Raw genomic sequence first — 57,671 nt, 5'->3', positions numbered from 1 at the left:
TCTCGCGCGCCTGGTGGCGCGAATCGCGGATCTGGGTACGCTGCGTGCGGTCGCGCATGCCGACGTCTGCGCGCCGACATCGGCCGACTGGCAGCAGATTCTCGCCGTGGATCTCGTCACCACGGCTCGGCTGGCCGACGCGCTCCGGCCACTGGCCGACAACGGCACCGCCATGGTGGTGTTGGCGGGTATGTCGCCGATGCTGGGCCCGGATACTTCCGACGCGGCTGCGCCGGCCGTCCTCGACGACCCGCTTGCCCAGCGGTTCCTACGCCGACTGCGCGAGGCGCTCGGACCGGCCATAGAGGATCCTGCCGCGGCCCACGCCTGGGCCAAGCGCGGCCTGGAACGCTTCGTTCGGCGGGAGTCCGTGCGGCTCGGGTCCGTGGGCGCACGTATCTGTTCGGTGTCAACGGGCAACATCGGCAACTCACCGGTGCGGTCGGAGACTGCCGAACACTCGCGCATCGGTCGGATAGTGCAGCGCAGGGGGCATGACGCGGAGATCGCCGCAGTGGTGGCATTCGCGCTGTCGGAACAGGCGAGCCTCCTCAACGGCATCGACCTGCTCGTCGACGGTGGGGCCAGCGCTGCCCTCGATTTCGGGACGGTGCGGGCTGCTGCGACGCCGGTGCAGGCGAATCGTGCGACAGCCGCAGATACAACCTATGCCGCGAGGCAGGTATCGGCGTTCTCGGCATGACGGTGCCGGGGTATGTCGGAGAGATTCATGGCGCCGGCGTCGATGCTGGTTCCATCGCCCGACTGCTCCTGCCTCGAGGGCGCCTCCGTCGTTAAGTCCGGCGCATCGCCGGATGTCGCAGGGGCATCGACAAATCTGACGGTTCGAAGCCGACGAGTCTGAACGTGTCTTCGAGGTCGTCGTGCATCCACGAAAGAAGAGTGAGGAGTGTTGACCGGTGGAGACAGTTGCGGCCTTCATTGATGGAAGTCGGGTGCTCACATCAGATACCTATGACAACATCGATCCCTCGACCGGTGCGTCGCTGGGGGCTGTGGTCAGGTGTGGACATGATGAAGTGGATCGGGCGGTGCGTGCGGCCCGTGCCGCGCAGCGGGCATGGCGGGAGACGTCGCCGGAGACTCGTGCCCGGTTGTTGATCCAGCTGGCGGATCTGATCGAACGTGACGCAGCAGTGTTGGCGTCGTTGGAGAGCGAGGATTCGGGTAAACCGCTGGGGCAGGCCAGAACCGATGCGTTGGTGTGTGCCCGCTACTTCCGCTTCTATGGTCACGCGATCGATTCCTACTACGGGATCACGATCCCGTTGGGTCCTGACTTGCATGCCTATACTCGCCGCGAGCCGTACGGGGTGACGGGTCATATCGTTGCCTGGAACTATCCGATGCAGCTGTTCGCGCGTGGGGTCGCTCCGGCGATCGCTACCGGAAACTGTTGTGTTGTAAAGCCCGCAGACGAAACACCGCGCACCGCGGTCGCCATCGCCCAGTTGGCGATTGAGGCGGGGATCCCGGCAGGCGTGCTGAATATCGTGCCAGGTCTCGGAGTCGAGGCGGGTGCCTCGTTGAGCGCCCATGACGGGATCGACCATATCGGGTTTGTCGGGTCCACCCAGATCGGATCGGTGATCGCCCACGCGGCCGCAGATCGGGTGGTGCCGGTCGTTCTCGAGCTGGGCGGCAAGTCGGCCCAGATCGTTTTCCCCGACGCCGATCTGGACCGCGCGGCCACCTTCGTGGCGAAGGCGGTTCTGCAGAACGCTGGGCAGACGTGTTCGGCGGGTTCTCGTCTGTTGGTGCATACCTCGGTCCATGACGAGGTCCTGGAGTTGGTGGCCAAGCGGTTCGGCGCGGTGAGTATCGGACCCGGTTCGGCCGACATGGACCTCGGACCGCTGGTGTCATTCAAACAGCAGGCCCGAGTTCAGGCATTCCTGAGCGAGCTGAGCACCGGTGAGGTCGTCGTCGGCGGATCGATTCCCGATGAACCAGGTCTTACCGGTGGCGCCTACTTCGCTCCGACGCTGGTCGACGGCGCTGATCCGCGGTCCGACATCGCTCAGCAGGAGGTGTTCGGACCGGTGTTGGTTTGCAATACCTTCGATACCGAGGCGGAGGCGCTCGAGTTGGCGAACGGCACGCAATATGCCTTGCTCGGCGCAGTTTGGACGAGGGATCTTTCGCGCGCACATCGGTTGGCTGCTGATATTCAGGCGGGGCAGGTTTATGTCAACACGTATGGGGCGGCCGGTGGGGTGGAGTTGCCCTTCGGTGGTTTCAAGAAGTCCGGTTACGGCCGTGGGAAGGGATACGAGGCGCTGGACGCGTTTACCGAGACCAAGACCGTGATCGTCAATCTCTGACCTCAACCCGGCCCTGTTCCTCGACTGACAGAAGGATCCACAACATGCACACTGATCGCACACACCGCGAGACCTACGAGGCGGGTCTGCAAGTCCGCCGCGAGGTCGTCGGTGCCGAGTACGTCACCCGCGCCCTGGCCGACGCCAGCGAATTCTCCTCTTCTATGCAGGATCTCGTCACCGAGTACTGCTGGGGTGCAATCTGGACCCGGCCGGGCCTCGACCGCCGTACTCGATCTCTGGTCACCCTGGCGATGCTCACTGCGCTCAACCGACCCAAAGAGTTCGCTACCCACGTACGCGGCGCATTGACCAACGGGGCGACTCACGACGAGATCCGTGAGGTGCTCCTCCAGACCGCCGTCTACGTCGGTGTCCCCGCTGCCATCGAATCCTTCCGTAGTGCTGATGAAATCCTGTCGGAGTGCTCTGATGCCTGAAACAAGCAACGGACACATCGCCTTTGTCGGCCTGGGCAACATGGGTGCACATATGTCACGCCGACTGGTCGAATCCGGTTTCCAAGTAGTGGGATTCGACCTACAGGAGGCCGCCCGCCGATCATTTGCCGAGACGGGGGGCACTGTAGTTGCGACTTCAGCGGAGGCGGTGGCCGGAGCAGGCATTGTCATTCTGATGTTGCCGAATTCCACGGTGGTGGAGTCCGTGCTCAACGATGTCGACGTGCTCGGCGAGTTGGCCTCCGGCACCATCGTCATCGATATGGGGTCGTCCGAGCCCACATCGACCCGCCGCGTTGCTCTCGAACTGGCTGAACGAGGCGTCAATTTTGTCGACGCACCGGTATCCGGCGGCATCGGCGGCGCTGCGGCCGGCACACTGACAATCATGGCTGCTGGAAACGAAGCCACTGTGGCGCAGCTCAGTGCGATGCTGGCTCCGCTCGGTACTTGGCTCCGGGTGGGCGACATCGGTGCGGGGCACGCTCTCAAAGCCATCAACAACCTACTTGCAGCGGTTCAACTGCTGGCTACCGCCGAAGGCTTTGCCATCGGCCGCCGCTTCGGGCTCGACCCGGAGGTGATTGTATCGACGATCAACGCGGCGAGTGGACGCAGCGCGGCGAGTGAAACCAAGTTCCCGAACTTCGTACTCCCCGAGACCTATGACTCCGGATTCGCGTTGCGCCTCATGCTCAAAGACATGCGCATTGCCACAGGCTTGGCAGCAGAGCTAGGGATTGGCACCGCACTCGGCGACCGGGCCGTGCAGGTTTGGTCACAGGCCGACACCGACCTGGGGCCGGGTGCGGATCAGATGGAGATCGCCCGTTGGGCTCTGACCGGAACAGAAGCCACGAGTGCGTGATGCCCATAGGTCGAGATCACCGAGGTAGTCGACCACTCCAGCGGCAACGCCAGGTTCCCTGTGGTCAGGAAGCTGCGCGCGGCACCGGTACACAGCGAAGACATTCGTCGACAGAGAGGAGGCCCTGGTGGCCCACGAAGGAAGAAACGCAGTCGTTACGGGCGGTGGCCGCGGAATCGGGCGCGCCATAGCGACAGTGCTCGCGGCCCAGGGCGCGGCGGTCGCTGTGTGGGACCTGAACGCCGCCGACGCCGAGGCGACGGTTGCGGGAATTCGCGAAGCGGGCGGAAAGGCGGTCGCCATCACCGGTGACGCGGCCGACTCCGCAGCTGTCGCGGCTGCGGCGGCCCGGACCCGCGCGGAACTCGGGCCAGTCACGATTCTGGTGAACAATGCCGGAGTCACGAAATACTCGCCGTTCCTCGACCTCACGGAGGAGAACTGGGACCGGATTGTCGAGGTGAACCTCAAGGGACCTTTCCTGGTCACGCAGGTACTTGTTGCCGACATGCTCGCCGCCGGCTGGGGCCGGATCATCAATATCTCCTCGTCGTCCGCGCAGACCGGTGCTCCGGCGGTGGCCCATTACGCGGCATCGAAGGGTGGCATCATCGGTTTCACCAAGGCACTGGCAGTCGAGTTCGCGGAGAAGGGGATCACCGTCAACAACGTCCCGCCTGGCACCGTGGACACGCCACTGCTGCGGGAAAGCCACGAGCCGGATGAGCTCGCGGCCAGGCTTCCAATGAAACGCGTCGGCTGTGCGGAGGATATCGCGTACGCCGTCGCGTACTTGGCCTCGGATGAGGCCGGGTACGTGACTGGGCAGACGCTCAGCGTCAATGGCGGACGGTATCTCGTCTGAGCCGGCATGCCGGATCGACGTTGGGGCGAGCTTCCATACGGCGTTGGCTGCCGCGACTGCGGCGCTGCGCAAGTCCATCGCCGGACTCACCGAGTTTCGCAAGCGTGGAGGGCAGAGCCACTGGTTGATCGCGGCGACACGAACTGTGGCGGTGTACGGTGCGCTTTTCGTATCTCGTTGCAGCAGCGTTGTTCTGCTCGAGCAGGTTGATGCCGCGCTCGTCAGTGTGACGCTGCTTGTAGTGCTCGGGATCGAAGACCCGGTGGTCACTCCATCGGCGGAACCTCTGCGTGTGCGGTTGGCGGCCCGGTCGGTCTTGACCGGGATCGTCGCCTGAGCACCGCGGCGGCGCGGGTGGCGGCACTGCGGTATGCGCGATCCGCCAGTACGTTTCCGGACGACAGCGCGGCCGACCACGCCCGTGGCGAGGCACCGGGATTGACTCGCGAGGATCGCCTCGAACAGCGACTGTCGCAGCCCTGACGTGCGGTGACGATGATCGAGAGGGCCTTGCGCCCTGCGCGCACGCCAGGTGTGTTCTGGCGGTCCGGTCGCTGCGCGAGCGTCCCAACGCGCGTGATCGTCGGGTTCTGTCTCGACGCCGCCGGGTGGTCCGACCTGACCGGCGTCGTCACCTTCGGGCGTCGGCTGCGCGCTGATGGGCCCGAGCAATGGTCGATTCGACACTGACGTTCCACAGAATCTGGCGAGTGGCGCCAGCCGAAACCGACCACTGCGCGTCGGTCAGATCCGCCCACCCCGCCAGCGCTACGCTGGGCACGAGGGCTCCGGTATTCAGGTTTGGTCTTGGTCGATCAACCCTTTACCGGGGACGCCGGCCGCCCTGGCGTGTGATTCCCGCGATCGGAACCACTTACGAAATGCGGCCTGACTCGGCGGCATCCGCGATCTGGAAGCCCAGTTCGGCCAGCAGCTTTTCGCTCTCGTTCCACAGGCGAGCGGCGGCGTCGTCGTCCTGTGCGGCCGCTGCGGGCGTCTCCTCGGCCTTGCGGTGGAAGTAGCGCCCACCGTCGCGGCCCGGCTCGGGGGCGGTAGCCAGCCATGCCAGCGTTTCAGCCGGTTCGTCCGGCGAGACCGCGTCGGCGGTGGCCATGTGTGCTTGCAGTGCTCCGGTCCCGTGGGAGGCGAAGTTGCTGGCAACCACGCCGGGATGCATGGCCTGGGCGACGAGCCCGGTCGCCTCCCCGCGCCGCGCGAGTTCGCGGGTGAAGAGTATATTGGCGAGCTTCGCCCGGCCGTAGGCGACGATGGGATCGAACTCGTTCAGGCTCTGTAGATCGTCCCAGTCGAATTCCTGGATCCTCCGGTGCGCGTTCGACGACACGGCGATCACGCGCACCGAGCGGTGGAGCCGAGCTCCCTCACCCTCCGGATGCAGCGGAATCAGCTTCCGCGTCAGTAGGAATGGAGCGAGGTGATTGACGGCGAACGTCGCCTCGGTGCCTTCCTCGGTGACTGTCCGCTGAGTGCTTACACCTCCGGCGTTGTTGACGAGGACGTCGAGGTGAGGGGTGAGTGCCCTTATCTCGCCCGCAACCCGCTCGACTTCCGACATCAGGGTGAAATCGCCGCGCAGCATGGTGAACGCACCACCATCGCGGGCGGCGGCAGCAATGCGCTCGGTGGCGGCGGCACTGCGTTGCCGGTCGCGGCCAACGCCGATCACCTGCCAGCCGAGTTCCACGAGTTGGCGAGCGGACGATTCGCCGATGCCCGAGCTGGCTCCGGTGACGACCGCGACCGGTCTGTTCGTATCGATATGCAAGGCACTCTCCCAAGGTGTTCAACGCGGCCTGCGGCCGCCGAGTAGTAGATGAAAGGTGAAGTGCACCATCTGGTCCACGCCGTCGCGTGTGCGTATCGAGCGCTTCGCCCTGGACAGTCTCTCATGTGTGACGCACTCCCTCCCCGTGGCGAGGGAGTGCGTCACACTCGTCTCGTCGCTCTCGCCGAAAATCGCTCTTGCATAACACCCTTGACTTCGTCATGATGAGGCTGCCGAATTAATGATACGCATGAGTTGCCATTTCCGGCAACGTCTACCGAAGGGAAGCCCGTGACCTCACCCCCGGAGCAATTGACTCGGCTGGTGGATGCCGAGGACCGTTTCCACTACTCCCGCTCCGAACTCCGTGAGCGGCAGGTCGAGGCGTTGAACGAGAAGTTCCAGGAGCGCAGGAACCGCATCAAGCTGCTGGATCATCGAGCACGCGAAGCCGGTGTCAACGAGATCCGCGACTACGCCGACATGGTGCCGCTGCTGTTCCCACACACCGCCTACAAGAGTTACCCCGAAGGCTTCCTGGCCGAGCAGCGCTGGGACCGGCTCGGCAAGTGGTTGGGAACCGTCTCGCCCTATCCGATCAGCCCTATCGACACCTCGGACATTGCCGACATCGATCAGTGGATCGCGCGCCTGCAGGCCAAGGGGCACTTCGTGTCCTGTTCCGGCGGCACGACAGGAAAGTCGGCGATGCTGCTTTCCTCGGAAAAGGACATGGCCTGGTCGCGTAAGGACACCGTCAACGTCTTCGCCTGGGGTTCGGGAGTTGCGCCGGCGCGAGACCGGCGCAGGATCGGTGTCGCGCCCATCGCCGCAGTGCCGAGGAACATCATCATCGGAGAGGCGCAGGCGGCGGCGTTCGGCGATCCCGACAAACCGGCATTTCGCTTGCCGATACCGCCGATCACCGTGGGCTCGCTGACCAAGATGGTCGTACTGCGCAGGAAGATCGCAGACGGAACCGCCCGGCCCGAGGAGCTGGCCGACTTCGATCGGACCTCGGCCGAGCGGCAAGAGGCACTCGACGGGGCGATGATCGTGGCCGCCGAGCAGCTCATCGAACATCGCGCCGACAAGCTCTTCATCTCCGGTATGTGGAATGCGCTCTACCAGGTCGCCAAGATCGTTCGCGAGCGGGGCTTCTCGGCGAAAGACTTCCACCCGGACAACTGCATATACGTCGGCGGAGGACTCAAGCGCGCGCAACTGCCGCCGGACTACCGGGAATTCGTCCACGAGACCTTCAATATCCCGGACAACCGCGACTTCCAGAACTACTCCATGCAGGAGCTCAACTCGGGTATGCCCAAGTGCAGAGCGGGCGACCGCTATCACGTGCCGCCATGGATCGTGCCCTTCGTCCTCGACGAGAAGGGCGAGGCTTTGCTGCCGCACGAGTCCGGCGAGATCGAAGGCCGTGCAGCATTTTTCGATCTTTCTCTCGACGGACGCTGGGGCGGCGTCATCACCGGCGACAAGATCTCGCTCAATCTCGACCCCTGTGCCTGCGGCTGCGCGGGACCGTCGATCCGCAACAACATTGTTCGCTACTCGGATGTCAAAGACGACGACAAGATCGGCTGCGCCGGAACCGTCGACGCGTACGTGAGGGGCCTGTCATGACCATGACCGAATCTGTTGTCGCCGCGCCGTTCTTCCTGCGTGGCGAGCTGGTGGAAGACCAAGCGGTAACGCACCGCTCGCGTGACCTGGGTGTCGTCTTCGCGACGCCGACGATCGACCTGGACCGTGCGGTGCATCCACGGACCGAGGTGCCGCCGCTGCTCAACGTTCCGCTATCGGAGATCATCGACTTCCTGGTCGAGACCGGCGAACGTATCCGTGATCCGCAGAACCCTTTCGTGCAAGAGTGCATCGACCGCATGGCGGCCACCCACGTGCTGCCGCGCTCGGTGCTGCGAGACCAGGTCTACGGCGCGACGACATATCTCGACAAGCGGCTTCTACGTACCGTGGTCGAGCAGAATTTTCCCGACCCGAGGGCCTTGGACGAATGGGTGCCGAAGCAGGACTTCAAGGGGCGAAGGAGCTTTGTCCGGGCGTTCGCGCCGCGGTTGATCCATGTGCTGCCGGGCAACTCTCCCGGGGTGGCGGTGAAATCCATCGCCCAGGGGGCGCTGGTGAAGGCCGTCAATCTGTTCAAGATGTCGTCGAGTGATCCCTTCACCACGGTCGCGATCCTGCGGACCATGGCCGGTATCGATCCGGACCACCCTATCGTGCGGTCGATGTCGGCGGTCTATTGGCGCGGCGGCGACGATGCGGTGGAGCAGGTGCTGTATCGGCCCCAGTACTTCGACAAGATCGTCGCGTGGGGTGGCGGCGATGCCATCGACAACGTCGTGAAGTATCTGGGTCCGGGCTTCCAGTTGGTGTCGTTCGACCCCAAGACGTCGATCTCCATGGTCGGTAGAGAAGCGTTCGCCTCCGGCGCGGAGCTGGAGGCTGCCGCCGAGTTGGCGGCCACCGATGTCATGGTTCTCAATCAGGAGGCCTGCGTCGCCAGCCGTTTCATCTTTGTGGAGGCGAATGAGGAGGACGCCGACCGCTTCTGTGGACGGCTGCACACACGCATCGCCGAGAAGGCGGCCGCCTCAGGCGACTCGCGGCCGCTGGCCTTGGATCTGCGTGAGCAGGTCGACACTCTGGCGATGATGGACGACGAATTCCGCGTCTGGGGCAGGACCGACGGGAAGGGTCTGGTGATCCGGTCGGACGAACCAGTCGACTTCCATCCGATCAACAAGACGGCCAACGTAGTTCGCGTGAACTCACTCGACGACGCGGTGAAATACGTCAACGTGGCGACGCAGACCGTCGGCTGCTACCCGTTCGAGCGGATGCCTGACTATCGTGACCGGCTGGCAAGCGCCGGCGCGCAGCGTATCGTCCGACTGGGCGAGGCGGGACCCAGCACGATCGGCAACCCTCACGATGCCATGTATCCGCTGCATCGCTTCGTTCACTGGATGGCGCACGAGGATGGGGTGCAGGCCGGCGAGCGATAGTGCTGAAGGCTGTGCAAGGGCGGCGCGACCACGGTGACACCGAGGTCGCGCCGCCCGGAGAATCTCCCGCAACCCACGTCAGCGAGGACGAACGACAACGGTCCGGACGCTGGACTCTCGCGATGGGGGAGGCGCTGATTGAGGAGCTCACGAGTGACATCAACGCGACGGAGCTTGTTACACCGGTTGCCTCCTGCTGCTTGTCCGTAGGTGGTCGAGGCCGGTGTGGGCGGCCAGTTCGGCGCGGCGGGCCTCGACCGCGTCCCGGACGGTGTCGAAGCAGCGGAAGTGGTGCTCGAGTCCGGTGACCTTCAGGGCTCGTGTGCAGGTGGGGCCGTCGGGGACGAGGAGCATCGCCAGGCCGCGGCACTCGGCGCGGTGTTGTGTGTCGGCGAGTGCTTCGATGCCGGAGATGGAGACGAAGTCGATTCGGGTCAGGTCGACGATCAGTGTGCGGTGCGCGTCGCTGATGGCCTGCTCGATTCCGGCGGTGAACTCGCCGATCGCGGGGGTGTCCAGGTCGCCGGTGATCGTGGCGATGGTGGGTCCCGGACCGTTGATGCGGCATCGTCCCGGTCCCTGGTGAGCCTCGGGGAGTGACAGCTCGATGCAGTGGACATGGATACGCATGATCGACCTCCGACGGGGTTGTCGACCGCGACTGAACTCTCAAACCGCACCCAGCGGGGTGCGTGGAGATTCGGGAATCGCGACCAACAGCAGGCTTCAGGGCCGTTAGTGTCGAAGTCGAACCCGGCTACCTCTATGACGGTACTCCCACCGGGCGCCGCCGCGTCCCGTGATCGTGCCCGCCATCGAACACCCGCAGAGCCGCGGTGACGGGGCGGTTCGGTTCCTGTTCACCGGGCACTTCTAGAGTCCGACCGACAACGTTACGGCCACGCGACCGGCCGGGAGACAGGTGGTGCAGGATGCGCACGACATACGAGCAGCAGCTCGGCGAGTTGACCGAGCGCCTCGGTGAGCTGGCGAGTGTGGCCGAACGCGCACTGCAACTGGCGTCGACCGCGTTGTTCGACGAGGACCTTGCTGCGGCGGAGCAGGCACTGGACCTGCAGGAGAACATTGCCGCGGCGGAGGCCGAGTGCCGCGATCGGACGGTGGTGTTCCTGGCGTTGCAGAGCCCGGTGGCCGGGGATCTGCGGCACGTGTTCGCCGCTGTCCGCATCGCGGAGAATCTGGCGCGGATGGGGGAGCTCGCGCTGCATATCGCCGAGGCCGTCCGCCGCCGCTCACCACAGAAACTGGTCCCCGACACGGTCGACGAGCTGGTGCGGGCGATGGCCACCTTCGCTGCGACCATCGCGGCGCTGGTGACCGATGCGGTCACCACACCGACACTCGAGGCGATCACCCGGGTACGGGCGACCGACGCCGATCTCGACGCCGCCCACGCGCGGCTGCTGGCCGCGCTGGAGGCCCCGGACTGGACGCACGGGGTGCGGGCGGCGATCGACCTGGCCCTGATCGCCCGGTTCTACGAACGCTTCGGCGACCAGGGCGTCGACGTCGCGGACCGCTTGTACTTCTTCGTCACCGGACGCCGACCGACCACAGCCAACTGAGGCACACACCCGAGGCGGGACTGGTTGGGACCCGTCAGCCGGCCGGGGTCAGCTGGCCTGTGCGTGCGAGGACGTCGTGTCCTGCTGGTGCGCCCTCTCGGCGCGGATGTCGTCGACAGCGGTCGCGGTGGTGCGGTGGCAGCGAAAGGTGTCGAGGAGGTCGGTCGCGACGAGGGTGTGCCGTGCCGCCCGGCCCGGCACCAGGTGCAGGTCGAGGTTACGCAGGGCGGCGCGGGCGTGCCCGTCGGCGAGGATTTCGGCTGCCGCGATGCTCAGGAAGTCGACGTGGGACAGGTCGATTACGCATGCCTGCGGTGCGGAGTCGATCGCGCCGCCGAGCGCGGTCGCCAGTTCGGCGACCGTGGACGCGTCGACCTCGCCGGTGACGGTGACGACGGTGGTACCCGACGAAGTGGCATTACGGCCGCCGCTGAGGCAGACGGTGAGCGGTTCGTAGTGGACTGTGTGTACGTGCACGGCCAACCCCAATCGCAGTGGCAGCCGCAGACCCGGACGCAGCCGACCATGGTCTCCTTCACTGAAGGGTTCCGGTCGACAGCGTTGTCCGTGCCGTCGACACGACCAGGGTTCAACCCGCTTCCTTGTCTAACAGATTTCCCGTCCGTCCGCACCCGACGACGTCCCAGCCTGGCACGATCCCGCGACCCGGCCGCGAACGCGGTGGCCAGGACGGTCAGTGTGGACCACCAAGGCTGGGAACTGTCAGGTGGTGCCACCTCCACCTGACGGTTCCCGGACTTCCGACACATTTGACGCCCCGGCCATTCAAATCCAGAGGTGCGCCCGGGACCGCAACTTCCGGCGACGCGTCGTGAAACCAAAGTTGTTGTCGTGCAGACTAGTTTGTCTGCCGATGGAGTGCTCCAGCTACAACAGCAATGGCCAGGACCCCGGCTGCACACGGCGCTCATCTTGCCTTGTACGCCACTCTGACGTCTTCATGGGGTCGATCCAGGCCGGTTCGGTTTCCCGTAGTCGGGGGAGGAGATGGCGAAAACTGTAGGAGTACAGCCTATTTGCATTGCCGGCAAGGCGAGACTACAGCCTGGCTGTAGCTCAGTTGCATGGAGGCCAGTAGGAAGTAGTTGCTGGGCCCGGCGGGAGGTCTCTCACCGATCGGTGTCTCAGAACCGTCCGGTTTTGGACACGCTGGGAACGGGGTGTGAGGACCTGACGGTGACCAGGCCGACCGCGACTTCCCGTCCATTCTCGTGCCCAGCAATCGTCCGCTGAGAGCAGGTGTCGGCACGCCGTCCGGTATCCGAGTACTGCCGATGCAGTAGACAACGTGATCTGCACAGACGATTCGTTCGGGCGCCGGGTCGGGCAGCATTGGCAGTACCCGAAACACGTCTTGTGCGTCGGCGCGGGTACTGGTTCAGCGCTCAATCGGTGACATCAAGAGCGTGTGTCTGTGCTGGTAACCGTAGGTGCTGTACGTCGATGACGGTGGACTGGGAGCGGATTCGCCGAACACGTCCCAGCTCTGCAGGTTTCAAGAACTCAACCCTTATCCACCGCATCGAAGGAGCCCCATGCGATCCATTGTGCCGCACATCGTGTTGACCACACTCTTCACAATTGCAATCATCGGAACAGTATTCTCCCCACTTGCCTTCGACGGAACGACTCTGACTGCAGTCAAAGTGGGGTCCATACTGTCCTCACTGCTCACCGGATTTCTGCTCGCCCGCCTTGAACCGGTCAAATCATTCCTCCAGCGCCGATCGGTACAGCTGTTTCTGTTCGGGTTCAACGCCGTCGCAGCGGTAGGCGCGTATCTTCTCCTCACCGGTAGCGACCAGATAGGTGCTGTTATCGGGCTCGGCTCCGTCTCGTTGATGGCCGCCGTCGGGCTTGTGCGGACGCGCCGTGCACGCTTGGAGCGTGAGGTGTCCGCGTGAGCACTTCCGCGAACGTACGGATCATCGGCGGGACAGCGGCCAGGCCTTTCGAGTGCCGAAGCTCTACGAGCCAAGCGGTATTCGGGAGCGATCACCGTACTCAGCGCAGAACGGCACCTGCCCGTACGCCCGACCACCGCCGTCCAAACACATCTTTTCCGGTGTCTTGGGAACCCGCCAGAGCAGTTCTGCGCACGAACGAACACATGAACGCTTGGACGCCGAGTCGTCCTCGGGAACCACGCGATCTCACGGGACACTTCCGCGCACCGTTGTCACGATTCCGGACACGAAACCGCCGCCGGTAGCAATTGTCATCGCAACCGGCCGCCCTTCGACGCTTCCGGATCAAGGTGGGTCGGCCGGTGTTTGCGTTCTGCGCACACTCGACGGACGGTTCGTGGCGCGTTTGTCGGCAGGAGGGAGGCACCGGCGCGTACTGAGTGGAACATGCCCAACCGAACGCGGCTCCACTGGCAGCAATCGTCGACGCCCTCACCTGAGTCAAAACCGTCCCATCCGCCACCTCGAGGAGAAGTATGAAAGTCGCCATCGACCAGGAAAAGTGCGTCGAGGCAGGGCAACGTGTTGCCGCAGCCAGGAGGTGTTCGATCAGCGCGACGACGACGGGATCGTGGTCCTCCGTGAGGACCACCCTTCCGACAGCCAAGCCGAAGATGTTCGCCACGCCGCCATGGTCTGCCCCGCACTCGCCATACACATCGACGAATAACCGCCATCGACTCAGAAGGAATTGAAAACAATGAAAGCAGCAATTTACAACGGCCGAGGTGAAGTCGAGGTAGTCGAGAAGCCAACTCCTACACCGGGTCCGCGGGACGTTCTGTTGAGAAATCTGCACGCCAGCATATGTGGCTCAGATGTGTCTGCCTACCTGCACGGTCCCCAAGCGCACCGAATCTTCCCCGGAAGTGAATTCGGCCACGAGATGATCTCCGAAGTCGCGGAGGTGGGTCGAGAGGTGACCGGATTGACCGTCGGGGAGCGGGTATATCCCTACCCCGTATACGCCGCAGGAACGACCGCCACACCGGGCACGCTCGGCGGATTCTCGGAATACATTCTCGTGCGGGACTGCGAAGTGGGTAAACATGTTTACCCTGTGGACCCGTCTATTCCAACCGATGTCGCGGCTATGATCGAACCCTTCACAGTCGCAACGCACGCCGCTCGCCGAGCCAACCCGCGCGCCGGAGAATCGGCCATCGTCTTCGGATCGGGCACGATCGGGATCGGTGCGGCGGTAGCACTGAGTCATCTGGGCTGCGCCCCCGTCATGGTTGTCGACGTATCGGATTTCAGGCTCGCGAAAGCAGCCGAATTGGGGTTCGCGACCTGCAATTCGAGAACCGAGGATCTGCGTTCGAAGACCCTCGAAGTATTCGGGTCGGCTCGAGCCGTCGAGGGAGAGACCGCCGACATCGACGTCGTCGTCGAGGCGACCGGTAACGACTCGATCATCGGCATTTACCAGGACATGGCCAAGCTCTACAGTCGCATGGTCGTTGTAGGCGTGCACGACCACCCGGTGCCGGTCGACATGTCTCGCCTGGCGTATTCGCAACAGACGCTCATCGGCTCGGGAGGATATACATCCGCGGACGTGGCCACCGTCATGGATATCATGATCAACGGCAAGTTCGATCTCGGATCGATCGTCACCCAGCACTTCACCCACGACCGAATCGCCGAAGCACTCATCACCGCCAGTGACGTGGACCGCGCCCTGAACGTCCAGATTGTCTACTCACCCGGGATCGGGGTCCGGTAATGGCGGATGGTTGATTCACCGAGCGACGGCGAAACGCCATAGTGGTATAGCTCGATCCCGCTGCTGTAAAGCGCGACCTGAAGCCAAAGCGTGGACCCTCGTGCTCCTGCCGGTGCCGGTGCTCATCAGCCTCGGAGTGCTCACCACCCCTTCGGCAGTCCGGGCGGTGCCCGGTCCGGCAGCGTCCCGGCCCCGGTGATCCTCCTGGCCACCGCGGCCAGGAGCGCCGCCTTGCCGTCGGGGATGTGGTGACAGAGCGAGGCGGTGCTCACCCGAGACGGTGAGCGAGCTGCGGCAGGCTGAACACCGCCTCGCGGTACCTGGGCGCACCGTTGCGCAGGAGGCCTACCCAATCGAATTTGCCACCGATCGAGTCCGACGAACTGTTCGTCATCGCTATTGATGCCGGCGGTGACGATCGTGTCCTCGAGGCGGGCGACGACGTAGAAGTGCCCGGTGTCGTCGGCGGAGGTGACGTCGCCGGTCCGTAGCCACCCGTCTGGGGCCAGTGCTTCGGGCTGATGCTCTACCAACGCGATCGAGTCCGTCAATGCCCGCTATCGGCGGGCGATCCGGGTACGGAGCCATTTCCCGACCGAGCCGGCCGCGCTCGAATGTCTCTACCTCGCCACCCGGGCTCTGGACCTGACCGGCAAGGGAGAGCGCGATGGGCGATGAGGTGGAAGCCAACCTTGAACGCCTTCGTCATCACCTTCGACGGCCGCATCACCCCGAGTGAGAACCAAACCGATGTGCCAGAGCCGGATCCACCGGAAATCTGATGCTCCCACGTCGGTAGGACCCGCGTCGTGGGTATTCGGTTCAGGGTGATTCGAACTTCCACGGCGAGCTCCGGGGTGGCGCAGAAGCGCCGAAATCCTGCTGGGATGCTGGTCATCGACACGATGTGCGACATGCGCCTGGCGGATTTCCGTATCGCCTCCAACGGGTGGATACAGCGTGCTCAAACGGGCATGGATGCGCCGTTAGAGTGGCCGCCGTGGTTACCGACGTGCCGAGAGGAGGCGCCCGATGGTTGACTCTCACACTCCTGACAGTGGGGCTTCCGTAGTCCCTGGCGCAGACGCGGAGTTCCCGCGCAGTCTTGACGGCCGACGTGTGCGGGCCGACGACGCGCGCCGGTTCGCAGACCTACTTCGCAGACAGGTGCACGACGGTGTGTTCGTCGATGGTGCGCTGCCGTCCGAGACCAAGCTTGCCGCCGAGTTCCACGTGTCGCGCAACGCCGTACGTGAGGGCTTGGACATTCTGCGTGCGGAGAATCTCATCGTCCGGGCGCCGAAGGTGGGGACGAGGGTTTCGGGTCGCCGGTTCGAGCACGGGCTGGACGCGCTGGTCGGGCTGAAGGAGACATTGCGGGACTACGGCACGGTGCGCAACGAGGTTCGGGTCGTGACCGAGATCGAGCCTCCGCCTACTGTCGCTCGGCGGCTCGAACTCGACCCCGGTGCCCCGGTGGTGTACATCGAACGCGTCCGCTACCTCGGGGATCTGCCGTTGAGTCTCGACCTCACCTATCTGGTCCCGGACATCGGGTCGCAGGTCGCGAAGCGCGACCTGGTGCACAACGACATCTTCGCGCTCATCGAGACCGTCGCCGGGGAGCCGCTGGGTTCCGCCTCCGTCGCGGTGGAGGCGGTGTCCGCGGATGCGCACTCGGCAGCCAACCTGCACGCACCGGAGGGTGCGGCGCTGCTGCTGCTCGAGCGACTGACCCGGCTGGAGAGCGGCAGGCCCGTCGATCTCGAGTACATCAGGATGCGGGGAGATCGAATGACTTTACGCGGCAACCTCTCAAGAGATTCTGGCGCTTTTCCCGAATGGAAGGTTCAGTGATGGCACTGGTAGGCCAGCGCGCGGACGTGCCGGTGGTGATCGACGAGTCGCTGTGCATCGAGGGATGCACACTGTGTGTCGAGATCTGCCCGCTCGATTCTCTCGCGATCAATCCCGACAACGGCAAGGCGTTCATGCACGTGGACGAGTGCTGGTACTGCGGTCCGTGCGCCGCACGCTGTCCGACCGGCGCCGTGACCGTCAACATGCCCTATCTGCTTCGTTGATCAACCCAAGGACCCCCCGTGCGCCGAACCTTATGTGCGGCTGCGTCGCTCGCTGCCGCGCTCACCCTGTCTTCCTGCTCGTTGGAACCATCCGCCGTCACCGACGGGAACACCGTCACGGTCGTCGTCGGTTACCAGTCCAAGACCATCAATACCGTTACCGCCGGCACGCTTCTCCGCGCGAGGGGCTACCTGGAGAAGCGGCTCGACGAGATCACCTCCGATACCGGCACCCGGTACCGAGTCGAATGGCAGGACTACGACACCGGGGCCCCGATCACCGCGCAGATGGTCGCCGAGAAAATCGACATCGGCTCGATGGGTGACTACCCACTGCTGATCAACGGCTCTCGGACACAGTCGAATCCGAGGGCGCGCACCGAGCTCGTCTCGATCACCGGTTCTCACCCGGAGGGTGCTCTCAACATGGTTGTGGTGCCACCGGTGTCCGGTGTGCGCTCGCTGGCCGATCTCGCGGGCGCCACGGTGTCCGCCAGTATCGGCTCGGCTGGTCACGGCACCCTGGTACAGGCCCTGGACCGGGCCCACGTCGAGGGCGTGGAAGTGCTGAACCAACAGCCGCAGGTCGGTGCATCGGCCCTGGAATCCGGTCAAGTCGCGGCACTGTCCCAGTTCGTTGCCTGGCCCGGCCTGCTGGTGTTCCAGGACAAGGCCACGCTGCTCTACGACGGCGCAGAGCTGGGCGTACCCACCCTGCACGGGGTGGTGGTTCGGGAGGCCTACGCGGACGAGCATCCCGAGGTCCTCGACGCGTTCCTGCGCGCGCAACTCGACGCCACCCGGTTCCTCGTGGAGGAGCCATTCGAGGCGTCGCGGATCGTCGCGGATGGCAGCGGGCTGCCGCAGGAGGTCGTGTACCTGTACAACGGCCCCGGTGGCACGACGTTCGACACCGCGCTGGAGCCCGCACTGATCGACGCGTTGAAGGGCGATGTGCCCTATCTGAAGTCGATCGGCGACTTCGCCGACCTCGACGTCGACGGATTCGTGAACGACGGTCCCCTGCGGTCGGCGTTCGCGGCAGAGGGCCTGAACTACGATGCCGCGGTCGCGGACACCTCGAACCCGAATCCCGTGACCGGTGCCGATCCCGTCTGTGGGCGGCCCTCCGACGACCCCAGCCTGGCGGGGGAGGTGTGGATCGCCGGTGACGCCGAACCGCAACCGAGTGCCGATCCCACCTGCCTGCTGCGCGCGGTCGGCGCGGCGCGGGCGACCGGCAGGGAGGTGCGCGCGGCGTACGTGCCCGACACGGAGCTCGGGACACGGTGGTTCGCGGACAAGGCAGTGTGGGTCGTCGACGGGCAGCGGTACCTCCCGTTCACCACGACGGCGGGCGCCGAACGGTACCTCGCGGCGCATCCGGGATCGGTTCGGGTGGATTACGACACGGCGGTCACAGGAGGGTTGGGATGACCGCGACGGTGGTTCGTCCCGCGGAGGACACGACGGCCCGGGTGCGGGCGCCGCGGCGGAGGTCGCGAGTGTGGGACTCCTGGCTGATCCCGGCGCTGTCCGTGACGGTGGCACTCGGTGTGTGGCAGGTGTTGACCACCGCCGACGTGCGGATGGGCGTGCGATTCGACACGTTGCCCTCGGTGACGGAGGTCCTGGCGGCGTTCTCGGATCAGCTGGGAACACAGGTCTACTACCTCGATCTCGCCCAGTCGGTGATCCGGATCCTCACCGGCTTCGGTCTGGCCGCCGTGGCGGGGGTGGCCGTCGGCGTCGCGCTGGGCCGGTCCCGGCCTTTCGCGAGGGTGTTCGGTCCGCTCACCGAGCTGGTGCGACCGATTCCGGCGATCGCGGTGGTGCCGGTGGCGATCCTGCTGTTCCCGACCGACGAGGCGGGGATCGTGTTCATCACCTTCCTCGCCGCGTTCTTCCCGATCATGGTCAGCACCCGACACGCGGTGCGCGCATTGCCGACCATCTGGGAGGACTCGGTCCGGACGCTGGGTGGCAGCCGCCGGGACGTGCTGGCCGGTGTCGTGCTGCCGGGCATCCTGCCGGGCGTGTTCGGCGGGCTGTCCGTCGGCATCGGAGTGGCGTGGATCTGTGTCATCTCGGCCGAGATGATCTCCGGTCGCCTCGGCGTTGGCTACCGCACCTGGCAGGCCTACAGCATCGTCGACTATCCGGCGGTCTTCGTCGGCATGGTCACGATCGGCGTCCTCGGATTCCTCACCTCCGCCGGCGTCGAACTGCTCGGTCGCCGCTTGACCCGCTGGCTGCCGCGAGGGGAGCACACGGCATGACGCATGTCGGCACCAAGACCACGGAGCAGGGGATGGCGCTGCATCTCGATGCGGTCACCCTCCGCTACGACTCGCAGGACATCGTCCGGGCACTGACCCTGGACGTGCGGCCCGGTGAGATCCTCGTCCTGACCGGCCCCTCCGGCTGCGGCAAGTCCACCGTGCTGCGGGGACTCGCCGGATTGCTGGCCCCGGCGAGCGGCGAGGTCCGCGCCGACAACATGGTCGTGCACACCACCTCCCGTGATCGCGCGATGGTGTTCCAGGACGACGCCCTGCTGCCCTGGCGGACCGTGCGCGCGAACATCGAGCTGGCGTTGCGCCTGCGCGGTGTGCCGCGCCGGGAGCGCCCGGCAGCGGCGCAGACCTGGATACGAGAAGTCGGGCTCACCGGGTACGGCGACTACCTCCCGAAGAACCTGTCGGGAGGGATGCGGCAGCGCGTGCAGATGGCGCGTGGACTGTGTGGTGCGCCGCGGGCGGTGATGATGGACGAGCCGTTCGGCGCCCTCGACGCGCAGACTCGCGGCGTCATGCAGCAGTTGCTGCTCGACACCTGGGCGGCACACCCGACAACCGTGGTGTTCGTCACCCACGACGTCGACGAGGCAGTCCTGCTCGGCGACCGAGTGGCCGTTCTCGGTCGCGTGGGTGAACCGTTGCGCGCCGTGGTCGACGTGCCCTTCGCCCGTGACCGCACCAGACGGGACGATCCCGCCACCCGCGCGGCGCGCGCCGAGGTGCTCGTGGCACTCGGCAGCGTCGGCAGCGATCACCTCGAACACCGGGCGGACGCCCGACACGAACTCGGAGAACACTGATGGACACCACACTGCAGGCGCCGGCCGTCGAGGACGCGATCCGCTTGGACTGCGACGTACTGGTGATCGGCGGGGGTACGGCGGGCACGATGGCCGCACTCACCGCAGCCGAGAACGGCGCGAACGTCCTGCTGCTGGAGAAGGCACACGTGCGGCACTCGGGAGCGCTCGCGATGGGCATGGACGGCGTGAACAACGCCGTGGTGCCGGGCAAGGCGGAACCGGAGGACTACGTCGCGGAGATCACCCGCGCCAACGACGGAATCGTCAACCAGCGCACCGTCTACCAGACAGCCACACGCGGGTTCGCGATGGTCCAGCGCCTCGAGAAGTACGGGGTGAAGTTCGAGAAGGACGAGTACGGCGAATACGCCGTGCGCAGAGTGCACCGATCCGGCGCCTACGTACTGCCGATGCCGGAGGGTAAGGACGTGAAGAAGGCGCTGTACCGGGTACTGCGGCAGCGCACAATGCGGGAGCGGATCCGAATCGAGAACCGGCTGATGCCGGTACGGGTGCTCACCGCGGGCGGAAGGGCCGTCGGCGCCGCCGCGCTCAACACCCGCACCGGCGAATTCATTGCGGTGGGCGCGAAGGCCGTGATCCTGGCAACCGGTCCCTGCGGCCGGCTCGGCCTTCCCGCTTCCGGATACCTGTACGGCACCTACGAGAACCCGACCAACGCCGGCGACGGCTACTCGATGGCGTACCACGCGGGCGCCGAACTCAGCGGCATCGAGTGCTTCCAGATCAACCCGCTGATCAAGGACTACAACGGCCCCGCCTGCGCCTACGTGGCCAACCCCTTCGGTGGCTACCAGGTCAACGCACACGGCGAACGATTCGTGGACTCGGACTACTGGTCCGGACAGATGATCGCCGAAGTACGCCGGGAGATCGACTCCGCGCGCGGACCGATCTACCTCAAGGTCAGCCATCTGCCGGAGGAAACCCTCGACACACTCGAATCGATCCTGCACACCACCGAACGGCCAACCAGGGGCACCTTCCACGCCGGTCGCGGACACGACTACCGCACTCACGACATTGAGATGCACGTCTCCGAGATCGGCTTGTGCAGCGGTCATTCCGCGTCCGGCGTGTGGGTGGACGAGAACGGCGCCACCACCGTCCCCGGCCTCTACGCCGCCGGTGACCTGGCCTGCGTGCCCCACAACTACATGATCGGCGCCTTCGTGTACGGCGACCTGGCAGGCGCGCACGCGACATCGACACTGGCCGAGGTGCCCGCGCCCGTGGAGCTGCCCGCCGACCAGCTCAGTGCCGCACACGAACTCATCTACCGGCCCCTGCGCAACCCCGACGGACCTCCGCAACCCCAGGTCGAGTACAAGCTACGTCGATTCGTCAACGACTACGTCGCCCCACCGAAGACCGCGACCAAACTGTCGATCGCTGTGGAGACCTTCGACAGGATGAGCGCCGAATTGGAAGGAATGGGCGCGCGGACACCGCACGAACTGATGCGCTGCGCCGAGGTGTCATTCATCCGTGACTGCGCGGAAATGGCGGCCCGCAGCTCGCTCACCCGAACCGAAAGCCGTTGGGGCCTCTACCACGAGCGCGCCGACCTCCCCGAACAGAGCGACTCGGAATGGGGATACCACCTGAACCTCAAACGCGGCGGCGACGGAGAAATGCAATTCCTCAAGCGACCCGTCGCGCCGTATTTCGTTCCGGTGCCCGGACTGGACTCGCTGCCTCCCCAAAACCAGTCGGTGATCCCGATCGAACAGCCCGCGCTCGTGGGTGGCCGGGCGCCGGCGTCGGCGCCGGACCGAATCGTCCACTCTGCTCGTACCGAGCCGTCGTCGCCGGCGATCGTCGAACTGCTCGCCCTCGACGCCCCGGATCTGCCGGAACTCGAGCCCTACCTGACCGCCACGGACCCACGAGTGCGGGCGACCGCCCTCTCCGTCCTCACCGAAGGCACCCCAAACGGTTTCACGAGTGCGCTGATCGACGCGCTCGGCGACACCGCACTCGACGTCCGCCGTCGAGCAGCCGAATCGCTGCGGGAACTGGTCGAGGTGCTTCCCGGCGTGGACGGCCTCGCTGCACACCTCACCTCACCGGACCCGGTGGTCCGTGCCGCGGTCCTCGACGTGCTCAGAGCGCACCGGGCCGGCTCACCCGAGCAGTTCCGTGCCGCCCTCGCCGACACGGACCACCACGTGCGGATCGAGGCGGTCCGTGGCCTGGTGTCGCTGGATCTGTGGGCCGACGTCGCGTCCGCGAGCCACGATCCCGACCGCCAGGTGCGCGTGGCGGTGGCGCACGGACTCGCGACCATCGGCCAAGGCGGACCGGGCGCGGTCCGTGGACTGCTGTCGGACCGTGACGCGTTGGTCCGGGCCGCGGCACTGACCGCGTTGACAACGCTCGGATGCGCCGGACCCGACACCGAGTCAGCCGTCGCGGCATTACGGGACTCGGCGTGGCAGGTGCGCCAAGGCGCCGCGCGAGCGCTGGCCGCCGCCGACCCGAAGCTGGCAGTACCCGCGCTCACCTCGGCGGCGCACGATCCGCACCTGGACGTCCGCAAAGCCGCGGTGATGGCGTTGACCGAGCACACGGGGCACCCAGATGTGGTCGAGGTACTCGAACGCGCCCTCGACGATCCCGACGCGGACGTTCGGGCCTATGCGCGACGGGCACTGCTGGTGGCCTGATCACCTCCGTGCTCACCGCGACTGCAGGCGCCGGCGATGCGCTGCGTCTCGGTCGAGACCGGTGGGAGCGAGCATGCTCTGGTGCCGAACAGGCGACGGGTCCGGTCACGTTCCGGGGAGGGCCCGCACCCTCCGTGTCCGGGTCTCCGATGGTCTACGACTGACCGGGAACCGGAGTCTCCCTCACTGTCCGCCCGATCTATTCCCAGTCCCTCGCCGAGCCGGCGCCGAGCTCGGTCCAGGAAGTTCGTTCATGCATTGGCACACAACAGCTTACGTGGATCGATGGGCCAGGTCGGCGCATGCGGTGACAATGCTGCGATGGAGTCGTGCTTCGTCCTTCTGCAACGCAACGTACTCGACAGGCACGCTGGAGAACCCGCGAACAACTCCGCCTGGCCATCGTCCAATGGATCGAAAGGACGTATCACCGCAAACGTCGACTCGGTAGCGCACACCGATCGAGTCCGTGTGCGCCGACCGCGACGGCGGCGCCCCTTTGGGACAATCACCCAGGCCGCAACCGCGGCTCGAGTCACCCAACCCCCGGGTCAACCGAACCGGGGGCAGTTCCGTCTGACCACTGGCCTTGGCATAGAACGCTGGGTGTCAGGGAGGGCTCATCTGACCAGTCGTCGCCTGGACTGCCCGCCCCGACGGGCTCTTTCGGAAGTCCCAGCTCACAATCGAGCTCGGAGTCACGCGAAGCCAGGCGTGCCTTCCGTCTGCAACGAACCGATCGGTGCCGGTGTACTTGCGAGCGAACGCCAACTCCACTGGGTCGAGACTCGCGTCCGGGTTCGACTCGCGCGGTACTTCACCGACAGCCTCTGCGGTTCCTCGGATTTCAACCCCACGCAGTTCCGCAAACACGTCTCCGGCGTCGATCACAATCGCGACGCGTCCCTCACGCTGGATATCGGTCCACCGCTGACTACGGACGATCGAGTTCAACCAGATGCTGGAGACAATGGATTCGGATGTCGCGACCACACCGCGGCGAGTGGGTAAGTCCCCCGGGGTGATGGGAATCGATGAGGGTCTGACCTGCGAAACCGGTGGCGTCGCTGTGAACCACACAGCAGGCCACCGGATCACCGGCCACAGGACGCTGGCTTTCGGCAACGGGGTGGCTCAGGCACCCCAGCTGCGATGTCGGCGAGTCGTTGTGATCGGCGCTTGTAGGCAACTGTGGACTTCTATCAGCGGATATGGGATCTTTCCCATAAGAGACCATAATCGTCCATAAGGCGCTAGAGTTGAGGCATGGATCCTGCACTGAACCCGTTCAAACCGGGATCTGGCCTCCGCCCCCCAGCCCTGGAAGGCCGCGACGCCGAGCGAGAGCAATTCGACCTGCTCGTCGCCCGCAGCAAACATCGCAACTACGACCGCGGCATAATGCTGTCCGGCCTACGAGGCGTCGGGAAAACCGCACTGCTCAACACCCTCGCCGAACATGCCGAGAACCAAGGCTGGTTGACCATCGGGCTTGAGGCACGACCGAACGAGGCAGGAGTATCAGCCGTCCGTGCGAAGCTCGGCAATGAGCTCGTTGCCGGTCTGCGCCGATTCAGTCGCCGCCACAAACTGCAGAAGGCTCTTGACGGACTCGTCGAGCTTGCCCGCGGATTCACGCTCGGTGTCGGCGTCGGACCGGCGAAGGTGGAATTCAAACTCGGCCAGCAGGCCGCAACAGGTGACCTCGACCTGGATCTCGAAGAGCTCGTTGAGGCCATCAGTGAGGTGATGAAGAAGCGCGCCACTGCATTCGGTCTGTTCATCGACGAGATGCAAGACCTGGACCCTGATCTGCTCAGCGCGCTACTCGCAGTCCAACACCGCGCAGCACAACGCGAATGGCCCTTCTTCGTTATCGGCGCCGGACTGCCGAGCTTGCCTTCGGTCTTGGCCGACACCCGCTCATACGCCGAACGTCAATTCGCCTACAGCACAATCGGACCGCTCACCAACCGCGACGCAGCCGATGCCATTCGGATCCCCGTCGAACAGAGCGGGGGAGCGCTAACTCCAGAGGCACTCGACATCCTCGTCGAGGCGAGCGGCGGGTACCCGTACTTCCTTCAAGAGTTCGGCAAAGCAGTGTGGGCCGTCGCACCAGAGGCGCCCTTCACCGAAGACGACGCACTGTTTGCAGTCGAGGAAGGCCGGCGAGCCCTCGACGGCGGCTTCTTCCCCTCCCGATGGAACAGGGCAACCGAACGCGAACGCCGCTACCTGCGCGCCATCGCCGCAACCGGCGAGACCACGCCACGATCGGGCACAGTCGCAGCTGCGATGGGGCAAACAACCACTGCAGTGAGCGACGTACGAGACTCTGCAATCAAGAAGGGCCTGATCTGGTCGCCTGAACACGGCCGGATCGGATTCACCGTACCCGGCATGGACGATTTCATCCGCCGCCAGCCAACCGAATGAGCCGCAGGCCGGCTCCCCGGTACTACGGCGAGTTCTGGACCGGGTTGCCGGGAGCGTCGAGCGTCTGCCCGCCGCCGCTCCGGAACTCCTCGACTCCGTGCTGACCATCGCCCGATGAACCGGGCCACCTGCCGGGCATCGTCGACATCAGCAACCACATCATCATCGCGATCGGTCGCCTGCCCTGAGGTGACGCGGGGGGATTGCTTCTCTGTGCCGGGCTTGGCCGTGTGTGACATTCCAGCTGTCAGGCACTGGCCTAGGCGGTTTCGAGTGCTTCGCCGATGTCGTGCAGGGTGCGGTGGTGCTGTTCGGTGGTCAGGATGTGCCCGCCGACGACGATCGCGGCGACGGGCCATTCGATGATCTCCAGCGCCGCGAGTCCGCCGAGAGCGATGTAGAACGCCAGATGCTCGGGGCGCGGGATTCCGACGCGCCCCACGATCGGCAGGGTCACGGCGAATCCTTCGGCTTCGTGTACGCGGGCCACGAGGTCCCGGTGGGATGCGGTGGGTGTTTTGTCGGTCATTGCTTGCCTCCGTACTGGCTGGCGTTTACCTGGAGTTCGTGTCGGGACCGCATCGTCGCGGGGTGGCGAAGACTGTGGTCGATGTGGGTGTGGAGCCGGTGGTGTCCGCCGTGACGCGGGTGCTCACCCCGCCGTTGCGTGACCTGTACGCGCTGTTGGCGCGGATCGGTGTGGTCGAGATCATCGACTGAGCCGCTCCGCCGACCCGTGTTGGTGGACGGTTCACGGCGTGCGCCGTCCGGGTTCGTGGACGTGACCGTCCGGGTGGGACGGGGTGCGGGCGCCGGTGTCACCGGCCCGCAGCAGTTCGCGGACCGCACGGTTGACACCGGGTGTGCGTGCGACCAATTCGGGCGCGATCGAGGCCATCGCGGTGGCCGCGGCGGCGGATCCGAGTGCCTGTGTCCACCCGAGTGGTCCGAGGGGCACGCAGCCGAGGAACTGGCTGATTCCGGGGGTGCTGAGCAGTGCCACCATGACGGCGAGGGACCCGACCGACGTGGCGACCACCAGCGGTCTGCGGGAGTCCAGCAGGATCTGGCCGAGCTGGGTGCCGATCAGCGCGGCCAGGGCGACGGTGGAGGCCCGCCGGCGGGTGCCGGTGAGGCCGGCCATGGCCCAGGCCGCGGTGGCACCGACCGCGGTGGTGGTGCCGCGGAAGGCGACGGTGCGCAGCATGGCGGCCTCGTCCGGCCCGCCGGCGGCGACGCCGTTGTGGCGTGTCGAGCTGACCGCGAGAGCCGCCGCGGGCAGCGCGTCGGTGAGCATGTTCACCAACAGCAACTGGCGCGCGTTGAGCGGCGAGTGTCCGGTGATGATGCTGCCGATCAGCTCGAACGCGACCTCGCCGACGTTGCCGCCGACGAGCACCGCGACCGCCGCCTCCACCCGCCGCCACAGCTGGCGTCCCTCGTCAAGGGCGTCGAGCAGGGCCCCGACCCGGCCGTCGAGGAGCACGACGTCCGCGGCGCCGCGGGCGGGTGCGCTGCCGTGGGAGGCCACCCCGATCCCGACACTGGCGGCGCGGATGGCAGCGGCGTCGTTGGCGCCGTCACCGACCATCGCGCACACCCGGCCGATCCGCTCCAGGGTCTGCACGATCTGCACCTTGTGTTCGGGGGACATCCGGGCGAACACCAGACGGTCCAGCACCGCGCGTTCCTGCTCGCGGTGCGAGAGGGCGTCCCAGTCGGCTCCGCTGATCACCTGGTCCGCGGTGATCGGCATGCCCAGTTCGTCCGCGATGGCGACGGCGGTGACCGGGTGGTCCCCGGTGATCAGGCGGACGCCGACATCCTGGTCCAGCAGGCGGGGGAGCAGGCCCGCGGCGTCGGCGCGCGGGGTGTCGGACAGCCCGAGCAACCCGACGGGTCGAAGTCCGTGGCTCGCGAATTCTGCCAGGGCGTCCGGGTCGTCGGCGGCCGCTTTCGCGTCGGCCGGGGTGAGATCGCGCTGTCCGACGGCGAGGACCCGCAGCCCCGCGGCGGCCATCGCATGGACTCGCTCCGCGCGCGGGGAGTCCTCGGAGTCGCCGAACGCCTGCAACATCACTTCGGGTGCGCCCTTGACCGCGAGATGCGTCCCGGACATGGCGGCGGCGTAGGAGCGACCGGAGCGGAACGGCAGGTAGGCCTCTCGCGCCTCCCGGCTTTCGTCGGCGAGTTCCTTCTCGGCGGCTTCGACGACGGCGACGTCGGTGGCGTGATCGGGCGGCCCACCGTTTGCCGACCACCCCGTGCGGGCGGCAAACGCCAGAACCTGGCTTCGGGTGAATCCCGGTGCCGTCTCCGCGGCCGCCACCCGCAGCCGGTTCTCGCTGAGCGTTCCGGTCTTGTCGAAGCAGACGACGTCGACCCGGCCGAGCGCTTCCACCGAGCGGGGGGCCCGGACCAGGGCGGAGGAGGCGGTGAGCCGGCGGGCGGCGGACATCTGCGCCAGGGTGGCCACGAGCGGCAGTCCCTCCGGGACCGCGGCGACGACGACCGCGACACCGGAGGTGACCGCGGAGCGCACACCGGCGCCGCGGAGCAGGCCGAGCGCGGTCACGATGGCGCCGCCGCCGAAACTGATCGGCATCGCCCGGCGAGTCAGCCGAGCCAGCTGTGCCTGCAGTCCGACCTCGCGCACCTGTGCCGGCGCGAGGGCGGTGGCACGCCGGGTCTCGGTGCCGCGGCCGGTGGCGGTCACCAACGCCACGGCGGTGCCGGTGAGCACGGTTGTGCCGGCGTAGAGCATGCAGGTGCGTTCGGCCAACGGCACACCCGGCGTGGGTGCCACCTGTTTGGCAACCGGTAGCGATTCCCCGGTCAGCGCCGATTCGTCGACCTCGACACCCGTCGCCTCGAGCAGCCGTCCGTCGGCGGGAACCACCTCACCCGGACGGACCTCGATCACCTCCCCGGGCCGGAGCCGGGCCGCGGTGACAGCGGCGTGGTCGACGGTGGTGCCCTGGCCGGTGACCCTCCTGGCGGGTGGGTCCTCGGCGGCGAGAAGTCGATTCAGGACCCCTTCCGCCCGCAGTCGCTGGGTTGCCGAGATTCCGGCGTTCAGTACCAGGACGGATCCGACGAGGACGGCGTCGACCGGGGAACCGAGCACCGCGCTCGCGGCGGAGCAGGTCGCCAACACCGGTGTCAGCGGATCGTCGAGCTCCACCCGCACAGCGCGGAGGAAGCCCCACGCTGCGGCGGCGGGCCAGGTGACGATCTGGGTGAGCCACCCCGCGCGCGAACCGAGCAGCGCCCGGGGTGTGCGCCGCCGACGCGGCGACACGGCCCCTCGCGGCGGTGGCGTGGGCAGCAGTCGTCGGGCTTCGTCGGCCGGCATCGCATGCCATTCGTGTCCCGGCCGGGGTTCGGGCAGCGGTGCGGTCAGCACCGCGCGAGCCTTCGCCCGTCCCATCCACAGACCCACGGCGGCACCGACGGTGACCGACTCCGGTCCGGTGCCGGGTACGCCGGGCAGCATCAGCAGGGTGCCGAGGGCGGAGGCCTGCGCGGAGAGTTCGATGCCGCGGCGGCTGGCCGTGCGGGCCGCCGGGAGCGCGTGCAGGACGCGCCACACCCCGGTCAGATCGCCGGCCCACAGGTGCGCATTCCAGGCCGGGGGAGCACCGTCGCGGATGACGCCGACACCGACGTCGGCCAGGTCGAGGGCCTGCGGCGCGTCCACCGCGAGCACCATGACCGTCGCTCCGCGGCGTCGACGCTCGTCCACCACCTCGCGCAGGGTGTCGTCGATCGATCCGCTCAGGGGCTCGAGGTGATCGAATCCGTTGCGGAGCGAGCGGAGCGCGTCGTCGTCGATCGAGACGACATCGGTCTTCGCGCGCCGGGCTTCCGCGACTACAGCAGAGGCGTACCGGTCGTGGACCGGGCTGACCAGCACGCGCGCGTCGTCGTCGGCCTCGATGCCGGCGGCGCCGGGTAGAGCGGTCACCGGATGCCAGCCCGCCCCGAGGCTCCCTTCCCGCACGGCGGTGCGAGCCGACTCCCACACCCGAGTGCGATCGCGGTCCTTCACCCCGGTCAGGCGGCTGACGGTGAGCAGCGGGGTGTAGAGGACGCGGGGATCGACGACCACCGCATCGATCCGGTCCAGATGGCGAAGCGCCTCGGGTCGCAGGGGCAGCACGTCGTGTCGGTCGGCCAGCCCGCGGCCGAGGGTGCCGGCGAACAACTCCCGCGCCGCGCGGGTGGCCTTGGGGGCGGCCACCAGCGTCGCGGTGCCGAAGCCCGCCGGCGTGCGGGTCAGGGCGCCGATCGCCACGTCGCCGGCCAGCCCGGCGAGCCCGGCACGCTCGGCGTACCGCTCGACCGGACCGCTCCTGCGTGCCGGCCGCCACCCCGACCGCGGTGGGCCGTCGACACCGGCGGGAAGGTCAGGCTCGATCCGCTGCCACGCCCGTCGACCCGACCAGCTCTCGGCGACCAGCGCCCCGCGCCGGGCGGTCTCGACGGCCAACGCATCCGGTGACAAGGTCAGCGTGTACGCCGCCGCGGTGACGGTCGCGAACAGCAGATCGGTGGCACCGGGCCCCACCGCGGTCTCGACCAGTCTCCGCAGCCGGGGCTGATAGTCGACCGAGATCACCCCCGAGGCCAGGACCCGGGGAAGCCCGGGCAGGCGCAGAAGGCGACCCGCCAGCGCGGCGCCCAGTCCCACCGCCGAGGCCGCGGCCGCCATCGTCCGGGTGAGAAGAACCGTGTCGTCACCGGGAAGATCGACGGGACGTTCCCCGGACATCCCCGAGGCTTCGGCGTTCGTGGCCTCGGCGTTGTCGGCTCCGGTGCGCTCGGCCTCGGCGACCACCCGGCACAGTGTCTGCGCGCTGGGCCCGTTCGGGCCGGTGGACACCACGATCCGTGACCACGGACTGTGCATCTGCGCGTCTTCGACCCCCGGCAGGCAGCGGACGGCGGCCAGTGCCTGCGCGGCCACCTCCGGTCCGTGCGGGCCGTCAAGACCGCGCACCTCGACCCAGGTGCGCCCGGCACCCGAACCGCACCGCCGTGCCGGGCTTCCCCCGGCGGCCTCCCTCGCGACGCCCGCGGCCTGCCTCGCGACACCGGCGACCGAGCGCGCGAGCACCTCGGGTGACGGGGAGATCGCGGCGACAGCCCCGGGAGCTCGCAGCAGCACCGCACCGACGCGGAGGGCGGTCGCCGTCCCGGCGATGGTGGCGCCGAGGGCGGAAGCCGCGCCGGCACCTGCCACGTGGGTCCCGGTGCGCATGCACCGGCTGGGGACGGACCCGAGGCCCCTGACCCGTGTTCCGGTACTCACGGGTGCCGCTGCGCCGAGGCGGACGAGGAACGGTTACTCGAGGCTCTGCGCGACGACGCCGTCTGCCTGTCCCGTGACGTCGTGGTCGGCTTGGTGGCGGCCTCCGGCTGAGGTCTGACGAGGCGCAACACCAACGCCGTGCCCCCGGCGGCGAGAGCGACCGGCCACACCACACCGACGGTGCCCGCCGCTCCGATGGTCGCCAATGCCGCCGGTGTCGAGTGTCTGCCGTACTGTGCGCCGTCGTAGGCGCCCTCGACCACACCCTTGATGCCACCGCCCACGCTCCCCACGGCCGCGCCACCCACCGCACCGACCACGGCGGTCGCGGCCTCACCGGCTTCGGTAATCACCCGCGCGGTGCCCCTGACAAGGTTCATTTCGTCCACCCTCCACCAACGCCCACCGCCGATTCGGGTAGCCAGGTGGGCCGGATTTGGCCACCGCAACCCCTGTGCCCGGTGGACGGCGAATGAAACGCAGCGATGAGAAGACGAACGATCATGACGTTTCCTTCGGTGTGCCTTCGGTGGTCACACGGAAGCTCTTTGCGGATTGTTGACATCGACCATGTGCACCTGCCGGGGATGCTCGGTGGTGGTGTGGTCGGTCGCCGTCATCCCCGCCGCCGGTCACCTCGTCATCGCTGGGCCAAGATGGCCACGGGGAGCAGCGGATCCTCAGTGGGATCTCTCGAAGGAACACCTCGACGACGTTCCAACGCGTTCAGCCCGGGATCGACTCACCTTGATCGCCAAGTTCGAGATAGCGGGCCAGGCACCGGGCCACCAGGTGGTCCGCCTCGGCGATTCGTCCGCGCAACGCACTGTCCTTCTCCGGGCGGGCACCATCGGGGCGTTCCGCGGCGGTGCTGTGACCTACCGGATGGGCGGTGATGCCGATCCGCGTTGTGAGGGAAGCGATTTCGATGCTGTCGGCGACGCTCGAAAATGAGGCCTTAACGACGCTCGAAAACGGACAGATTGGCGACACAGCAGCTCGCGATCTGGTGAGATCGGTGCCCGCAGGGGCCGCCGCGTCCGCGCAGGCCCGATGCGGAAGATCATCGATGGCGGGGGAGAGGATGGGGCGGTGACCGATCCCGCTGTTTCGCTAGCCGATCTCGAACACCGAACACGTGTGAAAATCGCCATCGCCGCAGCCGCTGGCGTCGACTCACGCCACGAGATCGACCGAGCCAGCCGAGGCGGCCTGCTGGTACCCCCTCCGGTCCCTGCGCATCATGCGGACAGCGGAACCACGCCGCGGAGACGACGGCGAGCAGCTACGACCGAGTCGTCGCGGCCCGAGAGTCGACAACTCGCAATCTGGTAGATCGAGCACGACAAGAGAGCCATCTCCTTCGGCAGGTCGAACCCGACTCTGCCGGGAGAGGCACTGCCAGACAGCTGTCACGACATTCTCCATCTGTCCATCTGTAACAGTCTGCGCAACAACAGCTTCAGGGTTCCATCCCAGCGCGAAAGCCGGGGATCGCTCCGGCGTCGAACACCGTGATCACGTACCGCCCACCCGGCGGCTGCGCGAGCTCGTAGCATCCGTCCGGGGCGGTGACCGTCGAAGCCACGTACTCGCCGCTCGCCTTGACCAGACTCACCAATGCATCGCGGCACGGGGACCCCGACGTCGTCACCCGGCCGCTCAGCCGCAGGCGCTGCGCGAGCACGATGGACTGCCGGGTGTCGGAGCCGTCGAAGTCGATCACCTGCGATTGCGGCGCCCAGCCGTCGGCGTTGGTGACCACCAGGTACGGTCCGGGAGCGGGCAGCGCCGCCGAGAACTCGCCGGTGTTGTCGGTGCGGCTCCAGTCGACCGGTTCGCCGGTGGTGCGCAACACGGTGACGACGGCGTGCCGGATCGGCCGCAGCCCGGCGTGTAGCACCGATCCGGTGACGACGAGCTTGTCGGGTGCCTGCTCCTCCGCCGCGGTGGCCGGAATCGCTGGGGGCACGGCGCCCGGGGCCGCGGCGGGGCGCGGGATGTACGCGGCGACCGTGGTGGCCGCGAGGGCGGCCAGCGCCGCCATCGCGAAGACGACCTGGAAGGCGCCGAGCGAGGGCAGTTCGTGCCCCGCGACGTCCATCGTGATCGTGGTCAGGATCGCCGAGATCACCGCGCTCGACACTGAGGTGCCCACCGACCGCAGCAGCACGTTGAGCCCGTTCGCGGAGGCGGTCTCGGTGATCGGCACCGAACCCATGATCAGCATCGGCATCGGCATCGTCGCGTAGGCGATGGCCGCCCCGGACATCACGAACATCGTGCCGAGCACGATCAACGACACAGAACCGGTCAGGAAGATCCGGGCCGTGTACGCGGCGGCGAGGACGATCGTGCCGATCACCAGGGTGTATTTGGCGCCGATCCGTCCGATCAGCCGCCCCGCGACCGGGGCGAACACCAGCATCATCAGGCCTGCCGGCATCATGCACAGTCCAGCGACGAGCACCGACAGTCCGTGCCCGTAGCCGGTGGCCTGCGTCATCTCCAGCTGCTGGGTCGTCGACATTGTGTTGGCGTACATGGAGATTCCGACGAGCAGCGCGGCGATGTTGGTCAGGAGCACGGGCCGGCGGGCGGAGGTGCGCAGGTCGACCATGGGCTGATTGACGCGCAGCTCGAACGGGAACCAGATCGCGAACGCGACGACCGCGATCACCAGCGCCAGGACGGTCGGCTCGCTCATCCAGCCCCAGCTGCCGCCCTTCGAGATGGCCAGCAGCAGCGAGTCCAGCGCGATTGACAGCAGCACTGCGCCCCCGATGTCGAAGTGGCCTGGGGTACGGACTTGCGATTCCGGGACGACGGCGAGCACCGCGCCGAACATCGCGACACCGGCGACGGCGGACACCCAGAAGATCGCTTCCCAGCCGAGGTGCTGGTACACGAGTCCGGCCAACGGCAGCCCGAGGGCGGCGCCGATGCCGAGGGTGGCGCTCATCGTCGCGGTCGCGCTGGCCACCTTCTTCTTCGGCAACTCGTCCCGGAGGATGCCGATGCCGACGGGGATCAGCGAGGACGCCAGACCCTGGAGTACACGACCGGTCAGCACGGTGACGAAGGTGCCGCCGACCGCGGCGATCACCGATCCGAGCACCATCGTCGCCAGCGCCACCAGCATCATCCGGCGCTTGCCGAACATGTCCGCGAGCCGGGACACGATCGGGGTGGCGACGGCCGCAGTCAGCAGGGTGGCGGTGACCAGCCAGGTCGCACTCGTTTAATCGATGTGCAGGATGGCGGGGAACTCTGCGAGCAGCGGGACGACGAGCGTCGACTGGAGTGCGACCAGGATGCCGGACAGGCACAGCACGGTGGTGAGCACCCCGGCGGACACCCGGGTCGATGGCGAGGAATGACTGGACAAACGGACCGCTCTTTCGGGATGGGCGCGGTGATCGCGAAGGGTGAATCGACATTCACCCCCTGGTGAGGGAACACCAGTTCGCCCCTCCCGCGCAACTCGGACAATCCGAGCGGTCACCGTTCACACAGGTCAGGTCGCCTTCTCGCCCGTCTTCCTTGCGAACTCACCGACCGATGCCCACGCGCTCGTGTTCGGCTGCGAAGGCGGCGGACTGGGCGGCCCCGAACGCCGCGATCGATTCGGAAACTGCCCTCGCTGATCCGCACCCAACCGGAGTCGCCGGCCGGGACATCGTGTCGTAGCCCGCCAACGCGGACGGCTCCGCCGGGTCGAGGGCGCGGAGGTGGGCAGCTTGCGATCTGGTAGACGTCCCACCCGGAATGCACCAGGCAGGGTTTCGTAACCGCCGTTACCGGTGGGTCGCGAACACGACGTGATCATCGCACCTGATTCGATGTCCACTACTCAGCGGCGCTCTGTCGGGCTGAACTCGCTGCGATCAGTTCAGCGTGTCGAAGGAGTCTGGGCTTCGGCCCACTACATCCGATCGAGAAGATTCCGCTTCTTTGCTTCGAACTCGGCTTCGGTGACGATGCCGGCGTCACGGAGTTCGGCGAGTTTGCGGCTGCTCCATGGCATCGGGCGTCCGGCAGTGCGCTGTCCGTGCAATGGGGCCAGGGGTACTGCGTTTCCTTCACGACGACTTGCCGATGCCCGCCGCCGTGGCGTCGAGCCGGTCCAACCTGTACTTCGGCCGTCGGAGGCCACATGTGGACCTTCATGATTCGGGGCGTCGTGTCGCTGCTGTGCGTGATGGCGATCGACCGGTACCGATCCGTCCGGGCGAGCCGGAAGGCGGACGTGCCCGCCGCGGCCTGATGGTCGCTGCTCTCGCGGGACGGGAGGTGGCCACCCCACGTGGGGTGGCCACCTCCCGTCCGTCTTCGCTTTCGGCTGTGCGGCTCAGGCCGGCTGGTACACGTGCATCACCGCAGGCGTCGTGACGGCGTCCAGTGTCGTTGTCAGTTCGAGCGATCCGTCGGTCATCGCCTTGCCGATCTCGGCGATGGTCCCGGCGACGTCGTTCGCGTCGATCTCGTAGAGGGTGAGGTACCCGTGGGCCGGAGGGGAAGTTCCTTCGAACTGGTCGGAGGCGAACTGGAACCGCCTGGCCGCGTGAACGCCGGGGACGCGGTCGATCAGCTGCGGGATGTGGACCTCGTCGTACCAGTGGTTGAACTCTGCCTCGTCTGCGGGGCTGGTGGGCTGTACGTAGGCGAGAAGTACGGCGTTGCTCATGGTTTCGGCTCCATCGGCTGTGGGTGTCAAGGGTGAGGTGAGTTCTCGGGCGGATGCTCGGCCGGCTGGCGCGATGCTCGTTCAAGGTGTGACTTACGCGACAACGATATGCTATCTATATAGAGAATGTAAACGTTAAACAGTTACTGGTAGGAGAAGACCATGGCGACTGCGCCCGACGCACCCGGCCTGGACCGGGCGGCGTTCTACATCGGCGGAGAGTGGGTTTCACCGCAGGGCAACGACTCCCGGCGAGTGATCGAGGCCGCGACCTCCGAGCCGTTCGCCGTCGCGGCGATGGGGGACGAGGCCGACGTCGAGGCCGCGATCCGGGCCGCGCACACGGCTCGGGAAAGTGGTGTCTGGGCGTCCACGCCTCCCGCCGAGCGATCTGAGGTCCTCTACCGGTTCGCGGAGGCGCTGGAGTCGAGAGCGGAGACCACCAGCACGCTGGCCTCCCGCGAAGTCGGAATGCCGATCGAGCTGTCCAGGGCCTTCAACGGGCAGGCTCCCGCACAACTCCTGCGGCAGTACGCCGACCTCGCCGCGAAGACCGAGTTCGAGGAGATCCGGCCCAGCGCAATGGGTTCGACCATTGTGCGGAAGGAGCCTGTCGGCGTCGTCGGGGTCATCACCCCGTGGAACTATCCGCAGGCCAAGGCACTGATCTCCATCGCACCGGCGCTGGCCGCGGGATGCGCTGTCGTGCTCAAGCATTCGCCCGACGCGGCGCTCGACTCGTATGTGATCGCCGAAGCGGCCGACGAGGCAGGACTGCCGCCGGGCGTGCTCAACGTGGTCCTCGCCGACCGGGAGCCGGCGAGTCTCCTCGTGCGGCATCCACTGGTCGACAAGATCGCGTTCACCGGATCGACCACGAGCGGGGAACGGATCGGGGCCGAGGCGGGCCAACGCTTCAAGCGCGTCACTCTGGAACTCGGCGGCAAGTCCGCGGCGATCGTCCTCGAGGACGCCGATCTGTCCACCTTTGCCGAAGGTGTCGGATTCGCCTCGTTCATGAACAATGGTCAGACGTGCACCGGGCAGGCACGCATTCTCGCGCCTCGCTCGCGATACGACGAGGTGGTGGACGCCCTCGCAGACTGGGCGGGGAGGCAGGTCGTCGGGGATCCGCTGGATCCTTCCGTCACGATCGGACCGATGGCCAACGAGCGCCAACTCGCCCGCGTCCGGGAGTGCATCGACATCGCCCTGGCCGACAACGCGCGACTCGTCCATGGCGGCAAGCGGCCTCAGGGGCTGACGCGGGGGTGGTTCATCGAGCCGACCGTGTTCGCCGATGTCGCGAACACCGATCGCATTGCACGCGAGGAAATCTTTGGTCCGGTCGTGACCGTCATTCCGTACTCCGACGAGGACGAGGCGGTTGCCCTGGCGAACGACAGCGATTTCGGGCTCGCCGGCTCGGTGTGGACGGCCGACGAGGCCCACGGCATCGAGATCGCGCGCCGGGTGCGTACCGGTACCTTCGGAGTCAACTACTATGTCAACGACTTCGACGCGCCGTTCGGCGGTGTCAAGGCCAGTGGGATCGGTCGAGAACTCGGGCCCGAAGGATTCGAGGAGTTCCTTGAGTACAAGTCGATCTACGCCAGCAGTGCGTTCCTGACCAACTGAAGACGCAGCACGAGTGTGCCCCCTCGGAAGAATTCGAGGGGGCACACTCGTGGAGGGCGGATGCGGTGGATCAGAGGGCGATGTATTTGGTGTCGAGGTATTCCTCGATCCCTTCGATCGAGCCCTCCCGTCCGAATCCGGATTCCTTCACTCCGCCGAACGGTGCGGCGACATCGGAGATGGCGCCGCGGTTGACCCCGACCATGCCTGCTTTCAGTGCCCCCGCGACGCGGGTTGCCCTCGCGAGTTCGCGGGTGTAGAAGTAGGCGGCCAAGCCGAATTCGGTGTCATTCGCTGCGTCGACCGCCTGGGTCTCGGTGTCGAAGGAGGTGATCGCGGCGACCGGACCGAAAATCTCCTCGCGCAGAAGGCGGGCGTCCGCGGGAACTCGATCGAGAACGGTCGGCGGGTAGAACGAGCCGCACCCATCAGGGATCCGGCCGCCGGTACGCACCCGGGCGCCTCGGGCGACGGCATCCTGCACGAGTTCGTCGACCGAGGCGCGCTGCGCGACGGTGATCAGCGGGCCCACGTCGGTGCCGTCGTCGAGACCGTGTCCCGTCGTGAGGGCCGCGAATCGTGACGTCAGCTTGTCGGTGAACTCGGCGACCACGCTGTCGGCAACGTGGAAGCGGTTCGCGGCCGTGCAGGCTTCGCCCCCGTTGCGGAGCTTGGCGGCCACCGCGCCGTCGACCGCGGCGTCGACATCGGCGTCGTCGAACACGAGGAACGGGGCGTTGCCGCCCAACTCCATCGACATGCGGAGCAGCCGGTCGGCGGATTGACGGACCAACGTCTTCCCGACGTCGGTCGAACCGGTGAAGGTGATCTTCCGCAGCCTGGGGTCCGACATGAGCGGACCGGTGAGTTCCCGGGCGCTCGTGGTCGGCAGGATCGACAGGACCCCGTGCGGGACTCCGGCGTCAGCGAGAACCTGTCCGAGCATCAGCATGGTCAGCGGTGTTTCGGATGCCGGCTTCACCAGGACGGTGCATCCCGCGGCCAGTGCGGGTCCGATCTTGCGGGTGGCCATGGCCAAAGGGAAGTTCCACGGAGTGACGGCGAGGATCGGACCCACTGCCTCCTTGGTGACGAGGATGTGACCTCCGCCCCGGGGGGCGGTCGATGTCCGCCCCCCGATTCGGACGGCTTCTTCGGCGAACCAGCGAAGGAAGTCGGCGCCGTATCGAACCTCGGATCGCGCCTCCGCCAGGGTCTTGCCCATTTCGAGGGTGATGACGCGGGCGATATCCTCGGCGCGGCTGCCGAGGAGATCGAAGGCGTTGCGAAGTATCTCTGCGCGTTCCTGTGGTGGTGTTGCGGCCCAGTTGGACTGGGCCTGGGCGGCCAGATCGAGTGCGTGGAGTCCGTCGTCGGACGACGCGCTCGCGACGTCGGCTATCGCGCGCCCCGTGGCCGGGTCGTTGACCGGGAAGGTGCGGCCGGTGGACGAGTCGGTGAGTTTGCCGCCTAGCCACAACTGGGTCGGGACACCTGATGGAAGAGTGTGCGTCACACGCGATCCTTGCTGTCGAGGGTTTCGGTGGTCATGAGGTGGCGGGAAGATCGGCGCTGGCGCAGGTTCCGTTCGTGCAGGGCTGGGCCGGAAGGAAGGTCGCGAGTTGATCGGCGCCGATACCGATCCGCTGGTCGGGGCCGAAGACGTAGGTCCCGTTGGCGCCGTCGAAAGGTTCGCCGGACACCAGGGCATCTTTGATCTTGTTCGGGTCGGCCGAATGGGAGTTCTCGGAAGCCTGGTGTACGAGTAGGACCCAATCGAAGGATGTGGCGCCCACCGTGTCGAGTGCGACGAAGTCGTCCTTTCCGCTCGCCTTCCGGAATCGATCGACGAACTCGGCGGTGACACCGGACGGTGAAGCGCCCGGGCTCGTCGACAGGAAGGTCTTTGCCATGGGGCCCGCTGCGAGCGTGTCCTTCATGCCGGCGGGAATCAGGCTGGCGGCGGCCGGGTCCCCGACACCGAGTACTCCGGCCATTCGGGGGTTCCAACCGATCTTGCTCAGGCTCGACATCACTGCGACGAGTGGAGAGCCGTACGACCACACGATGATCGACTTTGCACCCGAATCGCGGAGCTTGTTCAGTTGTGCTGTCACATCCGATGCGGTGGTGGGAAAGCTCTGGGTCACCAACTCGACCTGAGGGTATTTCGCTGCCACGATGGATGCTGTCAGCTCTGCCTGCGCCGTGTTGTAGGCGCTCGAGTCATTGAGCATTGCAACAGGATTGCCGCTCGCTGCGGCGTACTCGAGGAGGGGAATGACGGACGTCTCGCCTGCGGTTCCCGCTCCGGTGCTGAACGCGTACTTGTACCGGTTGCTGTCGCCGACGTCGTTGAGGATGGGGCCGATGCCGCCGGCCGTGCTTGCCGGGACCTCGACCTGGTTCAGAACGTCCTGGACCGCAGGAAAGGCTTCGGTGGTGTAGTAGAGCGCACTGACGTTCTCCTGGGCGAGGGCACGGGTCGCCGCGACGGCAGCGGTGGGTTCACCCTTCGTGTCGCGTTGCACGATCTCGACCTTCGAGCCGGGGTAGTGCTCCGCAATGTAGTCCGCGCCGGCGGTGAGTCCGTCGAGTGAGACCTTCCCGCTACTCGAGAGGGGGCCGGTCAACGATCCGATGAAACCGATCTTAATGGTGGACGCGTCCGAGTCGGACGGGGAATCGCTGCCGCAACCCGCGGCACCACAGACCAGGGCACCGGCAACGCCGATCACCACCAGCTTCTTGGCTGTTGTGAACATCTGAGCAGCTCCTTGACGTGTCAGGACAAATACATTGAGTGGAGAAGGTCGGGAAGATCGCTGTCGGTACCCAACCCCCGGTGCTCGGTGACTCCGTGGCGCAGGACCATCACGTCTGCTTCGAGGGCCTGCGCCACCTCCAGCCGCTGCTCGACCAGCAGCACGGCGAAGCCCGCGTCGCGCAGGTCGGCGATGATGTCGATGGTGCGGTTGACCAGCTTGGGTGACAGACCGTTGGTGGGTTCGTCGAGCATGACGGCCTGTGGCCCGCCCGCCACCGCCCGGGCGATCGCCAGCATCTGCTGTTGGCCTCCGCTCAGCCCGCCGGCCGGGCGCTCGAGATGCGGACGGAGTTCGGGCAGCAGCTCGAGCGGGTCCGCCTTCAGTTCGTGGCGCGCGCGCCGACGAGCGACCTCGATGTTCTCGGCGACGGTCAGGCCGGGAAAGACGTGACGACCCTCCAGCACGTGGCCGAGACCAGCGCCGGCCCTGCCACTGGCGGGCAGGTGGTCCAGCCGTTCGCCAGCCAGGGTCACCCGTCCGGACGCCTTCGTCAGACCTCCGATACCTCGGAGTGCGGACGTCTTGCCCGCGCCGTTCGCGCCGAGGAGCGCGGTACACGTGCCCGCGGGCACGGTAACGGTCAGGTCCGAGACGGCTCGGACGCCGCCGTAGTGGACAGACAGGTTCTCGACAACGAGGTCGATGGTCATGAAACCCCCATGTACGCTGCGCGGACTGCGGCATCGTCGTGCAGTTCGTCCGGCGGCCCCTCCCAGAGGACCTTGCCGAGATCGAGGACGACGATTCGGTCGACGAGGCGACTGACCATGTCGAGGTGATGCTCGACGATGATGGTGGCCACACCGGCGGCCGCGACATCGGACACGACCGCTTCCAGCCCGTCGATCTCCGTGGCGGACAGGCCCGCCGCCGGCTCGTCGAGCAGCAACACGGATGGGCCGGAGGCCAAAGCGGTTGCGATTTCCAGAAATCGGAGCTGGCCGTGACTCAGAGTGCCACCCTCGCGCGTCCGGATGTGGGTGTCCCGGGGGTCCAGACCGCCGAGCTCGAGCAGTGTGAGGGCGCCGCGGCGGCAGGCCTGCATCCGTGACGGGTCGCCGTCGTGGCGGTCGAGTGCCAGCGCGAGGTGTTCCTCGACGCTCATGCCGTCGAAGGTCTTCGGTGTCTGGAAGGTACGAGCGAGTCCGTGTGCGGCGATGGAGGCCGGGCTGTGTCCTCCTATCTCTGTACCTCGTAGTTCGATTCGGCCGTCCGAGGGGGCGTAGTGGCCGCACACCACGTTCAACAGGGTGGTCTTTCCCGATCCGTTCGGCCCGATCAGTCCCAGTACCTCGCCGGTGCGAAGCTGCACGGAGACTCCGTCCAATGCATGGACTCCGCCGAAGCTCTTTCGCAGATCGCTGATCTCGAGGACCGGTGGGCCCACGGTCCTGTTCGGCGCGGTGTACTCGGGGGTCGTCGCGATTGCCTCGACGCCCTTGGGGGCGGGGGCTGAGGTTCTCGTCAGTATTCCCTTGGGGCGCAGCCGCATCAGCAGCAGGAGGAGCAGGCCGTACACGATAACGTTGACGTGGGGGTACTCGTCGAGTTGCAACGGAACGAGGACCAGGATCACGGTGCCGACCACCGGGCCGACCCGCGAACCCGCGCCGCCGAGAATCACCATGACGAGGAAGAGGATGGACAGATTCGGGGAGAAGGCGTCGGGTGCGATGTACGCGGACAAGTAGGCGAAGAGCCCACCACTGAGGGCACCGAGTCCCGATCCGACCGCGAACGCGCTGACCTTGGTCAGATACCCCCGGATGGCGAGGGCAGAGGCGCCGATCGGCTCGTCCCGTACCGCTGCCGTGGCACGCCCGAATCCGGACAGTCGGTACCGGGCGTGCAGCCAGTAGGAGACCGCGGCAACCAGCAGGATCGCGGTGGGTATGAACCACTCCGACTGCACGACCGTGCTGCCGAAACCGTTGAGCGGGTCAATGCCCGCGATTCCGTCGTTACCGCCGGTGATCGTCCGGAACTGGACGATCATGTCGTTGACCACGAGGACCATGCCGAGCGAGACCATCGCCAGGCCGATGATGCCCAAGCGGCCGGCCGGAAGTCCGATCGCCGCGCCAACGACCATGCCGCCAACGAGCGAGACCGGCAGCGCCGCCCACATCGGCCATCCGTGCGTTCCCGCGAGAACGCCGGTGACGTACGCGCCGATGGCGAATGCCGCACCCTGACCCAGCGACAAGGCCCCGGCATACCCGGTGGTGATGTTCAGCCCGAGAGTGGCGACCAGGTAGACGGCGATCAGCTGGAGAACGTACCCGTTGTACGACGACGGGCCCGAGGAGAGCAGAAACAGGAGGCCCACGACCAGGAGTAGAACGCTCTGGGCGGACGGAGAGCCTGCGACAGTGCGGACAGGCCGGGGCAGCGACGCGTATCGGGAGCCGGCGATGGAGCGGGCCGACTCGTAGGCCGCTCGCCAACGGCGCGTGACTTCGGAGAGCTCGAAAACCATGTCTCACACCTCTCGAACGGGAGCACGCCCGAACAGTCCGTGGGGGCGAATGACGTACACGGCCAGGAGCAGGCCGAATACAGCCAGGTTGACGAACAACCCGTCGAAATAGACTGCGGCGGACTGGCTGACCACTCCGACGACAAGTCCTCCGACAAGTGCACCTGCGATGCTCCCCATACCGCCCATGGCGGTGGCCACGAATCCGTAGAACGTGTAGGTCAGGCCCAGTGACGGAGTAACCAACTGGGTGGATGCGACCAGGATTCCTGTCACTGCCGCCACGAGGATCGACAGGGTCATTGCCGTCTGCGAGGCGCGGGCCCGAGAGATGCCGATCGCCTCGGCACCGTCGACGTCCTCGGCCATCGCCCGAATCTCGAGACCGGGCTTGGTTCTTCGGTAGAAGTACATCAACGCCGCCGATACGGCGAGAAGTGCGATCACCGTGGCCACATTGGCCGGGCTGGTGGTGAACCCGAGGACTTCGATTCGCTCGGCACTGATCCCGTGAGTGAAGTTCTTGGACTCACCCGCGTACGGGATGGCAAGGAGTTCCGCGAGGATAACGCTCACCCCGAGTGTCGACAGAATCCACGATGCCGAATGGCCGGACTGCATGAAGGGCCGGACCGCCGCCCATTCCTGGAGCAACCCGACACCGATCATGACGGCGAGCGCGAGGACGTACGCGATCCACACTGGCAGGCCGGCCCCTACAGCGACGAGGATCGCCATCGGCATCAACATCACCATCTGTCCGTGGGCGAAGTTGATAACTCCGGTCGTCGTGAACAGCACGGCGAACGCGACAGCGATCAGGCCGTAGATGGCGCCCTCGGACATGCCGGGCAGGAGGGCGGATTGAACAAAGTCATGCATGGAGCCTCCAGACTGGTTCCCGCTATCTTTTTAATGTGTTGAAACTTAGATATGATTGGAGACACATGTCAACCCTGGATGTGGCGCCTGTGACGAGCGGATTCGACAGGCGGCCCGCACGACGAATCGCGGACCGGCCGAATGTCCGTCGGGAGGCTCCGCCGGAGGAACTGGATGAGTGCGCTTCTCGACGGAAAGTCCGTGGCTATCACCGGTGCCGGCTCGGGCTTGGGCCGGGCATATGCCGTGGCGTGTGCCGCACACGGAGCGAGGGTGACCGTCAACGACGTCGATGCCGATGCGGTGCACGAAACCTGTGAGGCGATCGTGCGATCGGGTGGTGCTGCCACGCCGCATGTTGGATCGGTCGCCTCGTGGGAGGCGGCGCGGGAACTGGTCGTCCTCGCGTCCGGTCGGGGCGGTCTCGACGGGCTGGTGGCCAACGCGGCGATAAACCATCATGAACTGCCATGGCTGGACACCGAGGAAACCATCAGGCGGACAATGGAAGTGAACATCCTCGGCGTTCAGTTCGTAGGCGTGCACGCGATGCGTGCCATGCTCGACGCCGGAGGGTCCGTTGTCACGGTAACGTCGGGCGCCCGATTCGGGATTCCACGGATGAGCACCTACGGAGCATCCAAGGGCGCGGTATCTGCGATGACCTCCTCCTGGGCGATCGACGGTCGGCCGTACGGGATCAGGGTGAACGCGGTCTCGCCGCTCGCACACACCCGAATGTCGGCGGCGGACGACCGTCCGGACCGTCCCGCACTGGCGACGCCCGACCGGATCGCGCCGCTGATCGTCGCACTGCTCGGTGACGGCAGCGCTGGGGTGACGGGGCAGACCTTCCGCTTCGACGGTGACGAGCTGTCGGTCTACAAGGATCCGGGGTTGAGGGTCCTCTCGCCGCGGGCGGACGACGGTGGTCCATGCCCACACGAGGACGCCCTGCTGGACTGCCTGCGCCTGCCTGGCTGGATGCCTCGAGGCGTGACGGCGTGAGCACTATCACTACTAAGATAGTATACATAAACGGGCAAGGAGAACTTTTCGAGCTTCAGACGGGGGTCCAATTGTCGAACGAATCCGCTGGTGTGGGGGTCGAGCATCACACCCTCGCCTGGAACACGATCGGGCGAGGAGCCGATGCGCGAGACACGCAGTGCGACGGTGCACGGACGTCCGCAGGTTTGCGCTTCGGCGTCCTGGGGCCGCTGGAGTTGTGGGCGGGACAGCAGAAGCTTCCGTTGGGCGGACCCCAGCAGCGGGCGATCATCGGCTACCTGCTGATTCACGCCAACCGGGTTGTCGCAACAAGTCAGATCGTCAAGGCGTTGTGGCCCGACGGGGCTCCGTCGACCGCCCGGAAGATGCTGCAGAACAGTGTCTCCAGCCTCCGGGGCGTGTTGTCCGAGCACGGAGGGGGAAGCGAGATCGCCCTCCTGACCCACACGCCCGGTTACCTCCTTCGCACCGGCACGTCCAACCTCGACCTGCTCTGTTTCGAAGAGCTGGTACATGCAGGCTCCACCGCCATCGCCGACGGCGAGTTGGAGACGGGCGCACGTGCGCTGCGCGAGGCGCTCGATCTGTGGCGCGGCTGCCCCCTCGAAGGTCTGCATCCCGGAGCCCGGTGGCCGCAGTTGGCCGCCCTGCGTCAGCGGAGACTGACGGTCTTCGAGGACTATGTCGAGAACGAACTCACGCTCGGCCGGCATCGTGATCACCTTGCAGCGCTCGAACGGTTGGTCGCCGACGATCCGAAACGGGAGCGGGCGGCGCGCCTGCTGATGCTCGCGCTCTACAGGTGCGGACGCCAGGCGGATGCCCTCGCGGTGTACCAGCGTACGCGGTCCGTCCTGATGGACACGATGGGGCTCGAACCGACTCACGAGCTGTGCGAGCTCGAACGTGCCATCCTCGAACATGATTCGGGCCTGCACACAATGCGCGCAGGTCTGCGGAGTCGCGTCGAGCATCCCGATCGGCGTGTCGGCGCGGCGCGGGTCATCCGAGGCGGGCAGCCCGAGCGGCGCAGCGTTAACATTCTGACCATTGCGGTCGACCAACCCGACCGGGTGCCGGGGGACCTGCGGTATGCGGAACTCGTCGAGTTCGTTTCGGATGCCTGCCGGATGATCGGGGACGCGGGTGGTGCGATCCAGTACTGCACGGGTTCGATGGTGCAGGCGGTCTTCGGCGCGTCCGACTGTCCGGGCCTGAACGCTGCCGTGAGGGCCGCCGTCGACCTCGACGAGCGATTCCGGCGCTCGGGGGATGTGTCCGTCAACGTGTCTGTCCGGACGGAGGAGGCGCTGCTCGAGTCGCGCGAGGAGGGACCAGTAGTCTACGGCCCCGCACTGGAGCAGGCCCTGCGGACGCTGCGGACCCTCTCGCCGGGAGAGATCTGGGTGTGTGAGGAGACGAGGATGCGCGGACGCCTCGATGTGCTCGACACCACGACGCGCGGCAGGCCCGCGATCCGGTGGTCGAGGCTGCGGCGACAGGGCGTGAACGCCGTCGAACTGCCGTTCCTGGATCGCGACAACGAGCTGGTGATTCTCGATCAGTACCTCGAGCAGTCGATTGGACGGAACAGGGGGCGCACCGTAACCATTCTGGGTGAGGCGGGGATCGGCAAGTCCCGCTTGGTATCTGAATGGGTGAGTCGCCTGGACTCTCGGGTGGCGCCGCCGGTGATCCTGCGGTCGGCCTTCTCCCGCAGTCGGAGGACCGTGGCGTTGGAGGAGGTCTCGTGCCTGCGGGGCGGCCACGCGACCGTGCTCGAGGACGGCGAGTCAAGCATCGAGCACCTGGTGGCCGATGTGCAGCGGCAGGGGCCGACGGTGCTTGTTATGGAGGATCTCGACCTGTCGGACGCGATGACCCGAGATCTCATGGGGTCGTTGGGAAGAAGTGCGGCCAGGTTGCCGCTGATGACGGTGGCGACGGCCAGGTCGTCGACGCCCGACTGGTCCGGGTACTCGATGGAGAACTTTGCGGCCCTGACTCTGGATCGACTGTCCGACAGTGCGGTCGAGCGTATGTGGACGGCCGTTCTCGGACGGGACGAAGGTCTCGGAACGCTGACGAACGATATGCTGAGGAGAATCGACGGACACCCGGCCTCCGCCCTACGTAGTGCGCGGAGCATCGTGGGCAACGGGGTCCGGTCGGGTGCGGCGCTCGGATCGAGCCGGCGGCTTGCGTGACGGTGTCGCCCGGTCCGGCGGCCGACGAGCGATGCGCGCGGTGCCGGCATGCCGGCACCGCGCGCATCGGCGTTTTCAGTTGTCGTACACGATCAGGCCGCGAATGTTCTTGCCTTCACGCAGATCGGCCACTGCCTGATTGATGTCCTCGAGTGCGTACCGGGTGGTGACAAGCTCGTCCAGCTTGAGCGAACCCCGCATGTAGAGGTCGAGGAGCATTGGAATGTCATTGCGGGGAGCGCACGAGCCGAACAGTGCGCCCTGGAAGCGCTTCCCGGACATGGTCAGGCTCAACAGGTCCAGGCTGATCTCCGTCTGCAGTGCGGGTGCAGCCGACGTACAGACGATCACGCCGCCCTTGCGCACGACGGCCTGCATGCCCTGGATCAGCTTGCCCTCGCCGACACCGACGGTGATCACGGCGCGGTCGGCCAGTCGACCGTTGGTGATGCTGTCGACCAGGGCCAGGGCCTCGTCCGCATCCGCTGCGGTGTGGGTGGCGCCGAACTCGATTGCCTTCTCCCGCTTGAAGGCGACGGGATCCACCGCCACGATCTGCGTGGCGCCCGCGAACTTCGCACCCTGGACGGCGTTCATACCGACACCGCCGACGCCGAACACCACGACGGTGTCGCCGATGCGGGTCTCCGCTGCGTACACCGCCGATCCCCAGCCGGTCGGGACGCCACAGCCGACGAGCGCGGCCTTGTCGAGGGGGATCGCCTTGTCGATCTTGATCACCGAATCGATCGGCGCCACGACGTAGGGGCTGAAGGTTCCGAGGAAGCACATGGCTCCGACGCCCTTGCCGCGCGCGTGAATTCGATGCGAGCCGTCGAGGGAAGTTCCGCCGAGAACACCGGCGCCGAGATCGCACAGATTCTGCTCGCCGGCGACGCACGGGATGCACTTGCCGCAGGCGGGCAGGAACGAGAAGACGACGTGATCGCCCACCTGGAGGTCGGTGACGCCGGGGCCGACCTGTTCGATCACACCCGCGCCCTCGTGACCGCCGATGAGGGGCGCCCAGTCGAGCGGGATGTCGCCCGTGTCGACGTGGTCGTCCGAGTGGCAGATGCCCGTCGCCGCGAGGCGGACCAGGACTTCGCGTTCCTGGGGATCGTCGAGTTCGATCTCCTCCACGCTCCATCCCGAGCTGGTGCCGGGCTCCCAGAGCAGCGCTCCCTTGGTCTTCATGTGCACTCCTTGTTCGAGGGTACTGTGATAGAAATTACTATCATTAAAATGATTACACACGCAAGGGAGTTGCAGATGAGGTTGGGACTTTTCCTGAATCCCGGGCACAACCCCGGCAAGCCGACGGTGGACGCCGTGGCCTGGGATCTCGAGCTGGTTCGATGGGCCGAGGAACTGGGCTACGGCGAGGTGTGGATCGGTGAGCACCTGACGGTTCCGTGGGAGTCGTGCCCCGCTCCGGACCTGTTCATCGCTCAGGCCCTGCGGGAGACCACGCGAATCCGGATCGGGCCGGCATCGCTGAACCTTCCGCTGCACCATCCGGCGCTGGTGGCACACCGCATCGCGTATCTCGACCGCCTCTCGGGTGGACGGCTCAACCTCGGCATCGGTGCGTCGGGTACCGCCACCGACTGGCGACTGTTCGGAATCGACGGTGCTGCAGGCGATCACCGAAAGATGATGTGGGAGTCTCTCGACGCCGTACTACGGCTGTGGACCGATCCGGAACCGTACGAGTGGCAGGGGGAGTTCTGGTCGGTGAACAAGCCCGAGTCCATGTTCGACGGTTTGATGGGCTTCCACATGACGCCGCTGCAGGGTCCGCACCCTCCGATCAGCGTGAGTGGTCTGAGCCCCGAGTCGCCCACGCTGAGGGAGTGCGGCGCGCGAGGATTCGCGCCGCTGACCCTCGCTTTCGGCCTCGAGTATCTCGCCGGCCAGTGGGCCAGTGTCGCCGCCGGTGCGGCATCGGCGGGGAGGGTCGCCAACCGGGATGACTGGGGTATCGTCTGGGACGTCTTCGTCGCGGAAACGGACGACGATGCGATTCGTGCATGTCTGGATGGTGGTCTCGGCGCCTACCTCGACAAGTTCTGGCTCCCGCTGGTGAAGCAGGTGGGTCTCGTCGCCATGTACAAGAGCGATCCCGCAATGTCGGACACCGAGGTGACTGCGGAGTACTTCCTGCGACACTGCGCGCTGGTCGGCTCCGTGGACACCGTGGCCGACAAGATCGCCGCGGCCGTGGACGCAACCGGAGGATTCGGGACGCTGATCCAGATCGGCCACGACCATGCGGCCGACCCCGGACCCATGCGAGCCTCGATGGAGCTGCTCGCCCGTGAAGTCATGCCGCGGGTGAACAAGAACACAGATCGGAAGGAATCGACGATCGTGCTCTGACACAGCGACACGGGCCGGGATCCGCGAGATACTCGCGGATCCCGGCCCGTGTCGTTTCCTGCCGCTCAGCCGTCGTTCGACGTCCGGGGCGCGATTCCCTCTTCGATTGCCTTGATCTGCAATGCCAGCAGGAGCGAGTTCGGTCGGATCAGGTTCAGATTGCCCGCCATGAACCACAAGCTGTCGTAGCCCGAGCGACGCCACACCCCGCTCAGTTCGCCCTCGTCGTCGACACCCCAGACCGGAACACATGCGTCCGCGACGTCGTCGCCGAGGAGCTGCCGAGCAGTCTCGCGCATGTTCCGGAAGCCTGTCGCATAGATGACGATGTCGGCGTCCTGCGCGCTTCCGTCCGTGTACACCACGCCGTCCGGCGTGAAGTGATCGATCTCCACGCCTTGGCGTACGGCGATCCGTCCCTCGATGATCGCTTCGCTGGCACCGACATTCAGGTAGTAGCCTCCGCCGCGACGATGGAACAGCTCCTGGACACTGATGCCTTCCTGATGGGTGCGGAACCCGGCACGTTCGAGAGCGTCGAGAAGGTCTGCATCCCTCCGGTTGATCTCCGGGGTGGCGCCTTCGAGCTGTAGCTGGAACAACACCGGCAGGGGATAGGACGAGGCGAGGAGGTCGGCGTCCTCGGTGTCCGGCCCCCCTTCCTCGTAGACACCGGACAGCTGCACCGCGAGACCGTGCTCGCTACTCATCACGTAGGTCCGCGATCGTTGGACCATCGTGACCTCGGCGCCCTGTTCGACGAGGTCGTGTGCGATGTCGTGCGCACTGTTCGACGCGCCGACCACGACCACACGTTTTCCGGCCGCGTCGATGGAATCGTCGACGCGACTGGAATGAAGGACCTCACCGCCGAAGAGTTCCTCGCCGGGGACGGTGGGCGACCACGGGAGGCTGCTCGTGCCTGTGGCGATCACGAAGTGGGCGGGCCGTAGGTTCCGAATCGTGCCGTCCGCTCTGCGGGCCCGGATTGTCCACCGGCCGTCGTCGTCCCTGCTTCCGGACACGAACTCGGTCGAAGTCCACACGTTGAGTTCCATGACGTCGGCGTAGGTCTTGAGCCAGTCGGCCATCTTGTCTCGAGGGGTGAACACCGGCCAGGTGGGAGGGAAGGGCAGGTAGGGCAGGTGGTTGGCCCACACGGGGTCGTGGAGGACCAACGAGCGATAGCGATTTCGCCAGCTGTCGCCGACGCGGCCGTTGCGTTCGAGTAGAACGTTGGACACTCCCAGCTGGGTTAGACGTGCGGCGAGAGTGAGGCCGCCCTGCCCGGCGCCCAGGATGACCACCTGGGGCTCCCCTCCGGCGACGTCGATCTCCTCGTTCCGCCGGTCCCGCCAGTTCGTCTGCGATCGGTGGGAGCCGTGGTGGACTCCCTTGGGCCGGCGGACACCGTTGGTTTCCTCGTGGCCCTTGAGTTCGGTGACGGAAGTGAGCAGCGTCCACGCCTTCCATTCGCCCTCGGTCGATACCAGCCGGACGACGCCGCGGCCACGGGCGACGCGGGTTTCGAGTTCGAAGGTGCCCTCGATCCACACTCGGCCGGCGGGGCCTTCGACGAGCGTCGCGGGGTGGGTGGGGCAGGGGACGAGGCGTTCGAGGCCGGCGCCGTCACGATTCGCATCGAGGAACTTCGTGATGGTGTCCGGTCCGCCCAGGGACCTCAGGTCCCAACTGAAGGCTAGCCGGTCCCGCCACCACGAATCCGGCGTGAACAGGTCGTCGCCGGCTTCGGTCCCGGGAAGTCCGAGGAGCCGTTCGGCCCGTTCGAGCCACCGCGCGACGATCGTCCGGGGGTCCACGGGTGCCTCGGACTGTGGTTGTGTGTCGACGGACAATGTTGTGTCTGTCATGTCATCTCTCCGGGTGAAGGGTTTGGTTCGATCGGGTGCGGGAGGCGTGCTCGGCGGACTCAGTCCAGTACAACGCCTTCGATCTCGACGAGGAGGTCCGAGCGGCAGATGTCGACATTGAACAGTGCAAGGTCCTTGTCGGAACCGATTACCTCAGTGCAGATGTCGCGGACGGTGTCGACGTCTCGGTCATGGCGGACGTACACCTTCACATTGCGAAGGTCGGTGATGGCTCGCCCGGGGCCGAGGTCGTGCCGGGACAGGTTTTCAGCGCTGATCAAGTGCGTAATGTTGGTAAGCGCCTCGCGGCACTGGCTGGCGACGTCACCCTGGTGAACCGTGCGGTGACCGACGATGCTCGCAGTGCCCGACACGTAGATGTGGCCGGGACCCGAGCCGCCCTCGGGGGGTGAGATGTACGTCGCCCGGGCGAAACTGGGTGAACGGGGGCCGTATCGGTCCGGGTACCGGTAGGCGGGCATCTGCCGGGGATTCTCGATGTTGATGCAGTCCGACCGGTGGCTGGCCAGGAGGCAGAATCCGATGCCACCGCCCAGTGAGCCGATCCCGGTGGCGGCAGGAAGCTGGTCATCGGGAATGGCGAGCCGATCGAACGCCTGCGCCCGACCGCGGCAGAAGTCGCGGTAGATCTCCAGCCCGGCACCGTTGGAGACGTTGATGTCCTCCACGAAGTTCCACATCCGGAACACACGGGTGTAATCCAGATCGCGGGTGAGCCCCAGCGCGGTGACATATGCGTCGCGAACATCGTCGGTGTAGCTGGCCGACTGCTCCACCCTCCCCGCGCAGAAGAAATGCCGGCCGTCGTACGCGTAGGTGACACCGTTGATTTCGCCGTGCGTGATCTCGTGGTCGGTGTACCACACTTCCGAGAACGACTCCGCGGCATCGTTCACCATGTGCACGGTCAGGTCGGGATGGCCGTGGTCGAGATGCGGATCGGCGTGGCGGTCGGCGTAGCGGACCGCGCCGAGCACGTTGCCGGGGCCCGACACGTCCGGACCGGCCGAGAGCGAGGGAACGGGAAGGGACGTTCGGTAGAGGTTTCTGGTCATCGCTGCTCACTCCCCACGCTCTGCGCTGCGGCACCCGCTGCCAACCTGGCCATGCCTTCGTCGGCCATGAGCGGGTTGATGATGCCGTGTCGGCTGGCGACTTCGAGATCACGCCACACTCGCTGTAGCGGATTTCCGCAGGAGAAACTTCCGGCGCCGTTGACGTCGAGCAGTGTCTCGACGGCTGCGCGACACTCGCGTGCGACCACACCGGTGTCCGTCCGGATCCGCATCCGGGTGAACTCGTCCAGCGAGGACCGCCTGGACTCCGCTCGGTCCAGATCGTCCGCCGAACGCAGGGCGTGCATCCAGCTCGAGTCGATCAGATGTGCGGCGCGCCCCAGGGCGAGTTGGATCGTCGCCGAGTTCCGCGCGTCACGGTACTCGCTGTACGCGATCTTCCTGCCGTTGTTCAGCGAATCCGTGACGAGCTCGTACGCATGCTGTGCCAGGCCGAGGAGCGGAGCCGCGATTCCGAGTACGAGTACCGCGCGACGGACGGCCTGATCCTGCCAACCGCTGGGATCTGCGGCAGACGAGAACACCTCGTCGGTGGACGACCGGCTCAGGACGACGGCCCGATGCTCCGGTACGAAAATCTGCTCCGCGACAAGGGTATTGCTTCCTGTGCCGGCCATGCCCACCACATTCCAGGTGTCCCGGACACGAAGATCCTGCATCGGGACGAGCAGCGCGGCATGGCTGTCACCCGGATTCTCCGGCGTGCGTCCGAGAACCGCCCAATCCGCGTGAAGGCACCCCGTGGCGAACCCCCACTGGCCTGAAACCAGGTATCCGCCGTCGGCCCGTTCGACCGACACCCCCGAACCGAGGATCACGCCGCTCAGCACCGCGTCGGGATTCCCGTCGAAGACCTCGGCGCGAGCGCGATCGGGGAAGGCCGAAGCGGTGTACAGGTTTGTGTTCAGCAGGGTCGCGACCCAGGCGGTGGAGCCGCAGCCGCGGCCCAGCTCCGCGCAGACCTGCAGGAAGGACCGTACTCCCAACTCGTATCCGCCGTGCCTGCGCGGGAGGGACAGTCTGAGCAGTCCCGCAGAGCGCAGCGCGTCGAGGTTCGCTTCGGGTAATCGGCGCTCACGTTCGGCGCGTTCGGCATTGACCCGAAGCATCGGCACCAGTTCCCGGGCCCTGGAGACGAGGTCGTCGGTGACGTCGCCGGCGAGATCGTCGGCGATCGATTCGGCAAGTGTCATTGCGTGTGCGCTCCTTTGTCGGCCATGTCGAGCAGGGTGGTAGCGATGTCGATTGCTTCGGTCACGTCGTGCGCGAGCAGGAGCAGTTCGACGAATGCGTGGTTGATTCCGGTCAGCTGCTCGACTTCCTCGAGCGTGTCGACGATGAGAGACGGGGTCGCGCCAGGGGAGGCATCCACTCGCAGAACGACATCGACGGCGTCCGCATCACGTCCTGCTCGCTCCGCTGCGCGTCGAATCGTCGCGAGCATGCCGCAGAGATCGTCCACTCGGGTCCGGTCGGGCAGGCGAATAGTGGGAAGCCAACCGTCTGCACGGCGTCCGACCCGCGCGAGCGCGGCCGGCGAAAACCCTCCGAGATAGATCGGTGGTCCGGATTTCCGCGTCGGCACGAGGTCGAAATGGCTCGGCGGTACCGTCCACAGAGCGCCGGCGTGGCTGGTCGTCCCTTCGCTCCAGACTGCGTCGAGGACGTCGAGCACTTCGTCCAGGCGAGCACCGAGACCGGAGGTGGGGATTCCGAGCGCCGCGAACTCGTCGGGTGACCAGCCACTGCCGAATCCCGGTACCAGGCGCCCGTGACTCAACAGATCAACCGTGGTCAGTGACCTGGCCAGCAGCAGCGGCGGGTACCAGGTTGCGTTCAGCACACTGGTGCCGATGCGCGCCCGCTCGGTGCAGGTTGCCGCCGTTGCCAGAACTGCGAAAGGGTCCAGCACCTTTCGGAACTGGTCCGGAAAAGGACGAGGTGGCGTCCCGCCGAAACCGCGTGTCGGCGCAGCCGGGCACAGTGCTCGATCTCCCACCCAAAAGCTCTCTGCACCTGCCGATTCAACAGTTCTGGCGAAGTGCTCGACGGCGTCGGGAGTGGCCATGTCGCCGTACTGGGGCAAGCTGAATCCCATACGCATGGTCGACGAGTATTGCAGTGCCAGTTGATATCTGGCAATGGAAGAATATTCGGATGGCAATTACCGATCGATGGAGATCTTCCATCGCGACTGGAATCCAATTCTGGCAGCGTCTACACAGGATCTTGGTCCACCATCCGGGTGCGTGCTCCTGTGTCAGGAGCATGCCCACCCCTAACGGCAGGAGGTTACGCATGGCCCTCGTCATCGCCCACACCGTTCCGATCGGAACTCCCGAGGATGCGCGACACGGTCGACTCGACCGCGATCGAATCTGGACTGTCATGCAACAGAAGGCGGCCGACCCGCTCGAGTTCGTACCGATGATCACCGAGTCGAGGGTGGTCGAGCAATACGAGGACGGGTTCCTGCGAGACGTGGTCTTCTTCGGACGCGACCACGTGCTCGAACGTATTCGTCCGCGGGCGGACAAGAACCGCATCCTGTTCGAGGTCATCGACCACCCCCGACTGGAGCTCATCTACAACGAACTCGACGTCGACTCCTCCGGCGGCTTCACCTACACCCTTTCGACACGGTTCACAGAGGGCTTCGTCGCCGGAGTGAAGGAGGACTTCGACGCCCTCGGCAGGACCAGCGACCTGCTGCGGGAGACAGCAGAGGCCTCCGCCAGGACGATCGGCGAGAAGGCTCGCACGCTCGCCGCCACCGCCTGATGGCCGGAACACCTTCGGTGCTCGTCACCGGCGCCAACGGCAACGTGGGAAGCAATCTGGCCCCGAGCCTCGTACGATCCGGCTGCGACGTGCGAGTGCTGGTGCGAGATTCGGCCAGACATCCCTCGGTGGACGGCGCCCACGTGGTCGAGGGCGATCTCGCCGTGCCTTCCTCGTTGCGACCCGCGATGGAGGGGGTGGACAGTGTCTTCCTCCTGCTGACCCTGCTACCGGGTGTCGAGGACTTTGAGTCCATCGTCACCGAGATCGTCACAGCGGGGGTTCGCCACATCGTTCTCCTGTCCTCCGTCACCGTGCTCGGCGACGACCGGAACGTGCTGGGCGAGCTGAACCGCCAGGCGGAGCGCTCCGTCGCGAACTCGGGTGTCGACTACACCTTTCTCCGCGCAGGCGCCTTCCACTCCAATGCCATGGCCTGGGCCGCGAGCATCCGGAACGACGGCGTGGTGCACGACTCCTACGCGGAGTTCGTCAGTGCACCTGTCGATCCCCGGGACGTCGCGGCGGTTGCACGAGAAGCGCTGTTGTCCACGGACCATCGGGGCGAGATCCATACCCTGACGGGGCCTGAGAAGCTCTCGTACCTCGATCAGGCTGCGATCCTTGGTGAAGTTCTGGGCAGGGAGATCACGTTCTGCGAACTCGGCACCGACAAGGCCCGCTCAGCGATGATTCGCAGCGGACGCAGGCCCGAACGCGTCGACTCCCTTCTCCGGATGCAACGAAACAACGACGAATACCTCAACGAGATTCGACCCACGGTGTCGAACATCCTCGGACGCCCCGCAACGTCCTTTCGCCAGTGGGCGCAGGACTTTGCCGGGGTCTTCCGCTGAAGACCGTTTACCTCCGTAGAGACTAGGTGTGGTGGATGCTGCGCACGGAACTGATCAGGCCCGTACACGAGCTACTCGAGGCGAACGCCGTTCGCTTCGGTGACAAGATCGCCTTCAGCGACTTCCGGCGCGAGGTGACGTACGTCGAGCTCGAGGCCCGAACGCGGCGGTTGGCGGGCCGACTCGCAACTGCCGGAGTCGAGTCCGGCGACCGTGTGGCGATTCGCCTCGGAAACCGTGTCGAGGTCATCGAGGCCTACCTGTCGATCGTGAGGGCCGGTGGGGTGGTCGTCCCTCTGGACCCGGCAGCCACCCGCGCCGAACTCGAGTACTGCCTCGGTGACAGCGGCGCCACCCTGGTCATCACCGAGCACGACGGCGAGGTCGTTGTGGTCTCGCCTCGTGGCGACGTGGTCACCGGCTACGAGGCCGCAGCAATGACCGAGCCGGCACAGCCCGCTCGTGACAGCACGGACCTGGACGCGCCTGCATTCATGCTCTACACATCCGGCACGACCGGGTCTCCCAAGGGCGTGGTGTCCACCCAACGCAGCTGCCTGTGGTCCGTCGCCGCTTGCTACGCACCGATTCTCGGATTGTCGGACGACGACAAGGTCCTGTGGCCGGCTCCCCTGTTCCACAGCCTCGCGCACATACTCTGTGTGCTCGGCGTCACCGCGGTCGGTGGAACCGCACACATCGCTTCGGGATTCTCTGCCGAGGCCGTGTCGGAAGCACTTCGGTCCGAGGGGTTCACCTTCCTAGTCGGCGTCCCCACCATGTACCACCATCTCGTTCGACATGCGCGTCGGCACGGGGCCGAGGCGCCCGATCTGCGACTGTGCCTCGTTGCGGGTGCATCGTGTGCGCCGGCTCTGATGGCCGAGTTCCAGGACCTGTTCGGCGTTCCGCTGCTCGACGGCTACGGCAGCACCGAGACCTGTGGTCTCATCACGGTCAACTGGCCCTTCGGGTATCGACCGGAAGGCTCGTGCGGACTGCCGGTCCCGGGACTGAGTGTTCGCGTCGTGGAGCCGGACAACGGTCGTGACGTACCGGCCGGAGCCGAGGGTGAGGTGTGGGTCAGCGGCCCGAGCCTCATGGTCGGTTATCACAACCAGCCGGACCTGACGACGGCCGCGCTGCCGGACGGGTGGTATCGGACCGGTGACCTCGCGCGGCGGGACGAGACCGGCTACCTGTTCATCACCGGACGTATCAAGGAACTGATCATCAGCGGTGGCGAGAACATTTCTCCGCGCGTGATCGAGGAGGTGTTCCTGCCGCTGACCTGTGTGAAGGACGTCGGTGTCACCGGCGTGCCGGATGAGGCGCTCGGTGAGATCCCGGCGGTCTTCGTCGTGCCGAGCGCCGACGGGTTCGATACCGACGAGCTACTGGCCGCGTGCCGCGCCCGTCTGCACGTACCGGTGAAGATCTTCGAAACCGAGTCGATTCCGCGCACCTCCTCCGGGAAGGTGGTCCGCCGAGCACTGCTCGACCGGCCCGCAGCGCTGCGCGCCTCCACCGACATCGCGGAGCTCGTCGACGACGTCGTCGAACCGGAATGGTCACCATCGGTGTCCGGCCCTCTCCACTCTGCCGCCGACATCGCCGACGTTGTCCACGTCGTCCTGTCGGACATCGTGGGCGATCACCCCACGCGAGCCGATAACCATGCGACGTTCAAGGAACTCGGCCTCACCTCGCTGACGGCCGTCCAGTTCTGCCGACGACTCTCGCACGTTCTCGGCCGAGAACTGTCCACGACGTTGGCATTCGATCACCCAACGCCGACTGCGCTCGTTCGCCACCTCCACGCAGAACTCAACGGGAAGGTGGAGGTGTCACCCGAGACCTCCACGCGAGCGATCGAACCGGATGAGCCCGTCGCGATCGTCTCGATGGCCTGCCGGTACCCGGGTGGAGTGTCGTCACCGGACGACCTCTGGCGGCTCGTCCGAGACGAAGGCGACGTCGTCACAGAGCAACCTTCGGACCGTGGTTGGGACGTCGACGGGCATCGCGGTGGGTTCCTCGATGATGTCGCCGGGTTCGATGCGGGGTTATTCGGGATCTCGCCGCGTGAGGCGTTGGTGATGGATCCGCAGCAGCGGCTGTTGTTGGAGTCGACGTGGGAGTTGCTCGAGCGGGCGGGGATCGGTCCGGATTCGTTGCGGGGCAGCAGCACCGGGGTGTTCGTCGGGGCCATGCACCAGGACTACGCCCGCGACCCCGGTCCGGCGGGAGCCGGCGCGGAGGGATATCTCGTCACGGGTAACGCGGGCAGTGTGATCTCGGGTCGGATTTCGTATGTGTTCGGTTTCGAGGGTCCTGCGGTGACGGTGGATACGGCGTGTTCGTCGTCGTTGGTGGCGTTGCACATGGCGGTGCAGGCGTTGCGGTCGGGTGAGTGTGATCTGGCGGTCGCCGGCGGTGTCACCGTGATGACCTCCCCCGACGTCTTCACAAACTTCGGCAAACAGGGTGCGTTGTCTGCGGATGGTCGGTGCAAGGCGTTTGCGGAGGGTGCCGACGGGACCGGGTGGTCCGAGGGTGTGGGGTTGTTGTTGGTGGAACGGTTGTCGGATGCGCGGCGTCGTGGCCATCGGGTGTTGGCGGTGGTCCGGGGTTCGGCGGTGAATC

At 66.4% G+C, this 57,671-nt stretch carries 49 protein-coding genes and 3 pseudogenes (1 of these 52 running past the window's edge); 31 read left to right on the top strand and 21 right to left on the bottom strand.

What is annotated here, in order from left to right:
* The 6 genes from ACFYVR_RS18720 to ACFYVR_RS18695 all read left to right on the top strand — a co-directional run.
* Positions 1 to 703: the 3' portion of an SDR family oxidoreductase gene (locus ACFYVR_RS18720; protein WP_387475830.1), read on the top strand. The gene continues 188 nt to the left of window position 1, outside the view; the window shows 703 of its 891 coding nt (coding positions 189-891); its start codon lies off the left edge, out of view; its stop codon occupies positions 701 to 703.
* A gap of 217 nt (positions 704 to 920) precedes the next feature.
* Positions 921 to 2,345, top strand: coding sequence for an aldehyde dehydrogenase family protein (locus tag ACFYVR_RS18715; RefSeq protein WP_387475827.1), 1,425 nt, complete (start codon positions 921 to 923; stop codon positions 2,343 to 2,345).
* A 44-nt stretch (positions 2,346 to 2,389) separates the two neighbouring features.
* A complete protein-coding gene (locus ACFYVR_RS18710; protein ID WP_387475825.1) occupies positions 2,390 to 2,785 on the top strand; it encodes a carboxymuconolactone decarboxylase family protein in 396 nt (131 codons plus the stop codon).
* Positions 2,778 to 3,674, top strand: a complete 897-nt coding sequence (locus ACFYVR_RS18705; RefSeq protein ID WP_387475822.1) for an NAD(P)-dependent oxidoreductase — start codon at positions 2,778 to 2,780, stop codon at positions 3,672 to 3,674. Before ACFYVR_RS18710 ends, ACFYVR_RS18705 begins: the two co-directional genes overlap by 8 nt.
* A gap of 127 nt (positions 3,675 to 3,801) precedes the next feature.
* Complete coding sequence (locus tag ACFYVR_RS18700) at positions 3,802 to 4,539, top strand: SDR family NAD(P)-dependent oxidoreductase (RefSeq protein WP_387475819.1); 738 nt, start codon at positions 3,802 to 3,804, stop codon at positions 4,537 to 4,539.
* A complete protein-coding gene (locus ACFYVR_RS18695) occupies positions 4,517 to 4,876 on the top strand; it encodes a hypothetical protein (protein WP_387475816.1) in 360 nt (119 codons plus the stop codon). Before ACFYVR_RS18700 ends, ACFYVR_RS18695 begins: the two co-directional genes overlap by 23 nt.
* Before the next feature lie 537 nt (positions 4,877 to 5,413).
* On the opposite strand, the gene ACFYVR_RS18690 is transcribed toward ACFYVR_RS18695, so the two are convergent.
* Positions 5,414 to 6,325, bottom strand: coding sequence for an SDR family NAD(P)-dependent oxidoreductase (locus ACFYVR_RS18690; protein WP_387475813.1), 912 nt, complete (start codon positions 6,323 to 6,325; stop codon positions 5,414 to 5,416).
* 291 nt (positions 6,326 to 6,616) lie between these two features.
* Here ACFYVR_RS18690 and ACFYVR_RS18685 point away from each other — a divergent pair, with 291 nt between their 5' ends.
* Both ACFYVR_RS18685 and ACFYVR_RS18680 read left to right on the top strand, forming a co-directional pair.
* Positions 6,617 to 7,966, top strand: coding sequence for a hypothetical protein (locus tag ACFYVR_RS18685; protein ID WP_387475811.1), 1,350 nt, complete (start codon positions 6,617 to 6,619; stop codon positions 7,964 to 7,966).
* On the top strand, positions 7,963 to 9,372 hold the full coding sequence (locus tag ACFYVR_RS18680) for an acyl-CoA reductase (RefSeq protein WP_387475808.1): 1,410 nt from the start codon (positions 7,963 to 7,965) through the stop codon (positions 9,370 to 9,372). Before ACFYVR_RS18685 ends, ACFYVR_RS18680 begins: the two co-directional genes overlap by 4 nt.
* 177 nt (positions 9,373 to 9,549) lie before the next feature.
* Here ACFYVR_RS18680 and ACFYVR_RS18675 read toward each other — a convergent pair whose 3' ends face one another.
* Positions 9,550 to 10,002 carry an STAS domain-containing protein gene (locus ACFYVR_RS18675; protein ID WP_387475805.1) on the bottom strand — a complete coding sequence of 151 codons (453 nt, stop codon included), beginning with the start codon at positions 10,000 to 10,002 and terminating at the stop codon, positions 9,550 to 9,552.
* A 302-nt stretch (positions 10,003 to 10,304) separates the two neighbouring features.
* On the opposite strand from ACFYVR_RS18675, the gene ACFYVR_RS18670 reads away from it, so the two are divergent.
* On the top strand, positions 10,305 to 10,958 hold the full coding sequence (locus ACFYVR_RS18670; RefSeq protein WP_387475802.1) for a phosphate uptake regulator PhoU: 654 nt from the start codon (positions 10,305 to 10,307) through the stop codon (positions 10,956 to 10,958).
* 48 nt (positions 10,959 to 11,006) lie between these two features.
* Here the strand turns inward: ACFYVR_RS18670 and ACFYVR_RS18665 are convergent, their stop codons facing one another.
* Positions 11,007 to 11,435 (bottom strand): STAS domain-containing protein, encoded by a 429-nt coding sequence (locus ACFYVR_RS18665; protein WP_387475799.1) that lies wholly within the window; start codon positions 11,433 to 11,435, stop codon positions 11,007 to 11,009.
* 1,079 nt (positions 11,436 to 12,514) lie between these two features.
* Between ACFYVR_RS18665 and ACFYVR_RS18660 the strand changes: the two genes are divergently transcribed.
* The 3 genes and pseudogenes from ACFYVR_RS18660 to ACFYVR_RS18650 all read left to right on the top strand — a co-directional run bounded on the left by ACFYVR_RS18660 (position 12,515) and on the right by ACFYVR_RS18650 (position 14,675).
* Positions 12,515 to 12,883 (top strand): hypothetical protein, encoded by a 369-nt coding sequence (locus tag ACFYVR_RS18660; protein WP_387475796.1) that lies wholly within the window; start codon positions 12,515 to 12,517, stop codon positions 12,881 to 12,883.
* A 539-nt stretch (positions 12,884 to 13,422) separates the two neighbouring features.
* Positions 13,423 to 13,616, top strand: a pseudogene (locus tag ACFYVR_RS18655) (ferredoxin).
* A gap of 30 nt (positions 13,617 to 13,646) precedes the next feature.
* A complete protein-coding gene (locus tag ACFYVR_RS18650) occupies positions 13,647 to 14,675 on the top strand; it encodes a zinc-binding dehydrogenase (RefSeq protein ID WP_387475794.1) in 1,029 nt (342 codons plus the stop codon).
* A gap of 140 nt (positions 14,676 to 14,815) precedes the next feature.
* On the opposite strand, the gene ACFYVR_RS18645 is transcribed toward ACFYVR_RS18650, so the two are convergent.
* Positions 14,816 to 14,947: a hypothetical protein gene (locus ACFYVR_RS18645; RefSeq protein WP_387475792.1), complete on the bottom strand. Its 132-nt coding sequence runs from the start codon at positions 14,945 to 14,947 to the stop codon at positions 14,816 to 14,818.
* A gap of 87 nt (positions 14,948 to 15,034) precedes the next feature.
* Between ACFYVR_RS18645 and ACFYVR_RS18640 the strand changes: the two genes are divergently transcribed.
* The 10 genes and pseudogenes from ACFYVR_RS18640 (at position 15,035) to ACFYVR_RS18595 (ending at position 24,991) form a co-directional block, all read left to right on the top strand.
* Positions 15,035 to 15,166, top strand: a complete 132-nt coding sequence (locus ACFYVR_RS18640) for a hypothetical protein (protein ID WP_387475790.1) — start codon at positions 15,035 to 15,037, stop codon at positions 15,164 to 15,166.
* Between the two features lie 31 nt (positions 15,167 to 15,197).
* Positions 15,198 to 15,457: pseudogene (locus ACFYVR_RS18635) on the top strand (transposase); the annotation flags it as partial.
* Positions 15,458 to 15,707: 250 nt separating this feature from the next.
* Positions 15,708 to 16,532 (top strand): GntR family transcriptional regulator, encoded by an 825-nt coding sequence (locus ACFYVR_RS18630; RefSeq protein ID WP_387475788.1) that lies wholly within the window; start codon positions 15,708 to 15,710, stop codon positions 16,530 to 16,532.
* Positions 16,532 to 16,759 carry a ferredoxin family protein gene (locus tag ACFYVR_RS18625; RefSeq protein WP_387475786.1) on the top strand — a complete coding sequence of 76 codons (228 nt, stop codon included), beginning with the start codon at positions 16,532 to 16,534 and terminating at the stop codon, positions 16,757 to 16,759. Before ACFYVR_RS18630 ends, ACFYVR_RS18625 begins: the two co-directional genes overlap by 1 nt.
* 18 nt (positions 16,760 to 16,777) lie before the next feature.
* A complete protein-coding gene (locus tag ACFYVR_RS18620) occupies positions 16,778 to 18,196 on the top strand; it encodes an ABC transporter substrate-binding protein (protein ID WP_387475783.1) in 1,419 nt (472 codons plus the stop codon).
* Entirely contained in the window at positions 18,193 to 19,038 is an 846-nt protein-coding gene (locus ACFYVR_RS18615; protein ID WP_387475781.1) for an ABC transporter permease, read from the top strand. The genes ACFYVR_RS18620 and ACFYVR_RS18615 overlap by 4 nt, the downstream gene beginning before the upstream one ends.
* Positions 19,035 to 19,859 carry an ABC transporter ATP-binding protein gene (locus tag ACFYVR_RS18610; protein ID WP_387475778.1) on the top strand — a complete coding sequence of 275 codons (825 nt, stop codon included), beginning with the start codon at positions 19,035 to 19,037 and terminating at the stop codon, positions 19,857 to 19,859. Before ACFYVR_RS18615 ends, ACFYVR_RS18610 begins: the two co-directional genes overlap by 4 nt.
* Positions 19,859 to 22,552: a fumarate reductase/succinate dehydrogenase flavoprotein subunit gene (locus ACFYVR_RS18605; RefSeq protein ID WP_387475775.1), complete on the top strand. Its 2,694-nt coding sequence runs from the start codon at positions 19,859 to 19,861 to the stop codon at positions 22,550 to 22,552. The genes ACFYVR_RS18610 and ACFYVR_RS18605 overlap by 1 nt, the downstream gene beginning before the upstream one ends.
* Positions 22,553 to 22,786: 234 nt before the next feature.
* Positions 22,787 to 23,046 (top strand): annotated as a pseudogene (locus ACFYVR_RS18600) (IS3 family transposase); the annotation flags it as partial.
* A gap of 772 nt (positions 23,047 to 23,818) precedes the next feature.
* Positions 23,819 to 24,991, top strand: a complete 1,173-nt coding sequence (locus tag ACFYVR_RS18595; protein WP_387475772.1) for an AAA family ATPase — start codon at positions 23,819 to 23,821, stop codon at positions 24,989 to 24,991.
* Positions 24,992 to 25,250: 259 nt separating this feature from the next.
* On the opposite strand, the gene ACFYVR_RS18590 is transcribed toward ACFYVR_RS18595, so the two are convergent.
* Complete coding sequence (locus tag ACFYVR_RS18590) at positions 25,251 to 25,520, bottom strand: hypothetical protein (RefSeq protein ID WP_387475769.1); 270 nt, start codon at positions 25,518 to 25,520, stop codon at positions 25,251 to 25,253.
* Between the two features lie 62 nt (positions 25,521 to 25,582).
* Here ACFYVR_RS18590 and ACFYVR_RS18585 point away from each other — a divergent pair, with 62 nt between their 5' ends.
* A complete protein-coding gene (locus ACFYVR_RS18585; protein WP_387475767.1) occupies positions 25,583 to 25,711 on the top strand; it encodes an Rv1535 domain-containing protein in 129 nt (42 codons plus the stop codon).
* Between the two features lie 31 nt (positions 25,712 to 25,742).
* On the opposite strand, the gene ACFYVR_RS18580 is transcribed toward ACFYVR_RS18585, so the two are convergent.
* Together ACFYVR_RS18580 and ACFYVR_RS18575 are read right to left on the bottom strand one after the other, a co-directional pair.
* Positions 25,743 to 30,254, bottom strand: coding sequence for a cation-translocating P-type ATPase (locus tag ACFYVR_RS18580; protein WP_387475765.1), 4,512 nt, complete (start codon positions 30,252 to 30,254; stop codon positions 25,743 to 25,745).
* Between the two features lie 47 nt (positions 30,255 to 30,301).
* Entirely contained in the window at positions 30,302 to 30,685 is a 384-nt protein-coding gene (locus ACFYVR_RS18575) for a hypothetical protein (RefSeq protein WP_387475762.1), read from the bottom strand.
* A 367-nt stretch (positions 30,686 to 31,052) separates the two neighbouring features.
* Here ACFYVR_RS18575 and ACFYVR_RS18570 point away from each other — a divergent pair, with 367 nt between their 5' ends.
* Entirely contained in the window at positions 31,053 to 31,259 is a 207-nt protein-coding gene (locus ACFYVR_RS18570) for a hypothetical protein (protein WP_387475760.1), read from the top strand.
* A gap of 508 nt (positions 31,260 to 31,767) precedes the next feature.
* On the opposite strand, the gene ACFYVR_RS18565 is transcribed toward ACFYVR_RS18570, so the two are convergent.
* From ACFYVR_RS18565 to ACFYVR_RS18550, 4 genes are all read right to left on the bottom strand, one after another.
* Positions 31,768 to 33,486: an MFS transporter gene (locus ACFYVR_RS18565; RefSeq protein ID WP_387475757.1), complete on the bottom strand. Its 1,719-nt coding sequence runs from the start codon at positions 33,484 to 33,486 to the stop codon at positions 31,768 to 31,770.
* A 60-nt stretch (positions 33,487 to 33,546) separates the two neighbouring features.
* The gene (locus tag ACFYVR_RS18560) at positions 33,547 to 33,693 is read right to left on the bottom strand and encodes a hypothetical protein (RefSeq protein WP_387475755.1); all 147 of its coding nucleotides are present in this window, start codon (positions 33,691 to 33,693) and stop codon (positions 33,547 to 33,549) included.
* 537 nt (positions 33,694 to 34,230) lie between these two features.
* A complete protein-coding gene (locus ACFYVR_RS18555; RefSeq protein ID WP_387475754.1) occupies positions 34,231 to 34,332 on the bottom strand; it encodes an SHOCT domain-containing protein in 102 nt (33 codons plus the stop codon).
* 324 nt (positions 34,333 to 34,656) lie between these two features.
* On the bottom strand, positions 34,657 to 34,992 hold the full coding sequence (locus tag ACFYVR_RS18550) for a hypothetical protein (RefSeq protein ID WP_387475752.1): 336 nt from the start codon (positions 34,990 to 34,992) through the stop codon (positions 34,657 to 34,659).
* A 162-nt stretch (positions 34,993 to 35,154) separates the two neighbouring features.
* Between ACFYVR_RS18550 and ACFYVR_RS18545 the strand changes: the two genes are divergently transcribed.
* Positions 35,155 to 36,630: an aldehyde dehydrogenase gene (locus ACFYVR_RS18545; RefSeq protein WP_387475750.1), complete on the top strand. Its 1,476-nt coding sequence runs from the start codon at positions 35,155 to 35,157 to the stop codon at positions 36,628 to 36,630.
* Between the two features lie 70 nt (positions 36,631 to 36,700).
* Here the strand turns inward: ACFYVR_RS18545 and ACFYVR_RS18540 are convergent, their stop codons facing one another.
* The 5 genes from ACFYVR_RS18540 to ACFYVR_RS18520 form a co-directional block, all read right to left on the bottom strand.
* On the bottom strand, positions 36,701 to 38,146 hold the full coding sequence (locus ACFYVR_RS18540; protein WP_387475748.1) for an NAD-dependent succinate-semialdehyde dehydrogenase: 1,446 nt from the start codon (positions 38,144 to 38,146) through the stop codon (positions 36,701 to 36,703).
* Positions 38,147 to 38,177: 31 nt separating this feature from the next.
* Positions 38,178 to 39,395 (bottom strand): ABC transporter substrate-binding protein, encoded by a 1,218-nt coding sequence (locus ACFYVR_RS18535; RefSeq protein ID WP_387475746.1) that lies wholly within the window; start codon positions 39,393 to 39,395, stop codon positions 38,178 to 38,180.
* Between the two features lie 20 nt (positions 39,396 to 39,415).
* Entirely contained in the window at positions 39,416 to 40,108 is a 693-nt protein-coding gene (locus ACFYVR_RS18530; protein WP_387475744.1) for an ABC transporter ATP-binding protein, read from the bottom strand.
* Positions 40,105 to 41,787 carry an ATP-binding cassette domain-containing protein gene (locus tag ACFYVR_RS18525; protein WP_387475742.1) on the bottom strand — a complete coding sequence of 561 codons (1,683 nt, stop codon included), beginning with the start codon at positions 41,785 to 41,787 and terminating at the stop codon, positions 40,105 to 40,107. Before ACFYVR_RS18525 ends, ACFYVR_RS18530 begins: the two co-directional genes overlap by 4 nt.
* A 153-nt stretch (positions 41,788 to 41,940) precedes the next feature.
* Positions 41,941 to 42,819 carry a branched-chain amino acid ABC transporter permease gene (locus ACFYVR_RS18520; RefSeq protein ID WP_387475740.1) on the bottom strand — a complete coding sequence of 293 codons (879 nt, stop codon included), beginning with the start codon at positions 42,817 to 42,819 and terminating at the stop codon, positions 41,941 to 41,943.
* Between the two features lie 141 nt (positions 42,820 to 42,960).
* Here ACFYVR_RS18520 and ACFYVR_RS18515 point away from each other — a divergent pair, with 141 nt between their 5' ends.
* Together ACFYVR_RS18515 and ACFYVR_RS18510 are read left to right on the top strand one after the other, a co-directional pair.
* Complete coding sequence (locus ACFYVR_RS18515) at positions 42,961 to 43,827, top strand: SDR family NAD(P)-dependent oxidoreductase (RefSeq protein WP_387475737.1); 867 nt, start codon at positions 42,961 to 42,963, stop codon at positions 43,825 to 43,827.
* Positions 43,755 to 46,037, top strand: coding sequence for a BTAD domain-containing putative transcriptional regulator (locus tag ACFYVR_RS18510; protein WP_387475735.1), 2,283 nt, complete (start codon positions 43,755 to 43,757; stop codon positions 46,035 to 46,037). Before ACFYVR_RS18515 ends, ACFYVR_RS18510 begins: the two co-directional genes overlap by 73 nt.
* Positions 46,038 to 46,112: 75 nt before the next feature.
* Here the strand turns inward: ACFYVR_RS18510 and ACFYVR_RS18505 are convergent, their stop codons facing one another.
* On the bottom strand, positions 46,113 to 47,234 hold the full coding sequence (locus ACFYVR_RS18505) for an NDMA-dependent alcohol dehydrogenase (RefSeq protein WP_387475733.1): 1,122 nt from the start codon (positions 47,232 to 47,234) through the stop codon (positions 46,113 to 46,115).
* Positions 47,235 to 47,309: 75 nt separating this feature from the next.
* Between ACFYVR_RS18505 and ACFYVR_RS18500 the strand changes: the two genes are divergently transcribed.
* A complete protein-coding gene (locus ACFYVR_RS18500) occupies positions 47,310 to 48,419 on the top strand; it encodes an LLM class flavin-dependent oxidoreductase (RefSeq protein ID WP_387475731.1) in 1,110 nt (369 codons plus the stop codon).
* Positions 48,420 to 48,484: 65 nt separating this feature from the next.
* Here the strand turns inward: ACFYVR_RS18500 and ACFYVR_RS18495 are convergent, their stop codons facing one another.
* The 4 genes from ACFYVR_RS18495 to ACFYVR_RS18480 are packed head-to-tail and all read right to left on the bottom strand — an operon-like array spanning position 48,485 to position 53,491.
* The gene (locus ACFYVR_RS18495; protein WP_387475729.1) at positions 48,485 to 50,290 is read right to left on the bottom strand and encodes a flavin-containing monooxygenase; all 1,806 of its coding nucleotides are present in this window, start codon (positions 50,288 to 50,290) and stop codon (positions 48,485 to 48,487) included.
* A 59-nt stretch (positions 50,291 to 50,349) separates the two neighbouring features.
* Positions 50,350 to 51,306, bottom strand: coding sequence for an FkbO/Hyg5 family chorismatase (locus ACFYVR_RS18490; RefSeq protein WP_387475727.1), 957 nt, complete (start codon positions 51,304 to 51,306; stop codon positions 50,350 to 50,352).
* 56 nt (positions 51,307 to 51,362) lie between these two features.
* Complete coding sequence (locus ACFYVR_RS18485; protein WP_387475725.1) at positions 51,363 to 52,580, bottom strand: acyl-CoA dehydrogenase family protein; 1,218 nt, start codon at positions 52,578 to 52,580, stop codon at positions 51,363 to 51,365.
* Positions 52,577 to 53,491: a TIGR03619 family F420-dependent LLM class oxidoreductase gene (locus tag ACFYVR_RS18480; protein WP_387475723.1), complete on the bottom strand. Its 915-nt coding sequence runs from the start codon at positions 53,489 to 53,491 to the stop codon at positions 52,577 to 52,579. Before ACFYVR_RS18480 ends, ACFYVR_RS18485 begins: the two co-directional genes overlap by 4 nt.
* A 194-nt stretch (positions 53,492 to 53,685) precedes the next feature.
* Here ACFYVR_RS18480 and ACFYVR_RS18475 point away from each other — a divergent pair, with 194 nt between their 5' ends.
* The 3 genes from ACFYVR_RS18475 to ACFYVR_RS18465 form a co-directional block, all read left to right on the top strand.
* Positions 53,686 to 54,168 (top strand): AtaL-like protein, encoded by a 483-nt coding sequence (locus tag ACFYVR_RS18475; protein WP_387475721.1) that lies wholly within the window; start codon positions 53,686 to 53,688, stop codon positions 54,166 to 54,168.
* 17 nt (positions 54,169 to 54,185) lie between these two features.
* Positions 54,186 to 55,025 carry an SDR family oxidoreductase gene (locus ACFYVR_RS18470; RefSeq protein ID WP_387475719.1) on the top strand — a complete coding sequence of 280 codons (840 nt, stop codon included), beginning with the start codon at positions 54,186 to 54,188 and terminating at the stop codon, positions 55,023 to 55,025.
* Between the two features lie 35 nt (positions 55,026 to 55,060).
* Positions 55,061 to 57,671 (top strand): AMP-binding protein (locus tag ACFYVR_RS18465; RefSeq protein ID WP_387475717.1); only part of this gene is annotated, 2,611 nt, incomplete at its 3' end.

It is taken from the genome of Rhodococcus sp. NPDC003318 (assembly GCF_042879035.1).
GTDB lineage: Bacteria > Actinomycetota > Actinomycetes > Mycobacteriales > Mycobacteriaceae > Rhodococcus_G.
This window is presented reverse-complemented; position numbering and strand designations above follow the sequence as displayed.

What these genes read in the sequence shown, in the direction of transcription:
- ACFYVR_RS18710 (WP_387475825.1), top strand. Translation starts at nt 2,390, where the DNA reads ATGCACACTGATCGCACACACCGCGAGACCTACGAGGCGGGTCTGCAA.
- ACFYVR_RS18705 (WP_387475822.1), top strand. Translation starts at nt 2,778, where the DNA reads ATGCCTGAAACAAGCAACGGACACATCGCCTTTGTCGGCCTGGGCAAC.
- ACFYVR_RS18695 (WP_387475816.1), top strand. Translation starts at nt 4,517, where the DNA reads ATGGCGGACGGTATCTCGTCTGAGCCGGCATGCCGGATCGACGTTGGG.
- ACFYVR_RS18680 (WP_387475808.1), top strand. Translation starts at nt 7,963, where the DNA reads ATGACCATGACCGAATCTGTTGTCGCCGCGCCGTTCTTCCTGCGTGGC.
- ACFYVR_RS18675 (WP_387475805.1), bottom strand. Translation starts at nt 10,002, where the DNA reads ATGCGTATCCATGTCCACTGCATCGAGCTGTCACTCCCCGAGGCTCAC.
- ACFYVR_RS18670 (WP_387475802.1), top strand. Translation starts at nt 10,305, where the DNA reads ATGCGCACGACATACGAGCAGCAGCTCGGCGAGTTGACCGAGCGCCTC.
- ACFYVR_RS18660 (WP_387475796.1), top strand. Translation starts at nt 12,515, where the DNA reads ATGCGATCCATTGTGCCGCACATCGTGTTGACCACACTCTTCACAATT.
- ACFYVR_RS18650 (WP_387475794.1), top strand. Translation starts at nt 13,647, where the DNA reads ATGAAAGCAGCAATTTACAACGGCCGAGGTGAAGTCGAGGTAGTCGAG.
- ACFYVR_RS18630 (WP_387475788.1), top strand. Translation starts at nt 15,708, where the DNA reads ATGGTTGACTCTCACACTCCTGACAGTGGGGCTTCCGTAGTCCCTGGC.
- ACFYVR_RS18625 (WP_387475786.1), top strand. Translation starts at nt 16,532, where the DNA reads ATGGCACTGGTAGGCCAGCGCGCGGACGTGCCGGTGGTGATCGACGAG.
- ACFYVR_RS18615 (WP_387475781.1), top strand. Translation starts at nt 18,193, where the DNA reads ATGACCGCGACGGTGGTTCGTCCCGCGGAGGACACGACGGCCCGGGTG.
- ACFYVR_RS18610 (WP_387475778.1), top strand. Translation starts at nt 19,035, where the DNA reads ATGACGCATGTCGGCACCAAGACCACGGAGCAGGGGATGGCGCTGCAT.
- ACFYVR_RS18605 (WP_387475775.1), top strand. Translation starts at nt 19,859, where the DNA reads ATGGACACCACACTGCAGGCGCCGGCCGTCGAGGACGCGATCCGCTTG.
- ACFYVR_RS18595 (WP_387475772.1), top strand. Translation starts at nt 23,819, where the DNA reads ATGGATCCTGCACTGAACCCGTTCAAACCGGGATCTGGCCTCCGCCCC.
- ACFYVR_RS18590 (WP_387475769.1), bottom strand. Translation starts at nt 25,520, where the DNA reads ATGACCGACAAAACACCCACCGCATCCCACCGGGACCTCGTGGCCCGC.
- ACFYVR_RS18580 (WP_387475765.1), bottom strand. Translation starts at nt 30,254, where the DNA reads ATGCGCACCGGGACCCACGTGGCAGGTGCCGGCGCGGCTTCCGCCCTC.
- ACFYVR_RS18575 (WP_387475762.1), bottom strand. Translation starts at nt 30,685, where the DNA reads ATGAACCTTGTCAGGGGCACCGCGCGGGTGATTACCGAAGCCGGTGAG.
- ACFYVR_RS18555 (WP_387475754.1), bottom strand. Translation starts at nt 34,332, where the DNA reads ATGCCATGGAGCAGCCGCAAACTCGCCGAACTCCGTGACGCCGGCATC.
- ACFYVR_RS18550 (WP_387475752.1), bottom strand. Translation starts at nt 34,992, where the DNA reads ATGAGCAACGCCGTACTTCTCGCCTACGTACAGCCCACCAGCCCCGCA.
- ACFYVR_RS18545 (WP_387475750.1), top strand. Translation starts at nt 35,155, where the DNA reads ATGGCGACTGCGCCCGACGCACCCGGCCTGGACCGGGCGGCGTTCTAC.
- ACFYVR_RS18535 (WP_387475746.1), bottom strand. Translation starts at nt 39,395, where the DNA reads ATGTTCACAACAGCCAAGAAGCTGGTGGTGATCGGCGTTGCCGGTGCC.
- ACFYVR_RS18530 (WP_387475744.1), bottom strand. Translation starts at nt 40,108, where the DNA reads ATGACCATCGACCTCGTTGTCGAGAACCTGTCTGTCCACTACGGCGGC.
- ACFYVR_RS18520 (WP_387475740.1), bottom strand. Translation starts at nt 42,819, where the DNA reads ATGCATGACTTTGTTCAATCCGCCCTCCTGCCCGGCATGTCCGAGGGC.
- ACFYVR_RS18515 (WP_387475737.1), top strand. Translation starts at nt 42,961, where the DNA reads ATGTCCGTCGGGAGGCTCCGCCGGAGGAACTGGATGAGTGCGCTTCTC.
- ACFYVR_RS18510 (WP_387475735.1), top strand. Translation starts at nt 43,755, where the DNA reads ATGCCCACACGAGGACGCCCTGCTGGACTGCCTGCGCCTGCCTGGCTG.
- ACFYVR_RS18505 (WP_387475733.1), bottom strand. Translation starts at nt 47,234, where the DNA reads ATGAAGACCAAGGGAGCGCTGCTCTGGGAGCCCGGCACCAGCTCGGGA.
- ACFYVR_RS18500 (WP_387475731.1), top strand. Translation starts at nt 47,310, where the DNA reads ATGAGGTTGGGACTTTTCCTGAATCCCGGGCACAACCCCGGCAAGCCG.
- ACFYVR_RS18495 (WP_387475729.1), bottom strand. Translation starts at nt 50,290, where the DNA reads ATGACAGACACAACATTGTCCGTCGACACACAACCACAGTCCGAGGCA.
- ACFYVR_RS18485 (WP_387475725.1), bottom strand. Translation starts at nt 52,580, where the DNA reads ATGACACTTGCCGAATCGATCGCCGACGATCTCGCCGGCGACGTCACC.
- ACFYVR_RS18480 (WP_387475723.1), bottom strand. Translation starts at nt 53,491, where the DNA reads ATGCGTATGGGATTCAGCTTGCCCCAGTACGGCGACATGGCCACTCCC.
- ACFYVR_RS18475 (WP_387475721.1), top strand. Translation starts at nt 53,686, where the DNA reads ATGGCCCTCGTCATCGCCCACACCGTTCCGATCGGAACTCCCGAGGAT.